At 74.0% G+C, this 55,083-nt stretch carries 50 protein-coding genes (1 of these 50 cut by a window edge); 28 read left to right on the top strand and 22 right to left on the bottom strand.

Going from position 1 to position 55,083, the window contains the following annotated elements; genetic code table 11:
• Positions 1–71: 71 nt before the first annotated feature.
• From ACFP3U_RS19740 to ACFP3U_RS19730, 3 genes are all read left to right on the top strand, one after another.
• Positions 72–833: a lasso peptide biosynthesis B2 protein gene (locus ACFP3U_RS19740; protein ID WP_380226892.1), complete on the top strand. Its 762-nt coding sequence runs from the start codon at positions 72–74 to the stop codon at positions 831–833.
• Positions 826–1,374, top strand: coding sequence for a GNAT family N-acetyltransferase (locus ACFP3U_RS19735; RefSeq protein WP_417466416.1), 549 nt, complete (start codon positions 826–828; stop codon positions 1,372–1,374). Before ACFP3U_RS19740 ends, ACFP3U_RS19735 begins: the two co-directional genes overlap by 8 nt.
• Positions 1,375–1,563: 189 nt before the next feature.
• A complete protein-coding gene (locus ACFP3U_RS19730) occupies positions 1,564–2,034 on the top strand; it encodes an NUDIX domain-containing protein (protein WP_380226890.1) in 471 nt (156 codons plus the stop codon).
• Here the strand turns inward: ACFP3U_RS19730 and ACFP3U_RS19725 are convergent.
• Positions 2,022–2,756, bottom strand: coding sequence for a TetR/AcrR family transcriptional regulator (locus ACFP3U_RS19725; protein ID WP_380226889.1), 735 nt, complete (start codon positions 2,754–2,756; stop codon positions 2,022–2,024). The two genes, ACFP3U_RS19730 and ACFP3U_RS19725, sit on opposite strands and share 13 nt — an antisense overlap.
• 106 nt (positions 2,757–2,862) lie before the next feature.
• Between ACFP3U_RS19725 and ACFP3U_RS19720 the strand changes: the two genes are divergently transcribed.
• Positions 2,863–3,801, top strand: a complete 939-nt coding sequence (locus ACFP3U_RS19720; RefSeq protein WP_380226888.1) for an NmrA family NAD(P)-binding protein — start codon at positions 2,863–2,865, stop codon at positions 3,799–3,801.
• A gap of 102 nt (positions 3,802–3,903) precedes the next feature.
• Here the strand turns inward: ACFP3U_RS19720 and ACFP3U_RS19715 are convergent, their stop codons facing one another.
• A complete protein-coding gene (locus ACFP3U_RS19715) occupies positions 3,904–7,179 on the bottom strand; it encodes an AMP-binding protein (protein ID WP_380226897.1) in 3,276 nt (1,091 codons plus the stop codon).
• A 106-nt stretch (positions 7,180–7,285) separates the two neighbouring features.
• On the opposite strand from ACFP3U_RS19715, the gene ACFP3U_RS19710 reads away from it, so the two are divergent.
• The 7 genes from ACFP3U_RS19710 (at position 7,286) to ACFP3U_RS19680 (ending at position 14,131) form a co-directional block, all read left to right on the top strand.
• The gene (locus ACFP3U_RS19710) at positions 7,286–8,563 is read left to right on the top strand and encodes an ABC transporter substrate-binding protein (RefSeq protein ID WP_380226887.1); all 1,278 of its coding nucleotides are present in this window, start codon (positions 7,286–7,288) and stop codon (positions 8,561–8,563) included.
• Complete coding sequence (locus tag ACFP3U_RS19705; protein WP_380226886.1) at positions 8,560–9,480, top strand: carbohydrate ABC transporter permease; 921 nt, start codon at positions 8,560–8,562, stop codon at positions 9,478–9,480. The genes ACFP3U_RS19710 and ACFP3U_RS19705 overlap by 4 nt, the downstream gene beginning before the upstream one ends.
• Positions 9,477–10,310: a carbohydrate ABC transporter permease gene (locus ACFP3U_RS19700; RefSeq protein WP_380226885.1), complete on the top strand. Its 834-nt coding sequence runs from the start codon at positions 9,477–9,479 to the stop codon at positions 10,308–10,310. Before ACFP3U_RS19705 ends, ACFP3U_RS19700 begins: the two co-directional genes overlap by 4 nt.
• A gap of 9 nt (positions 10,311–10,319) precedes the next feature.
• A complete protein-coding gene (locus ACFP3U_RS19695) occupies positions 10,320–11,519 on the top strand; it encodes an ABC transporter ATP-binding protein (RefSeq protein WP_380226884.1) in 1,200 nt (399 codons plus the stop codon).
• Positions 11,520–11,624: 105 nt separating this feature from the next.
• Positions 11,625–11,891 (top strand): GlsB/YeaQ/YmgE family stress response membrane protein, encoded by a 267-nt coding sequence (locus ACFP3U_RS19690; RefSeq protein WP_380226883.1) that lies wholly within the window; start codon positions 11,625–11,627, stop codon positions 11,889–11,891.
• 152 nt (positions 11,892–12,043) lie between these two features.
• Positions 12,044–12,784, top strand: coding sequence for a polyprenol monophosphomannose synthase (locus ACFP3U_RS19685; protein WP_380226881.1), 741 nt, complete (start codon positions 12,044–12,046; stop codon positions 12,782–12,784).
• Positions 12,785–12,874: 90 nt separating this feature from the next.
• On the top strand, positions 12,875–14,131 hold the full coding sequence (locus tag ACFP3U_RS19680) for an FUSC family protein (RefSeq protein ID WP_380226880.1): 1,257 nt from the start codon (positions 12,875–12,877) through the stop codon (positions 14,129–14,131).
• A gap of 30 nt (positions 14,132–14,161) precedes the next feature.
• Here ACFP3U_RS19680 and ACFP3U_RS19675 read toward each other — a convergent pair whose 3' ends face one another.
• From ACFP3U_RS19675 to ACFP3U_RS19650, 6 genes are all read right to left on the bottom strand, one after another.
• Positions 14,162–14,611: an SRPBCC domain-containing protein gene (locus tag ACFP3U_RS19675; protein ID WP_380226879.1), complete on the bottom strand. Its 450-nt coding sequence runs from the start codon at positions 14,609–14,611 to the stop codon at positions 14,162–14,164.
• Positions 14,612–14,615: 4 nt separating this feature from the next.
• Positions 14,616–15,089, bottom strand: a complete 474-nt coding sequence (locus ACFP3U_RS19670; protein ID WP_380226878.1) for a VOC family protein — start codon at positions 15,087–15,089, stop codon at positions 14,616–14,618.
• A 118-nt stretch (positions 15,090–15,207) separates the two neighbouring features.
• On the bottom strand, positions 15,208–16,539 hold the full coding sequence (locus ACFP3U_RS19665; protein ID WP_380226877.1) for a cryptochrome/photolyase family protein: 1,332 nt from the start codon (positions 16,537–16,539) through the stop codon (positions 15,208–15,210).
• A gap of 128 nt (positions 16,540–16,667) precedes the next feature.
• A complete protein-coding gene (locus ACFP3U_RS19660) occupies positions 16,668–17,036 on the bottom strand; it encodes a PRC-barrel domain-containing protein (RefSeq protein ID WP_380226876.1) in 369 nt (122 codons plus the stop codon).
• A gap of 168 nt (positions 17,037–17,204) precedes the next feature.
• Positions 17,205–18,020 carry a class I SAM-dependent methyltransferase gene (locus ACFP3U_RS19655; RefSeq protein ID WP_380226875.1) on the bottom strand — a complete coding sequence of 272 codons (816 nt, stop codon included), beginning with the start codon at positions 18,018–18,020 and terminating at the stop codon, positions 17,205–17,207.
• 53 nt (positions 18,021–18,073) lie between these two features.
• On the bottom strand, positions 18,074–19,111 hold the full coding sequence (locus ACFP3U_RS19650; RefSeq protein WP_380226874.1) for a BadF/BadG/BcrA/BcrD ATPase family protein: 1,038 nt from the start codon (positions 19,109–19,111) through the stop codon (positions 18,074–18,076).
• A gap of 395 nt (positions 19,112–19,506) precedes the next feature.
• On the opposite strand from ACFP3U_RS19650, the gene ACFP3U_RS19645 reads away from it, so the two are divergent.
• On the top strand, positions 19,507–20,463 hold the full coding sequence (locus ACFP3U_RS19645; protein WP_380226873.1) for an ArsR/SmtB family transcription factor: 957 nt from the start codon (positions 19,507–19,509) through the stop codon (positions 20,461–20,463).
• Positions 20,464–20,542: 79 nt separating this feature from the next.
• On the opposite strand, the gene ACFP3U_RS19640 is transcribed toward ACFP3U_RS19645, so the two are convergent.
• The gene (locus tag ACFP3U_RS19640; RefSeq protein WP_380226872.1) at positions 20,543–22,030 is read right to left on the bottom strand and encodes a SulP family inorganic anion transporter; all 1,488 of its coding nucleotides are present in this window, start codon (positions 22,028–22,030) and stop codon (positions 20,543–20,545) included.
• A gap of 113 nt (positions 22,031–22,143) precedes the next feature.
• The gene (locus tag ACFP3U_RS19635; protein WP_380226871.1) at positions 22,144–22,746 is read right to left on the bottom strand and encodes a carbonic anhydrase; all 603 of its coding nucleotides are present in this window, start codon (positions 22,744–22,746) and stop codon (positions 22,144–22,146) included.
• 814 nt (positions 22,747–23,560) lie between these two features.
• Here ACFP3U_RS19635 and ACFP3U_RS19630 point away from each other — a divergent pair.
• The 3 genes from ACFP3U_RS19630 to ACFP3U_RS19620 all read left to right on the top strand — a co-directional run bounded on the left by ACFP3U_RS19630 (position 23,561) and on the right by ACFP3U_RS19620 (position 26,814).
• Positions 23,561–24,685 carry a DegT/DnrJ/EryC1/StrS family aminotransferase gene (locus ACFP3U_RS19630; protein ID WP_380226870.1) on the top strand — a complete coding sequence of 375 codons (1,125 nt, stop codon included), beginning with the start codon at positions 23,561–23,563 and terminating at the stop codon, positions 24,683–24,685.
• Between the two features lie 73 nt (positions 24,686–24,758).
• Positions 24,759–25,715 carry an NAD-dependent epimerase/dehydratase family protein gene (locus ACFP3U_RS19625; RefSeq protein WP_380226869.1) on the top strand — a complete coding sequence of 319 codons (957 nt, stop codon included), beginning with the start codon at positions 24,759–24,761 and terminating at the stop codon, positions 25,713–25,715.
• Positions 25,716–25,728: 13 nt separating this feature from the next.
• Entirely contained in the window at positions 25,729–26,814 is a 1,086-nt protein-coding gene (locus ACFP3U_RS19620) for an MGDG synthase family glycosyltransferase (protein ID WP_380226868.1), read from the top strand.
• Positions 26,815–26,965: 151 nt separating this feature from the next.
• Here the strand turns inward: ACFP3U_RS19620 and ACFP3U_RS19615 are convergent, their stop codons facing one another.
• Together ACFP3U_RS19615 and ACFP3U_RS19610 are read right to left on the bottom strand one after the other, a co-directional pair.
• Positions 26,966–27,196: a DUF397 domain-containing protein gene (locus ACFP3U_RS19615; protein ID WP_380226867.1), complete on the bottom strand. Its 231-nt coding sequence runs from the start codon at positions 27,194–27,196 to the stop codon at positions 26,966–26,968.
• Positions 27,193–28,068 (bottom strand): helix-turn-helix domain-containing protein, encoded by an 876-nt coding sequence (locus ACFP3U_RS19610; RefSeq protein ID WP_380226866.1) that lies wholly within the window; start codon positions 28,066–28,068, stop codon positions 27,193–27,195. The genes ACFP3U_RS19615 and ACFP3U_RS19610 overlap by 4 nt, the downstream gene beginning before the upstream one ends.
• Before the next feature lie 289 nt (positions 28,069–28,357).
• On the opposite strand from ACFP3U_RS19610, the gene ACFP3U_RS19605 reads away from it, so the two are divergent.
• From ACFP3U_RS19605 to ACFP3U_RS19575, 7 genes are all read left to right on the top strand, one after another.
• Positions 28,358–28,885: an ATP-binding protein gene (locus ACFP3U_RS19605; RefSeq protein WP_380226865.1), complete on the top strand. Its 528-nt coding sequence runs from the start codon at positions 28,358–28,360 to the stop codon at positions 28,883–28,885.
• An 89-nt stretch (positions 28,886–28,974) separates the two neighbouring features.
• Entirely contained in the window at positions 28,975–30,318 is a 1,344-nt protein-coding gene (locus ACFP3U_RS19600) for a UDP-N-acetylglucosamine 1-carboxyvinyltransferase (RefSeq protein ID WP_380226864.1), read from the top strand.
• Entirely contained in the window at positions 30,315–31,526 is a 1,212-nt protein-coding gene (locus ACFP3U_RS19595) for a metallophosphoesterase (protein ID WP_380226863.1), read from the top strand. Before ACFP3U_RS19600 ends, ACFP3U_RS19595 begins: the two co-directional genes overlap by 4 nt.
• Complete coding sequence (gene dcd / locus ACFP3U_RS19590; protein WP_380226862.1) at positions 31,523–32,056, top strand: dCTP deaminase; 534 nt, start codon at positions 31,523–31,525, stop codon at positions 32,054–32,056. The genes ACFP3U_RS19595 and dcd overlap by 4 nt, the downstream gene beginning before the upstream one ends.
• The gene (locus tag ACFP3U_RS19585; protein WP_380226861.1) at positions 32,053–32,589 is read left to right on the top strand and encodes a dCTP deaminase; all 537 of its coding nucleotides are present in this window, start codon (positions 32,053–32,055) and stop codon (positions 32,587–32,589) included. The genes dcd and ACFP3U_RS19585 overlap by 4 nt, the downstream gene beginning before the upstream one ends.
• Positions 32,586–33,692, top strand: coding sequence for a glycosyltransferase family 4 protein (locus tag ACFP3U_RS19580; protein WP_380226860.1), 1,107 nt, complete (start codon positions 32,586–32,588; stop codon positions 33,690–33,692). Before ACFP3U_RS19585 ends, ACFP3U_RS19580 begins: the two co-directional genes overlap by 4 nt.
• A gap of 72 nt (positions 33,693–33,764) precedes the next feature.
• Positions 33,765–34,790 carry a serine hydrolase domain-containing protein gene (locus ACFP3U_RS19575; protein ID WP_380226859.1) on the top strand — a complete coding sequence of 342 codons (1,026 nt, stop codon included), beginning with the start codon at positions 33,765–33,767 and terminating at the stop codon, positions 34,788–34,790.
• A 166-nt stretch (positions 34,791–34,956) separates the two neighbouring features.
• On the opposite strand, the gene ACFP3U_RS19570 is transcribed toward ACFP3U_RS19575, so the two are convergent.
• The 5 genes from ACFP3U_RS19570 to ACFP3U_RS19550 all read right to left on the bottom strand — a co-directional run bounded on the left by ACFP3U_RS19570 (position 34,957) and on the right by ACFP3U_RS19550 (position 40,133).
• A complete protein-coding gene (locus ACFP3U_RS19570) occupies positions 34,957–35,691 on the bottom strand; it encodes a polysaccharide deacetylase family protein (protein ID WP_380226858.1) in 735 nt (244 codons plus the stop codon).
• Entirely contained in the window at positions 35,688–36,488 is an 801-nt protein-coding gene (locus ACFP3U_RS19565) for an SDR family NAD(P)-dependent oxidoreductase (RefSeq protein WP_380226857.1), read from the bottom strand. Before ACFP3U_RS19565 ends, ACFP3U_RS19570 begins: the two co-directional genes overlap by 4 nt.
• Positions 36,485–37,501 carry a DMT family transporter gene (locus tag ACFP3U_RS19560; protein ID WP_380226856.1) on the bottom strand — a complete coding sequence of 339 codons (1,017 nt, stop codon included), beginning with the start codon at positions 37,499–37,501 and terminating at the stop codon, positions 36,485–36,487. The genes ACFP3U_RS19565 and ACFP3U_RS19560 overlap by 4 nt, the downstream gene beginning before the upstream one ends.
• A gap of 83 nt (positions 37,502–37,584) precedes the next feature.
• Positions 37,585–37,872 (bottom strand): hypothetical protein, encoded by a 288-nt coding sequence (locus ACFP3U_RS19555; protein ID WP_380226855.1) that lies wholly within the window; start codon positions 37,870–37,872, stop codon positions 37,585–37,587.
• A gap of 152 nt (positions 37,873–38,024) precedes the next feature.
• A complete protein-coding gene (locus ACFP3U_RS19550; RefSeq protein WP_380226854.1) occupies positions 38,025–40,133 on the bottom strand; it encodes a condensation domain-containing protein in 2,109 nt (702 codons plus the stop codon).
• An 84-nt stretch (positions 40,134–40,217) separates the two neighbouring features.
• Here ACFP3U_RS19550 and ACFP3U_RS19545 point away from each other — a divergent pair, with 84 nt between their 5' ends.
• The 3 genes from ACFP3U_RS19545 to ACFP3U_RS19535 all read left to right on the top strand — a co-directional run bounded on the left by ACFP3U_RS19545 (position 40,218) and on the right by ACFP3U_RS19535 (position 44,523).
• Positions 40,218–42,590 carry an FHA domain-containing protein gene (locus ACFP3U_RS19545; RefSeq protein ID WP_380226853.1) on the top strand — a complete coding sequence of 791 codons (2,373 nt, stop codon included), beginning with the start codon at positions 40,218–40,220 and terminating at the stop codon, positions 42,588–42,590.
• Positions 42,587–43,177: a hypothetical protein gene (locus ACFP3U_RS19540; RefSeq protein WP_380226852.1), complete on the top strand. Its 591-nt coding sequence runs from the start codon at positions 42,587–42,589 to the stop codon at positions 43,175–43,177. The genes ACFP3U_RS19545 and ACFP3U_RS19540 overlap by 4 nt, the downstream gene beginning before the upstream one ends.
• A 311-nt stretch (positions 43,178–43,488) precedes the next feature.
• The gene (locus ACFP3U_RS19535; RefSeq protein WP_380226896.1) at positions 43,489–44,523 is read left to right on the top strand and encodes a serine/threonine-protein kinase; all 1,035 of its coding nucleotides are present in this window, start codon (positions 43,489–43,491) and stop codon (positions 44,521–44,523) included.
• Between the two features lie 176 nt (positions 44,524–44,699).
• Here the strand turns inward: ACFP3U_RS19535 and ACFP3U_RS19530 are convergent, their stop codons facing one another.
• A complete protein-coding gene (locus ACFP3U_RS19530; RefSeq protein ID WP_380226851.1) occupies positions 44,700–46,061 on the bottom strand; it encodes a streptophobe family protein in 1,362 nt (453 codons plus the stop codon).
• A gap of 567 nt (positions 46,062–46,628) precedes the next feature.
• On the opposite strand from ACFP3U_RS19530, the gene ACFP3U_RS19525 reads away from it, so the two are divergent.
• Both ACFP3U_RS19525 and ACFP3U_RS19520 read left to right on the top strand, forming a co-directional pair.
• The gene (locus tag ACFP3U_RS19525; protein WP_380226850.1) at positions 46,629–47,867 is read left to right on the top strand and encodes a DUF6777 domain-containing protein; all 1,239 of its coding nucleotides are present in this window, start codon (positions 46,629–46,631) and stop codon (positions 47,865–47,867) included.
• A gap of 233 nt (positions 47,868–48,100) precedes the next feature.
• Positions 48,101–48,295: an antitoxin gene (locus ACFP3U_RS19520; RefSeq protein ID WP_380226849.1), complete on the top strand. Its 195-nt coding sequence runs from the start codon at positions 48,101–48,103 to the stop codon at positions 48,293–48,295.
• Between the two features lie 73 nt (positions 48,296–48,368).
• Here ACFP3U_RS19520 and galE read toward each other — a convergent pair whose 3' ends face one another.
• From galE to ACFP3U_RS19500, 4 genes are all read right to left on the bottom strand, one after another.
• Positions 48,369–49,388 (bottom strand): UDP-glucose 4-epimerase GalE, encoded by a 1,020-nt coding sequence (galE, locus tag ACFP3U_RS19515; protein ID WP_380226848.1) that lies wholly within the window; start codon positions 49,386–49,388, stop codon positions 48,369–48,371.
• Positions 49,389–49,526: 138 nt separating this feature from the next.
• Entirely contained in the window at positions 49,527–50,150 is a 624-nt protein-coding gene (locus ACFP3U_RS19510; protein WP_380226847.1) for a hypothetical protein, read from the bottom strand.
• Positions 50,151–50,268: 118 nt separating this feature from the next.
• On the bottom strand, positions 50,269–52,611 hold the full coding sequence (locus ACFP3U_RS19505) for an RICIN domain-containing protein (protein ID WP_380226846.1): 2,343 nt from the start codon (positions 52,609–52,611) through the stop codon (positions 50,269–50,271).
• 624 nt (positions 52,612–53,235) lie between these two features.
• Complete coding sequence (locus ACFP3U_RS19500) at positions 53,236–53,727, bottom strand: hypothetical protein (RefSeq protein WP_380226845.1); 492 nt, start codon at positions 53,725–53,727, stop codon at positions 53,236–53,238.
• 596 nt (positions 53,728–54,323) lie between these two features.
• Here ACFP3U_RS19500 and ACFP3U_RS19495 point away from each other — a divergent pair.
• Positions 54,324–55,083, top strand: the 5' end (the start) of a protein-coding gene (locus tag ACFP3U_RS19495) for a cytochrome P450 (RefSeq protein ID WP_380226844.1). It continues 2,237 nt past the right edge of the window; 760 of the gene's 2,997 nt are visible here — the first part of the coding sequence; its start codon is at positions 54,324–54,326; its stop codon lies beyond the right edge, outside the window.

Here is a 55,083-nt window from a genome sequence, read left to right as displayed (position 1 = left end):
AACCCGAACACCCGTACTGATCCCAAGTCCCGTGGCGGGTTTGGGGATCGCTTCTCATACCCCTACGAGGGATGACTCTCATGCATAGCCGTCCGGGGTTCGTCACCATGCCCGGTCACGTGCGCGCTGCCGATTTCGGGCACGTCCTCGTTCTCATCGACTATCACTCCGGCAGAGTCCAAGGTCTGCTCCCTGCGGCCGCCGAACGCTTCCGCGAGGCTGCCCCCGTCGGCCAGTCGTATCCGCTCGGCGAAGGCCTCTGCGCCCAGCTCCTGGCAGCCAGGCTCCTCGTACCTACCGATACGGCTTCTCCTTGGCAACTGATCGCCGCCCACTCCGCGCGGTCAAGCTGGGGCAGCACAGAACACGCCGCCGGCGCCACTCGTCCGCTCCCGGTTTCCCCGCAACGCCTCCTGGGTGCCACAAGCGCGCTCATCGCGGTGTCATCGGTCAAGGCAGCCGGGAACAGGCGGGCAGCGACGAGGCGAATCGTCCGCACCTTAGAACTCGCTGCGTCAACCGCACTCCGTCCGGCTACCCCGGAGGAGGTACATGTCACCGTCAACGCGATCCGGGCGGCCGGATGGTACTCACCGGGCCGTACGGCCTGTCTTGAGGAATCGGCGGCTGTCGTCCTCTCGCTGGCCGCCCGACGGCGCTCTGTGGCGTGGTGCCACGGCATCGCCGCCGACCCGGTGCGGATGCACGCTTGGGTGCAAACTGAGGACGGCACAGCCGTCGGCGAACCAGCCTCGACTCTCGCCTATACCCCCGTCCTCGTCATTGGAGCCCACCATCACCACCGAAACCGACCCGATCATCTGGATCCGTGACTCCGCCTGTGGCCTCGGGCCGTACCGGGGCGACCTCGTCGAGACGTACTGGCGCTGGGAGCAGGATCCGGCGTTGCTCGTGGGGTACGGGCGGCAGCAGCCGGAGTCGCTGGAGGCCCGCGTGGAGGGGATGGCGGCGCAACTCCGGGGGGACAACATCCGGTTCACCGTCTACGACCTGGCGGGCGACGCCGCCGTGCCGGTCGGCGTCGCCACGCTGCTGCCGGACCACGCCGTTCGCACAGCCGAGTACGTGGTGATGCTGGCGCCGGAGGCGCGGGGACGAGGCTTGGGGACGGCGGCGACCCGGCTCGTGCTGGACTACGCGTTCCACATCAGCGATCTGCGTATGCTCTGGCTCAAGGTGCTGGCACCGAACCGGCCGGCTGTCCGGGCGTACGAGAAGGCGGGGTTCCGGACCGTCGGCGCCCTGCGGCAGGCGGGGTACTGGCTCGGGCAGGTCTGTGACGAGGTTGTCATGGACGCCCTCGCTTCGGAGTTCGGTGGTCCGTCGGTCGTGGAACCCCTGACGAGATCCTGATGGATCGTCATTGATCGTTTGCCCGAGCGATAGTGGCCGTGCCAACGGCCCTTTGCTCAACGGGTCGTTCGACTCGTGCCCGTGAATCTGGACGTACGACGGGCAGATGTGGGGGCGATGTTCGACACCTGCGCTTCGAGCTTCGGTGCGGCGTGGAGCGCAGCGCGACCAGTCGAGGAGAGCTGAGACATGGCACGGACCGAGTTCTTCGACGACCCCGGTGCGCCTGAGCCGAATCGGCTGGTGGTGGCGGCTTCCGCCGTTGTCACGGATGAGGCGGGGCGCGTTCTGCTTCAGCGGCGGACCGACAACGGGTTGTACGCGCTACCGGGTGGGGCGATGGACCTTGGGGAGTCGCTTCCGGGGGCGGCGGTCAGGGAGGTTCGTGAGGAGACCGGGCTCGATGTGGAGGTCACTGGGCTCGTCGGCATGTACACCGATCCGCGGCATGTGATCGCCTACTCGGACGGGGAGGTGCGGCAGCAGTTCAACGTCTGCTTCACCGCGCGTGTCACGGGTGGGGAGCTTCGGATCTCCGACGAGTCGACCGACCTCCGGTTCGTCGCTCCCGATGACATCGGCGACCTACCGATGCACCACACTCAGCAGCTCCGGCTTCGGCACTTCCTGGAGCACCGGGCGACTCCCTACCTGGGGTAGTCCGCGAGGCGGCGGCGGCGGGCGCGCTGGCGGCAGGTGGGGCCGCAGTAGCGGACCGGGCGGCCGGTGGGGTGGATCGTGAGGGCGGCTCCGCACTCCTCGCAGTGGGCGGCTCCGGGCCGGTCACGGAAGGCCGGATGTTCCGTGACCGAAACCGGGGTCCGCAGCCCGTCCAGGGTCAGCCGGACGAGGGTGAGGCCCGCCGGGCGGTCGCGGCGGGTGGTGAGCATCGAGACGCATCCGACGCCGAGGGCGATGACATCGTCGGGGACGAGGTCGGCGCGGACGCCGCCCGCTCGCTGGGCCGCGTGCAGCAGCGCCGTCAGGACCTGGCGGAACCGCAGCAGCGAGGCCGTCAGCACCGGGCGCGGCCAGCTCGCGTCGTCGGCGGCCACGACCTCGCAGATCTGCCCGCGCCTGCTGGACAGTTCGATCACGTCCTGCACGAAGCCGAAGAAGGCCTCGGTCGGCGCGTACCGGGCGGTCCGTCGCTCGCCGGCGGCGACCAGGTCGTCCAGGTGTTGGGCGAACACCGCCTCCAGGAGTGCCTGTTTGCTCGGGAAGTGCCGGTAGACGGTGCCGGCGCCGAGGCCCGCGCGGCGGGCGACCTCGCCGAGCGGGACGTCGAACCCCTGCTCGGCCATCGCCTCGACGGCGGCGGCCAGCACCTTGGCCCGGTTGCGGCGGGCGTCCGCCCGGTCGCCGCCGATCACTGTCGTCATGTCACGAAACCCCTTGTGCGTCGGCCGAAACGGGTTGCAGTGTTCCAGATACCCCGGATTCACCGCATCATTCCGCAGCCATCGGTCCGGGGAGAGGGAGAGCAACATGACTACCGACAACGACACCGAAACGGCGTGGGGCGTCGTCGCCGTGAGCGGCGCAACCGGGAAGCAGGGCGGCGCGACGGCACGCCGGCTGCTGGCGGGCGGCCGCCCCGTGCGCGCGCTGGTCCGGGACGTGACCGCACCCGCCGCCGTGGCGCTCGCGGAGGCCGGGGCCGAGCTGGTCCTCGCCGACCTCGACGACCCGTCGAGCCTCGGACGGGCCCTGGCCGGTGCCGCCGCGCTGTTCGCCGTGCCACCGACGGTCTACGGGCCCGCGGGCGACAACGAGGAACTGGAGTTCGCCCGCGGCCGGGCCCTGGCCGACGCCGCCGCCGAGGCCAAGGTCCGCCAGGTGGTGTACACCGGCGTCGCCTCGACCACCGGCACGGCCTTCGCCGCCCCCGGGAAGCGCCGGACGGAGCGGTACCTGCGCGAGCGGATCGAGCAGGTGACGGTGCTGCGGCCGGTGCGGTTCATGACGAACTACCTCGGGCTGGCCGGCATCGGCCTCGACGGGTTCGCCGACGGCGTGAACCGGCACCTCTTCCCGCCGGACGAGCCCATGCAGATCATCGCGCTGGAGGACATCGCCGAGTTCGCCGCCCTGGCCTTCGAGCAGCCGGACCGGTTCGCCGGGCGGACGCTGGAACTGGCCGGCGACGCCCCGACGCCGGTCGAGGCCGTCGCCGCGATCGGGGCCGCGACCGGCCTCGCGCTCCGCTACGAGCAGTTCACCCACGAGGAGGCGGCGGCGTTGAATCCGGAGCTCGCCATGGTCCGGCAGCAGTGGGCCGCGGGCCACCGCTGGCGGGCCGACATCGAGGCGCTGCGGGTGATCCACCCCGGGCTGCGCACCCTGGCGGACTGGCTCGCCGAGGGCGGCGCCGCCGCGCTGCGCACCCGGCTCCTCGCCACCGCCGGTGCGGGGTCGAGGGCCTGACGCGTCGCCGAGGGGGCACGAGTGACCCCGTGGTGTGCCCTGCCCTCGTCGGGCAGGGCACACCACGAAGCCGGCTCAGCGGTCGGGAGCGGTCCGGCCCGGTCAGCCGCCGGCGGCCTCCGTGATGCGGGCTTCGAGGGCGGCGGCGAGGGACTCGACGGCGGCCGGGGTGAAGGCGTGCTCGTTGTAGCGGAGCCAGCAGACCAGGGAGCCGTCGGGCTGTTCGGTGGCGGCGAGTTCGGGGACGTGCCGGTCGCCGCCGGGCAGCGGGTAGGGGACGGTGGCGCCACGCGGGACCTCCCAGGCGGTGCAGGCCAGGCCGGGGAGTTGGGCGGGGGCGTTCCAGGCCTCGTAGCGGAGCCAGGCGGCGAACGGGACCAGGGGGCTGAACTCGGCGAAGGGGTAGAGCTGGTGGTCCAGGGCCGCGGTGGCGGTGTCGCGGACGCGGGCGAGGAGTTCGGCGAAGCCGGGTGCACCGGAGGCGTCGACCCGTAGGAGGAGGGACTGCACGAAGCAGCCGACGGCCTGTTCCGCCTCGGGGGTGGTGCGGCCGGGGACGGGGGTCATCAGGACGAGGTCCTGCTGGCCGCTGCGTTCGGCGAGCAGGCCGAGCCAGACGGTGGCGAGCGCCTGGAAGGGGGTGGCGCCGGCTTCGGCGGCCCGGGCGCGCAGGGCCGCGGCGCGGGCGGCGGGGACGGTGAGGCGGTGGGCGGCACTGAGGACGGTCTCGGTGTCGGCGCGCCCGGGGAAGGGGTGCACGGCCTCGGGCGCGCCGGCGAGGGTGCGGGCGAAGTGGGCGCGGGAAGCCGGCCACCGGGCGTTGGCGCGGGCGACCAGTTCGCCGAGCGGGGGCATCGGCCGGGGCGGGGGCGCGGGTCGGCCGCGGCGCAGCGCCGAGTAGACGACGCCGAGGTCGCGCAGCAGGACGCCGACCGACCAGCCGTCGCCGACGATGTGGTGGACGGCGAGCAGGACGGCGTGGTCGTCGGGGCCCCGGCTGACCACGGCGAGGCCGGTCATCGGGCCTTCGCCAACGTCGGTGAGCCGGTCCCGGACGGCGATCAGCCGGGCCGACACCTCGTCGTCGCTCGCGCCCGGGGCGTCGACCAGGATCGCCTCCACCTCCGGCTCGGGGTCGACGACGGCGCGCCGGACGCCCGGGGCGCCGGGGACGGGGACGAAGCGGGTGCGCAGCGCGGGGTGGCGGCGGACGGCCTCGTGCAGGGCCTCGGTCAGCAGGGCGAGGTCCAGTGGTTCGGTGACGCGGAACATGACGGCGACGGAGCCGACGTTGCGGCCCTCGGCCTCGGCCATCCAGCGCAGGAAGTTCTCCTGCTGGGAGGTGAGCGGGATGTCGTGGGGCTGGGCGCGCAGCTCGCGGAGGAAGGGCGAGAGGGAGGGCGAGGGGAAGGGCGAAAGCTCGCCCTCGGCGGGCGGGAGGGGCGCGTCCGCCGGCCGAGGGGCGTCGGCGAGCCAGGCGGCCTGGGCGCGCAGCGAGGGGCGTTCGAAGACCAGGGCGGTGCTGGCGGTGACGCCGAACTCGGCGGCGACGGCGGCGGCGAGCTGGACGGCGCGGAAGGAGTCGCCACCGAGGGCGAAGAACTCGTCCTCGACGGCCTCGACCGGTCGGCCGAGGACCTTGCTCCAGACGGCGGCGAGGGCGCGTTCCTGCGCGGTACCGGGCGGCGTACCGCCGGTGCGGACGCCGGCGCCGGCGCGGTCGTCGGCTTCCTGGAAGCGGGCGCGCAGTTCGTGCTTGACGACCTTGCCGCTGGGGTTGCGCGGCAGCCGGTCGGTGACCAGGATCCGGACCGGCAGTTCGGCCCGGCCGAGGCGGGCGGCGAGGAAGAGCCGCAGTTCGTCGAGGTCGAGCCCGTCGGCGGCGGGGACGACGGCGGCCACCGGCACGGCGCCCATGACGGGGTGCGGCAGGCCGAGCGCGGCAGCGTCGGCGACCTGCGGGTGGGCGTGCAGGACGTCCTCGATGCGCAGCGTGGAGACCTTGAGGGCGCCGGACTTGATGATGTCGCTCTCCCGGTCGACCAGGTACAGGTAGCCGTCGGCGTCGAGCCGGCCGAGGTCGCCCATCCGCACCCAGCCGTCCCGGAAGACGGCCGCCGAGGCCCGCGCGCCGGCGGTGTAGCCACGCGGCGGGCCGGGCTGGTGCAGCCAGACCTCGCCGGTCTCGCCCGTCCCGACCGGTTGCCCGTCCGGTCCGAGCAGTCGCAGGTCGCCCGGGTTCGCGGGGCGGCCGACCGAGCCGGGCCGTCGGGCGTCGACGACGGCGGAGATCTGGGCGGGGGACGCCTCGGCCGAGGTGTAGGTGTTGACCAGGGTCGCGGCGGGCAGGGCCGCGCGCAGGGCGGTGGCGACGGGGGCGGGCAGCGCGGCGGCGGAAGAGCTGATCAGCAGGACGCTGCTGAGGTCGTACCGTTCGGGGACGCCGGAGTCGAGCAGTTCGACGGCCATCGACGGCACCAGGAAGACGGTGCCCACGCGGTGCTCGGCGACGGTCCGGCCGAACTCCTCGGCGTCGAAGCGCGGCAGGCAGATCGTGGCGGGCGCGGCGACCAGGGCGTTGACCAGGACGACCTGGGCGGCGTTGGTGCCGATCGGGAAGGCGTGCACGGCGTGCGCGGAGTGGGCGTACGGGCGCGGGCGCGGGTCGAGCCGCTGGCCGGCGGTCAGGCTGGCGTGGGCGGCGTGTACGCCCTTGGGCGCGCCGGTGGTGCCGGAGGTGCCGATCACCTGGGCGAGGTCGCCGGGGGCGGGGCGGTGCGGCGGCTCCTCGGGACCATCGCCGGTCAGCAGGTCCGCGAGGGTCAGGGCGGGGACGCCGGCGGCGGACGCCCGCTCGTCGTCGGCCGCGAGGGCGACCGCGAGGGTGGCCCCGCCGTCGCCCGCCAGCCGCGCGGTGTCCTCGGCGCCGAGGTCCTCGCGGGCGACGACGGCCGCCGCGCCGGCGTAGTGCGTGGCGAGGAAGGCCACCGCGTAGTCGTCCCAGGCCCGGTTGGGGAGGAGCAGCAGCACCCGTCCACCGGGCCGGACGCCCGCCCGGGCGAGCCCGTGGGCGGCGCGCACCGCCCGCTCCCGCCACGTCCGGTAGTCGAGCACCGGGCGCCCGGGGACCAGCAGCGCGGGCCGGTCGGGGTGGCGGGCCGCCCGGTCGTCGAGCAGGTCGGGCAGGGTGAGCGCGTCGAGCGCCGGAGCCGCGGTGGGAGCCGCGGCGGGCGCGGCGCTGACGGTGGATCGGGTGCTGATGACGACTCCCGGAAGAGGCCAGGACGGGGCGCGGCCGATCGGCCGGACGGGTGGCTGGTCCAGACCGTAGCGGCTCCCCGCCGTCGCCCGCCAGAGCCGCCCGGCCCCGATCTTCACCAAACGCGCACGCTGGGCCTTTGGAAGGACGGGGCGGATGTCGCACCGTCAGATCGAAGGCCCCGAGCGGCAAGCGGCCTAAGGTCGGTCCGCCGGAGGGAGAGGCATGCCGAGACCGCACCACCGGGCCGCCGTCGCCCTGCTGCTCCTGCTCGCCTGGACGCTCGCCGCCTGCGGCAGCGGCAACGGCAGCGGCTCCGGGGGCGCCGGCCCGGTCGTCCTCGACTGGTACAACTTCCCCGACGACTCGGGCGCGCTCCAGCAGGCCGCGGACACCTGCGGCCGGAGCTCCGGCGGGCGCTGGTCGATCCGCTACAACAAGCTGCCGCGCACCGCCGACGGCCAGCGCCAGCAGTTGGTGCGCCGGATGGCCGCGCACGACGACGGCGTGGACATCATGGGCCTGGACGTCACCTGGACGCCGGAGTTCGCCGAGGCCGGCTGGGCCCGCGAGTGGACCGGCGCGCTGCGCGAGCGGGCGAGCGAGGACACCCTGGCCGCCGCGCTGCGCACGGCCACCTGGCAAGGCCGGCTGTACGCCGTCCCCTACAACTCCAACACCCAACTGCTCTGGTACCGCGACGATCTGGTGTCCGCGCCGCCCGCGACCTGGGCCGAGCTGCTCGACACCGCGCGCGGGCTGGCCGAGCGGGGCGGGCCGCACTTCGTCGAGGTGCAGGGCGCGCAGTACGAGGGTCTGACGGTCTGGTTCAACACCCTCGTGACCAGCGCGGGCGGCTCGATCCTCACCCCGGACGCGACGGCGCCCTCGCTCGGCGAGCCGGCCGTCGCCGCCGCGCGGGTGGTCCGGGACCTCGCCCGCTCCCCCGCCGCCGACCCGTCCCTGTCCAACCAGATGGAGGACCAGAACCGGCTGGCGATGGAGTCCGGGACGGCCGCCTTCGAGCTCAACTACCCCTTCGTCTACCCGTCGATGAAGGAGAACCAGCCCGAGCTGTTCCGGCACTTCCGCTGGGCGCCCTACCCGTCCGTCGTCCCCGGGCGGCCGGCGACCGTCACCATCGGCGGCATCGACCTCGCCGTCGGCGCCTACTCCGACCACCCGGAGGCGGCCCAGGAGGCCGTCCTCTGCCTGCGCAACCGCGAGAACCAGCTGACCAACGCGCTGAAGGGCGGCCTGCCGCCCTCGCTGCGCAGTCTGTACACCGCCGCCGAACTCACCGACAGCTACCCGTTCGCGGCGGACGTGCTGGCGGCCCTGGACTCCGCCTCGGTGCGGCCGCAGACGCCCGCGTACCAGAACGTGTCGATCGCCGTCGCGCACGCCCTCTCCCCGCCGTCGGAGGTGGACCCGGAGCGCACGGTCGCCGACCTGGCCGGGCAGATCAGGGACGCGCTCGGCTCGAAGGGGTTGATCCCGTGACCACCACGACGGACCGGGGCAAAACCGCCGGCCGGCTCTCCGAGGGATCGCGGCAGGAGCGCCGGCTCGGCTGGCTGCTCTGCGCCCCCGCCGTCCTGGTGATGCTGCTCGTGACGGCCTACCCGGTCGGCTACGCGGTCTACCTCTCCTTCCAGCGCTACGACCTGCGCTTCCCGGACCGCTCGGCCTTCGTCGGGCTCGCCAACTACGGCGCCGTGCTGTCCTCCCCGTACTGGTGGCAGGCGCTCGGGGTGACGGTGCTGATCACCGTCGTCTCGGTGGCGATCGAGCTGGTGCTGGGCCTGGCGCTGGCGCTGGTGATGCACCGGGCGGTGTTCGGGCGCGGGCTGGTGCGCACGGCGGTGCTGGTGCCGTACGGCATCGTCACGGTGGTGGCCGCCTACTCGTGGCAGTACGCGTGGACGCCCGGCACCGGCTACCTGGCGGCGCTGCTGCCGGAGGGCAGCGCGCCGCTGACCGAGCACTGGCCGGCGATCGGCCTGATCGTCCTCGCCGAGGTGTGGAAGACCACGCCGTTCATGGCCCTGCTCCTGCTGGCGGGGCTGGCCCTGGTGCCGGCCGAGACGGTGCGGGCCGCGATGGTCGACGGCGCCGGCGCCGGGCAGCGGCTGCGGCTGGTGGTGCTGCCGCTGATGAAGCCGGCGATCCTGGTGGCGCTGCTGTTCCGCACCCTGGACGCGTTCCGGATCTTCGACAACATCTACGTGCTGACCGGCGGCGCCAACGACACCGGCTCGGTCTCGATCCTCGGCTACGACAACCTGTTCACCGCGCTCAACCTGGGCATCGGCTCGGCGATCTCGGTGCTGGTGTTCCTGTGCGTGGCGGCGATCGCGCTGATCTTCGTCAAGTTCTTCGGCGCCGCCGCGCCCGGCGGTTCGGCGGAGGGCCGGTGACCGCCCGGCAGGCCAGGACGCGCACCGGCTGGGGGCTGGTCAACCTGGTGGTGGTGCTCTACGCGCTGTTCCCGGTCTGGTGGATCGCCGCGCTCTCCTTCAAGGACCCGGCCACCCTGACCGACGGCGCGTTCGTACCGCGCGACTGGACGCTGGAGAACTACCGCGGCATCTTCCGCACCTCGGAGTTCACCCGGGCGCTGCTCAACTCGATCGGCGTCGCGGTGATCGCCACCACCGTCGCCGTCGTGCTCGCCACCATGGCGGCGTACGCGGTGGCCCGGCTGCGCTTCCCCGGCAAGCGGCTGCTGATCGGGATGTCGCTGCTGATCGCGATGTTCCCGCCGATCTCGCTGGTCTCGCCGCTGTTCGACATCGAGCGGGCGCTGGGGCTCTTCGACACCTGGGCCGGGCTGATCATCCCGTACATGACCTTCTCGCTGCCGCTGGCGATCTACACCCTGTCGGCGTTCTTCCGGGAGATCCCGTGGGAGCTGGAGAAGGCCGCCAAGATGGACGGCGCGACGCCCGCCCAGGCGTTCCGGCTGGTGATCGCCCCGCTGGCGGCGCCCGGTGTGTTCACCACCGCCATCCTGGTCTTCATCTTCTGCTGGAACGACTTCCTGTTCGCGATCTCGCTGACCTCCACGGACGCCGCGCGCACCGTGCCGGCCGCGATCGCCTTCTTCACCGGCAGTTCCCAGTTCCAGCAGCCGACCGGCTCGATCGCCGCCGCGGCCGTGGTGATCACGGTGCCGATCGTGCTGTTCGTGCTGTTCTTCCAGCGCCGCATCGTGGCCGGCCTGACCGCCGGCGCAGTGAAGGGATGACGCGGACCGATGGCGGAGATCGTCCTGGAGGGCATCACCAAGCGCTACCCCGACGGCTCGGTGGCCGTCCGCGCGCTCGACCTGACCGTCGCGGACGGCGAGTTCGTGATCCTGGTCGGCCCCTCGGGCTGCGGGAAGTCCACCACCCTGAACATGATCGCGGGCCTGGAGGACATCACCGACGGCACCCTGCGGATCGGCGGGCGGGTGGTCAACGACCGGGCGCCCAAGGACCGGGACATCGCGATGGTCTTCCAGAGCTACGCGCTGTACCCGCACATGACCGTGCGGCAGAACATGGGCTTCGCGCTGCGCCTGGCCAAGGCCGACAAGGCGGTGATCGCCGCCAAGGTCGAGGAGGCGGCCCGGATCCTCGACCTCACCGAGCACCTCGACCGCCGGCCGGCCCACCTCTCCGGCGGCCAGCGCCAGCGCGTCGCGATGGGCCGGGCGATCGTCCGCGACCCCAAGGCCTTCCTGATGGACGAGCCGCTCTCCAACCTGGACGCCAAGCTGCGGGTGCAGATGCGCACCCAGATCTCCCGGCTCCAGCGCCGGCTCGGCACCACCACCGTCTACGTCACCCACGACCAGGTCGAGGCGATGACGCTCGGCGACCGGGTGGTGGTGCTCCGCGCGGGCGTGGTCCAGCAGGTCGGCGCGCCGCAGCAGCTGTACGACGCCCCGGCCAACCTGTTCGTCGCCGGGTTCATCGGCTCGCCCGGGATGAACCTGCTGAGCGGCCGGCTGGAGGAGGACACCCTGCGCACCGCGCTCGGCGACCTGCCGGTGGACGACCGGCTGCGCCGGCGGCTCACGGCGGCGGACGCGCCGCGCGAGGTGGTGGTCGGCATCCGCCCGGAGCACTTCGAGGACGCCGCGCTGCTGGAGCATCCGACGGGCGGGGCGCGCGTCACGGTCGGGGTGGAGGTGGTCGAGTCGGTGGGCTCGGACGTGTTCGTGCACTTCACCGTCGGGGGCGACGCGATCCCCGGTGACGCGATCGCCGGCGGCGGGCTGGAGGAGGTCGACGCCCGGCGGGCCGAGGCGGGCGCGGGCGCGCCCGGGCGGGAGGTGGTGGCCCGGATCGGGACGGCCACCCGGGCCGCCGAGGGCGCCCCGCTGGAGCTGTGGATCGACACCGGGCGGTTGCACGTCTTCGACCCGGCCACCGGGGCGGCGCTGAGCGGTGGGGAACCGTCCCGGTGAGCACCGGCGACGGGGAGCGGCTTGGAGCCGCGGCCGGCGTCTGGACGTGCCGGGCCGGGCGGATCGGGCGATCATGAGGGAACGCGCCTCGAAAGGTGGAATGCGATGTTCCAGCTGCTGTGGATTCTGCTCATCGGCTTCGTGCTCGGCCTGATCGCCAAGCTGCTCCTGCGCGGCCCGCAGGCCATCCCGTGGTGGCTGACCATGCTGCTCGGCGCCGCCGGGGCGTGGCTGGGCAACGCGGTGTCCGGCTGGGTCGGCGTCCGGAACACCTCCGGCATCGACTGGATCCGCCATCTGCTCCAACTCGGCTTCGCCGTCGCCCTGATCGGCATCGTCGCGCCCGCCTGGAGCACCCGCCGGTCCAGGTGACGGACCGGCGGCGGCCAACCGAACGGGAACGGGCAAGAACCGGGTGAGAGACCGGGTGGTGGTCCGGCGCGACGGCGTTCGAAGCGGCGCGGATAGACTCGCACGGCCGTCCCGCCGACGGCCGAAACGCCGAACTCGCGAGGGAACAGAACATGGTCGAGGCCGCCCCGAAGGTCGTTGTGGTCGTGCCCACCTACAACGAGCGGGAGAACCTGCCGGTCCTCGCCGGCCTGCTGGCCGACCTCGACCTGCCGAACCTGCACCTGCTGGTGGTCGACGACAACTCCCCCGACGGCACCGGCGAGGTCGCCGACAAGCTGGCCGCCGAGTCCGAAGACCGGATCCGGGTGCTGCACCGCACCGAGAAGGACGGCCTCGGCCGCGCATACGTGGCCGGAATGACCCTGGCCCTGGAGCAGGGCGCCGACGTGGTCGTCCAGATGGACGCCGACCTGTCCCACCCGGCCGCCGTCCTGCCGCTCATGGTCGAGACCCTGCTGGCCGACGACACCGCCGTGGTGCTCGGCTCCCGGTACGTCCCCGGCGGGTCGACCGCCGAGGAGTGGCCGTGGCACCGCAAGGCGCTCTCCGCCTGGGCCAACCTCTACGTGAACACCATCCTCGGCCTGGGTGTGCGGGACGCCACCGCCGGTTACAAGGCCTGGAAGGCGCAGACCCTGCGGGCCATCGACCTGCCGTCGGTGGAGAGCAACGGGTACTCGTTCCAGGTCGAGCTGAACCACCGGGTGGTGCAGCGCGGACTGACCATCAAGGAGGTGCCGATCCGCTTCGAGGAGCGGATCGAGGGCGCGTCCAAGATGAGCCTCGGGGTGCAGGTGGAGTCGGCGCTCGCGCCGTGGAAGCTGCTGCGCGAGGGGCGCGGCAAGCGGTGACCCCGGCCCGCGAGGGCCGCGGCAGGCGGTGACCCCGGCCCGCGCGGACCCCGCCCCGGTGGGAACCGCGACACGGGGAAGGAGGTGCGCATGGCTCTGTTACCGGACTCCCTCGCCGGCCTGCTGCGCCGCGCCGCCCGCGACCCCTTCGCCGTCCAGACGGCCCGGGCGACCGTCGCCGCCACCCTCTCCTACCTGGTGGCGACCTGGCTCAGCACCGAACCGGCCCCGCTGACGGCCCCGCTGACCGCGCTGCTGGTCGTCCAGGTCACCGTCTACTCGACCCTCACCACCAGCATCCGCCGGGTGAACTCGGTGGTCGTCGGCGTGCTGATCGCGATCGGCTTCAGCTCGGTGGTCGGGCTCTCCTGGTGGAGCCTCGGGCTGATCATCCTGGCCTCGCTGGTGATCGGCCGGTTCGTCCGGGTGGACGAGTTCGTCCAGGAGGTCGCGATCAGCGCGATGCTGATCCTGGGCGTCACCAAACTCGCCTCCCAGGCCTGGGACCGGGTGCTGGAGACCCTGATCGGCGCGGGCGTCGGCCTGCTGTTCAACCTGCTGTTCGCCCCGCCGGTCTGGGTGGACACCGCCGGCGCGTCCATCGAGGACCTGGCCCGCCGGGCCCGCCACCTGCTGGTCGACCTCGCCGACCAGCTGGGCCGGCCCACCGAGGTCGCGGACGCCACCGAACGCCTGCACGAGGCCCGCCGGCTGGACCAGGCGATCGCCGACGTCGACGCGGCGCTGCGCCAGGCCGAGGACAGCCTCAAGTTCAACCCCCGGATCAGCGAGGGGCTGCTCTCCCGGCTGGTGCTGCGCACCGGGCTGGACACCCTGGAGATCTGCGTGGTGGTGATCCGGGTGATCTCCCGCTCGCTCACCGACCTCGCCAAACGCCGCGCGCCCGGCGAACCGCTGGTGGCACCGGGCCTCGCGGTGGCGATGGAGGAGTTGCTCGCCCACGTCGGCGGCGCGCTGGTGAGCTTCGCCGTGCTGGTCACCACCCAGGTCAGCCGGAACGCCGAGGAGGCCGAGGAGCGCCTCACCGCCGAGCTGACGGCCGCCTGGGCGAGCCGGGAGAACGTCGCCCGGCTGCTGCTGGAGCAGGTGCGGGCCGACCCGGAGGCCTGGCACCTGCTCGGCTCGCTGCTGACCGAGGTCGACCGGATCCTCGACGAACTGGACCTGGAGCACCGCTCCCGGCGGCTGATGGAGGGGCTGGACCGGGCGTCGGTGGCGAGCCGGGAGCGCTTCTCCCGGCTCGGCCGACTGCGCCGGTGGGTCCGCGGCGAGCGCCCTGCTCTGGCCCGCGTCCGCCGCCGGCGCAAGCGCTCGCGGGCGGGCTGACGTCACGGGAGGGCTGACATCACGGCCGGGTCAGGGCATCTCCCAGGGGTCCTGCGGGAGGGGGTGGCCGGTCTCCAGGTAGGTCTTCAGGTTGGACAGCACCGCCGACCAGCCTGCCTCGGCGTTGGCGCGCTCGGCCTCGTCGGCCAGGTTCTCGTGGGTGACGGTGAGCCGGGTGAGGTCCCGGTGGGAGCGGAGCTCGAAGGTCACCCGGGACGGTCCGGCGGGGCGCCGCTCGCCGGGGCCTGCCCAGGTGGTGACCAGGAGGCGCGGACGGTCGGCCGCCTCGACGGTGCCGACGACGTCGGCGGTGCCGGAGCCGTCGATGCGCTGGTGCTCCCAGCCGGCGCCCGGCAGCCAGGTGGAGACGTTGCGGTGGCCCCAGTAGAGGCCGGACTCGTCGGCGTTGGTGAGGGCGTGCCAGACCCGCTGCGGGGTGGCGTGCAGGTAGGAGATGTGGCGGTAGGCGGGGGCGGCCACGGGCTCAGCCCTCGGCGGCGTCGAGCAGGCGCTGGATGTCGATCCGGCGCATCTCCAGCATCGCGGTGGTGACCCGCGCGGCCTTGGCCCGGTCCGGGTCGGAGACCAGGTCGATCAGCACCTGGGGCGTGATCTGCCAGGACAGGCCCCAGCGGTCCTTGAGCCAGCCGCACGGCCCCTCCTGGCCGCCGCCCTCCAGCAGCGCCGCCCAGAGCCGGTCCACCTCCGCCTGGTCGTCGCAGTGCACCTGGAGCGAGACGGCCTCGGTGAACGGGAAGAGCGGGCCGCCGTTGAGGGCGACGTAGGGGCGGCCGTCGAGTTCGAAGGCGACGGTCAGCACGGTGCCGGGCGTGCCGGGGCCCGCCTCGGTGTAGTGGGTGACGCCGGTGATCCGCGAGTCGGGGAAGACCGAGGTGTAGTGGCGGACGGCCTCCTCGGCCTGGTCGTCGTACCAGAGGCAGGGTGTGATCTGCTGCATGGAGCCGACGGTAGCGGCGGGCCCCGGCCGGGGGGCCGCGCCACGGCCGGGAGTCACCGGTTCGGCGCCCCCGGCCACGGCGGTGCGCGGGATCAGTCCACGGCGCGGGCGCCCGGGATCAGTCCAGGTCGCGGGCGCGGCGCAGGCGTGCGGAGAGGGCCGCCGGGTCCACGATCGGCTCCGGGTAGCCGGCCGGGCGCTCGTCCAGCAGCCACGGGCGGTGCACCTTCCGCCCCGCGACGTGCGCCAGCTCCGGGACCCAGCGCCGGACGTAGGCGCCGTCCGGGTCGAGCCGGTCGGCCTGGGCCAGCGGGTTGAGCACCCGGTTCGGGCGGGTGTCCGTCCCGGTGCCCGCCACCCACTGCCAGTTGAGCTGGTTGTTCGCCAAGTCCCCGTCCACCAGCAGCCGCAGGAAGTGGCGGGCGCCGATCCGCCAGTCCCGGTAGAGCGTCTTGGTGAGGAAGGAGGCGGCGACCAGCCGGGCGCGGTTGTGCATCCAGCCCTCCCGGGCGAGCTGGCGCATGCCCGCGTCGACCAGCGGGAACCCGGTCCGGCCCTGGCGCCAGGCGGTGCACTCCTCCTCGTCCTCCGGCAGCCACCGGTCGCCGCGGTCGCGGTAGTCGTGCCGCGCGGACAGCGGGCGGGCGGCGAGCACCTGGTGGTGGAAGTCGCGCCAGACCAGCTGGCGGACGAACGCCTCGGCGCCGTCGCCGCCCCGGCGGGTCGCGGCGGCGGCCAGCTCGTTGGCGGAGAGGCAGCCGAAGTGCAGGTACGGGGAGAGGCGCGAGGTGCCGTCGGCGGCGAGGTCGTCGTGCAGCTCGGCGTAGCGCTCCAGCGGGTAGCTCCGCCAGCGCCGGCGGCCCGCCCGCTCGCCGCCGGGCGGCAGTCCGGGCGATTCCGGTGCCGCAGTGGGGACGGGCTCGCTCGCGAGGCCGCCGGGCGTGCGGACGGCCTTCGGCGCGCGGAGGACGGTCCGGTGCGGCGCCTGCGACCAGGCACGGAAGTACGGGGTGAAGACGGCGTAGTGGTCCTTGCCGGCGGGCGTCACCGCGCCCGGTACGAGGGCGGTGAGGGAGCCGTCGTGGACGTGCAGGCGGTCGCCGAGCCCGGCGCGCAGCGCCCGCTCCCGTCGGTGGGCGAATCCGCTCACCCCGGCGGCCACGTGCACCGAGACGGCGTCCAGTTCGGCGGCCAGCCGGGCGGTGACGGAGGCGGCGGGGCCACGGCGCAGGACGAGCCGGCCGCCGAGCGGGCGCAGCGAGGCGTCCAGGTCGGTGAGGCAGTCGGCGAGGAAGGCGGCGCGGTTGGGTGCGGCGAATCCGGCGGCGTCGACGTCCGGGTCCAGGACGAAGAGCGGGACGACCTCGTCGGCGGCGGCGCAGGCGGCGTGCAGCACGGGGTTGTCGTGCAGCCGGAGGTCCTGGGTGAGCAGGGCGATGGCGACGGTCATGGCGTGGGCGAGCCTCCCACGGCGCGGGGGCGGCCGGCGGGTGGCACGCCGTGCGGCGTGGGCCGGGCGGTGTGGGCCGGGCGGTGTGGGCCGGGCGGTGTGGGCCGGGCGGTGTGGGCCGGGGGCGCTCAGCGCCGGGCCAGCCGCCGTTCCCCGCCCGCCCCGGTGGCGTACTCCAGCTTGTAGTGCGCGAACACCTCCGGCTCGCTCTCGGCCGGCAGCACGTCGTCGACCCCGATCGAGGGCGCCTGCTTGACCAGCGCCTTGGGGAACGCCACCCGTACGTACCCCGGCCCCAGCACCGCGCCGTCCAGTGGGACGAAGACCAGCCGGCGCTTGACGGCCAGCCCGATCGTGACCGTCGCGAAGTACGGCTGGTCACTGGCGGTCTCGACGTAGACGGACTCCAGCGTGCCGATCCGGTGGTCCTTCTCGTCCATGACGGCGTGGCCACGCCACTCCCTGATGTCGGCCGGAACGATCTCGGCGACGGCCATGGCAACCTCCCGTAGCCGCCCCACGGCGGCGGCGCCCCACTCCGGGCGGTACCCCGGACCCTCCCATCCTGCGCCGGTCCTCCCCCGTCCGCCCGCCGGGCCGCAGCCGCTGCGGATGCCGGGCCACGTTCCGCCCCAACCCGTGGCAAGGTGTGACGGCGCCGGCTGCTACGCGGGCTTGCTCGCGCGGATCGAGTACATCAGCGGGACCCGCGGGTGGCCGGGCGGGAAGCGGTAACCGCGGTCGTGCTCCAGGACCGGGAAGCGCGGGAACAGCGTGAAGTCGTGCTCGTGCAGGAACTCGACCCGCAGCCCCTCCGCCACCAGGGCGCTGAGCACCTCGCCCACCCCGTGCTGCCACTCGACGGTCATGGTGGCCCCCGAGGTCACCTCACCCTCGGTGTAGGTGCTGGGGTCGTCCCAGACCGTGGCCGCGCGGTTGAAGTAGTCGTACTCGACCGTCCGGCCGTCGTCGGCCAGGGTGTCGCCGAAGGGGTGGAACTCCGCCAGGTAGAGGAAGCCGCCCGGGGCGACCAGGGACGCGGCCGTCCGCGCCCAGCCGGCGATGTCCGGGAGCCAGCACAGGGCGCCCAGGCCGGTGTAGACGATGTCGAAGCGCTGCCCGTCGAGCGCCTCGACGGCCTTGTACACGTCGGAGACGACGAAGCGGGCGGTGTCCGCGCCGATCCGCCCGGCCAGGTCGGCGGCGACCTCCACCGCCGGCGCCGAGAAGTCCAGCCCGGTGACGGTGGCGCCGTGGCGGGACCAGGCCAGGGTGTCCAGGCCGATGTGGCACTGGAGGTGGAGCAGGGACTTCCCCGTGACATCACCGACCTCGGCCAGTTCGAAGGCCCGCAGTGCCTCCTTGCCGGCCACGAAGCCGGGGATGTCGTAGAACTCGCTGGCCGTGTGCACCGGGACGCGTCCGTCCCAGTTGGCGCGGTTGGTCGCCAGCCAGTCCTCGGGGGTGGAAGTCTTCTTCATACCGACCACGCTCCCAGAGCCCTGACCACTGCTCAAACGCTTTTTCGCCGCCGCTACGGACCGTCGGCGGGGAGGTCGAGGAGGTCCAGCAGCGGCGGGTCCAGCGGCCAGGGGAAGCCGGACGCGGTCGGGGCGGCCGACGCCGCCGCGGCGGCGAGGCGGAGGGCGCCGAGCAGGGGCGGGCCGTCCGGGGCGCGGAGGCGGGCGGCGGGGAGCCGGACGGCCAGCGCCCGCAGGGTCGCCCGCTGCACCTGGTCGAGCCGGAACAGGTCGCCGGTCAGGGCGAGCAGGGGCTCGCGGAGACCGGCCGCCCCGGCGGCGGCGGTCGCGGAGGCGGCGATCTCCTCCCCCGCCCGCCCGACCAGGCCGGCCGCCACCGGGCAGCCCGCCCCGGCCGCCGCGGCGACGTCCGGCGCGAACGCGGCGAGCAGCGCCGCCCGGTCCGGGCGCGGCTGGAGGGCCGCCGGGAGGCCGGTGACCGGGCCGTAGCGCCGCTCGGCCGCGGCCAGCAGGACGGGCGAACCCCCGTTGCGCCCGTCCTGCTGCCGCAGCGCCGCCTCCAGCCCGGCCCGGCCCAGCCAGCCGCCGCTGCCGCAGTCGCCCAGCAACTGGCCCCAGCCGTCCGCCCGGTGCCAGCCGCCGCCCGGGCGGTGGCCGATCGCGACCAGCCCCGTCCCGCCGGCCACGACCACCCCGGCGGCGGTCCCGAGGGCTCCCGCGTACGCCGTGATCGCGTCCCCCGCGAGCACCAGCCGCCGGGCCCCGGTGGCCCGGGCGAGCGGGCCGGGCAGCCGGTCGGCCAGGTCACGGCCGAGCAGGGCCATCCCGGCCGCGCCGACGGCGACCGCCCCGATCCGGGCCCCGTCCGGCAGGCCGGCGGCCAGTCCGTCGAGCGCGGGCAGCAGCCGGCCGAGCAGCGCCCCCGCCTCCAGCCCGCCCGCCCCGGCCGACACCCGGGCGGCCGTGGCCAGCTCGACCGTCCGCACCCCCGCCGGCCCGCCCGGCCACCCGGCGGGCGCCACCCCGACCCGGACCCCCGACCCGCCGACGTCCACCCCGACCACCCAGCACTCCCCCGCCGACCGCTCCACGCCGCCTCCTCCGCCGCCGCACCGGGAACCCGCCAGCTCCATGGTGCGCCGGAGGAGGGCCTGTCCGGTGGATCGTGGCACGCGCCCGGCAAGATCGGCCGGACAGGCCCTCGGGCCGTCGGTCGCGGTCGGGCCCGGTGGGGCGCGGCCGGTCGACCGGGCGGAGCGGGGTGGGCCCGCCCCCGGGGGCTCCGGTGGGGGGCGGTGGCCCCGGGGGCGGGCGATCACGACAATCTCCTTCGCCGTCACGGTCGTTCGGATCCGGCCGGTCCTTCGTCCCCCGGCCCGGATCCATGGAATCGCCCGCCGGGCGGCCGGGTCGAATGATTCGATGAGGATCGAATGCGCACACGGAGGGGACGCGGTTGCTTCGGATCGACTTGGATTCCCGGGCCTTGGCGAACACCCGGTTCGTGATCTCGCCGCTGCACGTCGCCACCGACGGTCTGTGGCTGCTCCACCCGTCGGCCGGGGCCGCCCGGCGCGGGCCGGGCGTGCTGGTCCGGGAGTCGGTGCGGGAGCGGCGGCTGGTCCTGTTGGAGTCCTTCTTCACGGGGGCGTGGTCGTACATCCCGGACTTCATCAATCCGCAGCCCGACCAGCACGAGGAATCACTCGAACGGGAGCTGCACGCCGTCGCGACCGTCGACCCCGCGCGGCTGGCGGGGGAGATCGGGGTGATGCTCGCGGGCGACGCCGGGATCGGCATCACCGGCGGCCGTGCTCCGCGCGCCCTGCTCCGGGCGCTCGACCGGGGCGAGGCGGACTTCGCCGAGCGGGTCGCGGCCGAGCTCCACCAGCTCTGGCAGGCCGCCGTCCTTCCGTACTGGCCCGCGCTGCGGGCCAGGATCGACGCCGACATCGCGCGGCGGGCCCAGACCGCCGCCCGCCAGGGCCTCGCGGGCATGCTCGCCGGTCTGCACCCGCGCGTCCGGTACGAGGAGGACGGCCTCCGGTTGGCCGTGGACGCCCGGGGCGAGATCTGTGCCTCCTCGCTCCAGTTGACGCCGGCGGTCTTCAGCTCCGATCTGCACATCGCCGTCGACCCGCTGCCCGGCAGCGGGCGGCAGCGGCCGATGATCCTCTACCCCGCCCTCCCGGGCCCCGACGCCGACCCCGGGCCGGCCCCGGCGCCGCCCGCCGGGGACCTGATCGGTGCGACCCGCGCCCGTATCCTCGGCGACCTGGAGACCCCCAGGAGCACCACCGAACTGGCCGAACGGCACTGGCTCGCCGCCAGCACCGTCTCGTACCACCTCGGCGTCCTGCACCGGGCGGGCCTGCTGGTGAAGACCCGCACCGGGCACCGGACCCTCTATCAGCGGACCCAACGGGCCGGCTCCCTCGGCTAGAGCCGGGGGCGGAACGGAACGGCCCCCGCCGCGGCGCCCAAGGGCGGCCGCGGCGGGGGTCAGGCGCAGTGACGTGGCGTCAGGCAGCAGCGGCGGGAAGGCCGACGAGTTCGGCGGAGCCGCTGCGGTTGTGGCGTTCCTGCCAGCTCTCCAGGGCGCTGCGGCAGGCGTGGTCCAGGTGGCGCACGCCGGCCAGGTCGAGGCGCACCGGGCGGTCCGCCGGCAGGTACTCCAGGGATTCGAGGGTCTCCAGCAGGCGGGGCAGCCGGAGGAAGGTGGCGTTGCCGTGGAGGGTGACCCGGACGGCGCCGTCCGGGAGTTCGGTGACCGCGACCTGGAGGTGGGAGGTGTCCCAGGCGCTCTTGAGCACCGCGAGGAGCAGGCCGAGCAGCACGCCTTCGAGCAGGTTGGTCAGCACGATGGCGGTGGCCGTGACCGCCAGGATCGCGGCCTCGCCGCGGTCGGCCCGCCAGAGCGGCCGCAGGGTCTTCAGCGGGATCAGCTTGCCGCCGGCGTGCACCAGGACGCCGGCCAGGGCGGCGAGCGGGATGGCGGCGAGCGCGGCCGGGATCAGGGCGGCGAAGAGCAGCAGCCACACGCCGTGGAGCACCCGGGAGGCCTTGGTGCGGGCGCCGGCCTGGACGTTGGCGGCGCTGCGGACGATCACCGCGGTCATCGGCAGGGCGCCGAGCAGGCCGCAGACGGTGTTTCCGACGCCCTGGGCGAGCAGTTCGCAGTCGTAGTCGGTGCGCGGGCCGTGGTGCAGGCGGTCGACGGCGGCCGCGCTGAACAGGCTCTCGGCCGAGGCGATCAGCGCGAAGGCGAGCGCCGTGCCGAGGACGCCGACGTTGCCGAGCGCGGCGAGGTCGGAGGCGCCGGGCAGGTCGATCACACCGGCGAGGCCGGCCACCTCGACCCGGGCGACGGGCAGGTCGAACAGGGCGGTGACGGCCGTCGCGGCGGCGACGGCGGCGAGCGGCGCCGGGACGATCCGGACCCGGGCGGGCAGGCGCGGCCAGAGCAGCAGGACGGCGATCGTGCCGGCGCCGATCGCGGCGGCGGCGAGCGCGCGCGGTTCGCCGGCGACGTCGGCGACCAGGCCGGGGAGTCCGGCGAGTTTGGCGGGTCCGCCGGCCGGGCCCTTGATGTCGGCCAGCGCGTAGAGCTGACCGGCTATCAGGATCAGGCCGATACCGGCGAGCATGCCCTGGACGACCGAGACGGAGATCGCCCGGAAGAGCCGGCCGAGGCGCGCGGCGCCCATGGCGAGCTGGAGCAGGCCGGCGGCGGCGGTGATGACGCCGAGGGTGGCGAGGCCGTGTTCCTGGACGGCGGCCAGGACCAGCACGGTCAGGCCGGCGGCGGGGCCGGACACCTGGAGGCTGCTGCCGGGCATCAGCCCGGTGACCAGGCCGCCGACGATGCCGGTGACCAGGCCGAGTTCGGCCGGGACGCCGGAGGCGACGGCGACGCCCACGCAGAGCGGGAGGGCGACCAGGAAGACGACGAGGGAGGCGGGGAGGTCGGAGCGCAAAGTGCTCAGCCGAAGGGCGGGACGACGAGTCATCGGGTCCTCGGGAGAGTGGTGGTGCGGACGAGGGCGGTGGAGCGCGAAGCGGTGCTTCGGTGGGCGGCTCGAAGGCCGGCCGGGCGGAGGTGGGCCGTGGGCCACGGGCGGGCTCACAGGGGGAGGAACAGGCCGCTGTCGGCCCGGTGTTCGAGCACCAGGCCGGTGTGGATCTCGTAGAACCAGCCGCGCAGGCGTATCCGCCCCTCGCTCAGCCGTCGGGCGATGCCGGGGTAGCCGCGCAGCCGGTCGAGCTGGGTGAGGACGTGGCGCTGCACGGGGCCGGCGACCGTGGGGTCGAAGAGGTCGGCCGCGTCCGCGCGGAGCACGGCCTGGTCGGCGTGGCGCAGCCAGGCCCGGACGGCCGGCACCACGCTGAGGTCCTCGCCGCGGACCACGGCGCCGACGGCGCCGCAGTGCGAGTGGCCGCAGACGACGATGTCGCGCACCCCGAGCACCTCGACGGCGTACTCGATGGTGGCGGTCTCGCCCGAGGAGCCGTCGGCCCGGTACTCGGGGACGATGTTGCCCGCGGTGCGGAGTTCGAAGAGGTCGCCGGGGTCGGCGCTGGTGATCAGGGCCGGGACCACGCGGGAGTCGGAGCAGGTGATGAACAGGGCCTGCGGGGTCTGGCCGGCGGCGAGTCCGGTGAGTTCCCGGCCGGTGTCACCCGCGCGCTGCGGGAAGGCCCGGGCGCGGTCGATGAGCGGTTCCATAAGGGTGTTTGCCTCCTTCGGTGACCCTCTCGGCGCCGGCCGGGAGGGGCGGTGGACGGGCAGGCGCCGCGAACCGCATCGGTGACCCCGGGTGTACCGGTGGTCACCTGACGGAGCGTCAAGAGGAAGTAAAACACAGGCATGGGGAGGGTAAAAGCTCGTTCGATGTGAGGAGTGTGCCGATCCGGTTAACATCCTGTTGCCCCGAACGAAGTAGCGCCTTCCGCTCAGGAATCCGCAGGTCGGGAGGGTTGGTTCGACCGGAGAGCGATGAGTGCGCGTCGCCCCGTGCCCCCCCCCTCTCCCCAGGGCCCGCCCCCCCCGCGCGGGGCCCGCTGCCGTTGGGGAAGGGCGCCGGCCCGGGTGCCCTCGAGGGGCGGGCCGGGGCTCCCGGAGCATGGCCATCCTGCGTCGCCGGGGGTCTCGTCGGCGTCGGCCCTGTGCAGGCGTTCCCGGGTACTGCGGACGCAGCAGGGCGACCCGGACGGCGTAGTGCGCGGCCCGGTCGGCGCGGCCCTCGTCTCCTCCCCTCGACGGAGGGGCGCGCCGTGGGCGGGCCCCGGCGGCGGGCCCCGGCGGCGGGCCCCGGCGGCGGGCCCCGGCGGCGGGCCGGGGAACGGCGCTCCTCGGCCCGGGGATCGGGCCCGCGGGTCACCCGGGCGGAGGTGCGGAGGGGCCGTGCCCCGGCGGGCGCAGTAGCGTGATGGCCTGGATCGGAGCTTTCGTCCCGATCCGTCCAGATCCGTCCCTCACGGTGCCCGACGCCCGAGGGGCGCAGCCCGTCCACAGCTCGTCCCGCAGCCGGAGGTGGCCCATGGGCGTTCCCGCCGCTCGCATCGTGTTCGACGAGAACGACCGCGCGGCCGTCGCGGAGGCGGTGAGCGAGATGCTCGCCACCGGGGCGCTCACCCTCGGTCCCTGGACCGAACGGTTCGAGCAGTCCTTCGCCGCCGAGCACGGCGCCCCGCACGCGGTCGCCGTCGCCAGCGGCACCGCCGCACTGGAGATCGTCCTGCGCAGTCTGGACGTCCGCGACCGCGACGTGGTCGTCCCTGCCGTCACCTTCTACGCGACCGCCGGCGCCGTACTGCACGCCGGCGGACGGCCGGTGATCGCCGACGTAGACCCGGCGACCCTCGCGCTCGGCCCGGACACCCTGGAGGCCGCGCTCACCCCCGACACCGCCGCCGTCGTCCTGGTCCACATCGGCGGACTGATCACCCCCGAGGCCGAGGCCCTGCGCGCGCTCTGCGACACCCGCGGCATCCCGCTGGTCGAGGACGCCGCGCACGCGCACGGCAGCAGCTACCTGGGGCGCGCCGCCGGCACCTTCGGCCTGGCCGGCGCCTTCTCCTTCTACCCGACCAAGGTCACCACCAGTGGCGAGGGCGGGATGATCCTCACCGAGTCCGCCGAACTGCGCGACGAGGCCCGGATCCACCGCGACCAGGGCAAGGGCTCGTTCACCACCAACCACCACGTGCGGCTCGGGGCGTCCTGGCGGATGAGCGAGCCGCACGCCGCCATCGGCACCGTCCACCTGCGCCGGCTCAAGGAGTTCGTGGAGACCAGGCGCCGGGTCGCCCAGCGCTACGACGCCGCGCTCGGCGCGCTCGACGGCCTGCGGCCGGTCACCGAGCCGGCCGGCTGCCGCAGCAACTACTACAAGTACGTCGCCCTGCTGCCGCCCGGCGTCGACCGGGCGGCCTTCAAACGGGCCGTCGCCGAGGAGTACGACGTGCGGCTCTCCGGCGAGGTCTACGACCTGCCGCTGCACCTGCAACCGGTGCTCGCCCCCTACCGGCGGGCGGCGCTCCCGGTCGCCGAGGACGTCTGCGCCCGGCAGATCTGCCTGCCGGTGCACTCCGACATGACCGAGGACGAGACCGACCTGGTGATCGAGGCGGTCTCGGCCGTCCACCGCCGCCTCGCGGGCTGACGCGCCGCAGCGGTCCGGAGAAGCCGCCGTCCGTCCAGAGAAGCCAGGGCAGTCCAGAGAAAGGGAGAGAACCGTGCGGATAGCGGTCACCGGGGGATGCGGATTCATCGGCTCACACGTCGTCGACCGGCTGCTGGCCGCCGGGCACGAGGTGCTCGCGGTGGACTCCACCGACAAGTACCTCAACCCCGACGCCGACCACGCCCGGATCGACATCCTCGACCTGCCCGCCCTGACCTCCGCCCTGGACGGCTGCGAGGTGGTCTTCCACCTGGCCGCGCAGGCCGACGTCGAACGGGTCGCCGCCGACCCCGTCCGCGCCGTGCGGATCAACATCGACGGCACCGAGGCCGTGCTGGAGGCCGCCCGCCGCAACGACCTCAGCCGGACCGTCCTGGCCAGCACCGTCTGGGTGTACGGGGCGGCCCTCGCCGAGCCCGGGATGGACGACGGCGAGCAGGAGCTCGACGAGCACGTGCCGATCGAGCTCGACCACAGCGGGCACCTGTACGTCGCCACCAAGCTGGCCGCCGAGATGCTCGTGCACAGCTACCGCCAGCTGTACGGGCGGCACTTCACCATCCTGCGGTACGGCATCCCGTACGGGCCGCGGATGCGCGACGAACTGGTGGTCGCCCGGTTCGTGCAGGCCGCCCTCGACGGACGGCCGATCACCATCGCGGGCGACGGGCGGCAGAGCCGCAACTTCGTCTACGTCGAGGACCTCGCCGACGCCCATGTGCGCGCCCTCTCCCCCGCCGCCGAGGACCAGACCTTCGCCCTGGAGGGCTCCACCGCCGTCTCGGTCCGCGACATCGCCGACACCGTCGACCGGCTGCTCGGGCCGGTCAGCATCGAGCACATCGAGGCGCGCACCGCCGACTACGCCGGGCGCCGGATCTCCGCCGCGCAGGCCAAGCGGCTGCTCGGCTGGTCGCCGCGGACCAACTTCACCGACGGCGTGCAGCGCTACGCGGACTGGTACCGGGCCGAGGCCGCCCCGGCGGCCGGACCGCTCCCGGGCGCCTGAACCGGGGCCCGGCGTGCCGCACGCGCTGCTGGTCTCCGGCTCGCTCGGCCAGGGCCACGACGTGATGGCCCGGGCCTGCGCGGACTCCCTGGAGGCGCGCGGCTGGACGACCCGCACGGTCGACGCGATGGCCCTGCTCGGCCAGCGCGCCGGCACCGCCGGGGAGGCCGTCTTCCGGCGGCTGCTCGACCTGCCCGGCGTCTACGACGCGTTCCACTTCTCCGCGCTGCGCCCCGGCGCCCGGATCGCGCTGCTCGCCGACGCCGCGGCCCGGCGGCGGCTGGTGCCCGCGGTGCGCGCCCTGCTCGCGGAGCAGCGGCCGGAGCTGGTGGTGTCGGTGTTCGCCACCGCCACCTCGGCCGTCAACCGGCTGCGCGGCGACCCGCCGGCCTTCCGGCACCTGGTGCTCTGCACCGACGTCACCCCGCACCGGCTCTGGGTGCAGGACGGCACCGACCTGTTCCTGGTCACCTCGGAGGTCGCCGCCTGCGGCGTCCGCCGCTACCGGCCGGACGCCCCGGTGGCCGTCCTGCCCGCGCCGCTGCGCGCGCCGTTCTACCGGCCGCCCTCGCGCGCCGAGGCCCGGGCCGAGCTGGGCGTGCCGCCGGACGCGCGGTGCGTCCTGCTGATGTCCGGCGCCTGGGGCCTCGGCCCGCTGGCCCGCACGGCCGCCGAACTCGCCGACGCCGGACCGCACGTCCTCGCCGTCGCCGGCAGCAACGCCGAACTCGAACACCGCCTGCGCCGCGCCGCCACCCACCGGCCCCGACTCCACCCCTTCGGCTGGACCGACCGGGTGCCCACCCTGATGGCCGCCGCCGACCTCGTCGTCACCAGCTCCGGCGACACCTGCAGCGAGGCCCGCGCCCTGGGCCGACGCCTCCTCCTCCTCGACGTCGTCCAGGGCCACGGCCGCGACAACCTCCAGCACGAACTCGAACTCGGCCACGCCGACGTCGCCTCCGCCCGCCCCACCGAAGTCGTCCACTCCGCCCTCGCCGCCCTCACCCGCCCCACCCCACCCCCCTCCCCCGGCGCCACCCCAACCCCCTGGCACGACGACTTCACCACCGCCCTGGCCCGCGTGGGCCTGGCCTGACGCCGCTCCCACATCGGCCGCTTCGGAGGCCCGGCCGGCAGTCACCGACCACCGTGCGAGTTTCCGGTCCGGCCCGCCCGGGGGTCTCATACGCCAACGGGCCGCTTCCCCCGATTGCGACGGGGGAAGCGGCCCGATGCGCATCAGCCCACTACAGGAGGCCCTGGACAATTCCCTCCTTGAAGGCTTCCCACTCCTCCTTCGTGTAGCGGAGGGCCGGAAGGTCCGGGCGCTTGGAGTCGAAGACAGCCATACCGCCTCCCGGCAGGTCCGCCAGCTCGACGCACGCGTTGTTGTCGGTGCTGAGCGGCGACTTCCTTCGCGCCGCGGCGGTGAGGTCGAGTGCGTAGAGGTCGGCCTTCGGTTCAGGGGTGGAGCTCAACTTGCCATTCCTTCCATGTGTTTTCTGATCAGCTCCCGCGAGAGATCAGCGGACAGGGTCGAGGGGAGGATCTGCGCGAAGTCGTTGAGGAAACGCTCAGCGACCTCCTCGTCTTCCAGATACCGAGTCTCGCCTGCGCTTTCGGCTGCCACCAGGGTCGGCCAGGGCTTCCGGAACTGAAAGATCTGGAAATTCCCTCGGGCTCCTGGATGAGGGCCGGCATCCAATGGAGCGATCAGAAGGTTCACATTGGGCAGGGCACTGACGTCCAGCAACTTCATGAGCTGCTCCCGCATCACGGCGGGGTGCGGCGAGAACGTCTGGAGCAGCAGGGCCTCATGAAGGATGAACCAGTACTCGGCCGGATCGTCGGACCTGGTCAAGGTGGCTTGCCTGCCCATCCTGATGTCCACGATCCCGGCGTGGTCGGCTTTCGGAATATGGGTCGCGGTGACGGCCGTGATCTCGCGAGCGTAGGCACCCGTCTGAAGGATGCCAGGGATCACCGTGGCGTAGTAGGAACGGACGACGCGCGCCTCGTCCTCCGCATCGATGAAGATCTCCAGGTTCGCCGGCACTATCCCGCCGTAGTTGCTCCACCAGCCGACCTTGCCCGCGTTCCTGGCCAGTTCTTCGAGCGGGACGATGATCTCAGGATCGATCACCTCGTAGTGCTCCAGAAGCCGGGCGACCTCGGCCGAGTTGACCTTGGCCTGAGCGTTCTCGATGCGAGAGACCTTCGGCCCGTCCCACCTCTCACCCATCAGCTCGGCGACCTGGTCGAGGCTGAGCTTCGCGGCGGTCCGATACTTCCTCAAAGCCTTGCCGAGGCGACGGCGACGGACCGTCGGGATGGCGCGCACGTTGGGCATAGGTGCAATCCGCTCCTCACTGGGTGCGGCACTCGCACCGCTGGGTGCAGTTTGGCACCTGCCAGGTGCGACAGTCGATAGAACACGTGTTTTATCTCATGCCAGTTTGGGTCACAAGCTTGTCAGTTCAAGATCCAAGGGGCACTCTGTCAATCGCAACAAGTGATGCAGCGTCATCTCACTGACCTTGCTGCTGTTTTGTCGTGGATCTTGCTTGTCTCGCCGACGCGGGCCGCCAACCGGATCTCGGATCGGATCACCGCGCGCCGCAGCCGCTGGAGGACCTTCGATGACGGCCCCACCGTTCCATGCCCGCGAACTCGCGCCCCGGCCCGGTCACAGACCGGCCGATGATCACGCTTCCGCAGGAATCAGACAGGCAACATGGCGTCTCCGGCCGGTTCCCGGGGCTGTCGGGCCGATCCGGCGGCTCGCCGCGATGACGGTCTGCACTTGGTATCCAGGGCTTCCGGCCGAGCGCATGGACGATGTCAGAACCGTCGTCAGCGAGCTGGTCACAAACGCCGTCCGTCATGCGGGGGCCGACGGAGACGTCACCGTCGAGTTGTGGCCGACTCCTCATGGGAACCTCGCCGTCAGCGTCGGTGACGGCTCCGAGCGGCCCCCCACGCCCCGTTCCCCCTACGACGACGGGCAGTCCGGATACGGGCTTTCGATCATTGCCGAGCATTGCGCCGCATGGGGCTGGCACCCCACGCCCACCGGCAAGGCGGTCTACGCCACCCTGGCGATGGCCGGGATCGACGAGCCCGGGACCACGGATCAGAACACCCGCGAGTCGGGGTCGGGGAATTGACGTCACCACCCTCCCGATGCCCGAGTCGGCCCGGCACACGCCACCGCGGAACGAGCGTCCCACCCCCAACCGTCCTGGGAAGGACACCCATGTCGAGCTTGTCTCCGACGAACCCCTCAACGACCGCACTCTCCGTTCGTCGCAGCAGGCCGCTCACCGGAGCGATCCGTGTGGACGGCTCGAAGAACGCTGCCCTCCCTCTGATCGCCGCCGCCGCGGTGACCGGTCGGACCGTGCGCGTCGAACGCATCCCGCGCAGCACCGACGTTCAGGTGATGCTCGCCCTCCTCCAGGAGATGGGGTACGTCCTCACGAAGCCCGTCTCCTCCTCCGACGGCCTCCAGCCGCCCGAAGCGGACAAGGTGGACGTCACAGCTCCCTCACACCCGAATCACGCACCTGATCTGCGGGCGGCTGCCACGATCCGCGCGTCCTACTACCTGGTGCCGGCGCTGCTTCAGGCGAGCGGGCGGGCGAGCATGCCGTGGCCGGGAGGGTGCTCGATCGGTGATCGGGGGATGGATCAGCACTTCAAGGTCTACGAGCAGTTCGGTGACAAGGTCCGCATTCGCGAGGACGGATACGAGATCCGCCGAGCTGCCGGTCCCGTCGAAAAGGTGACCGTGGACCTGCCGTTCCGGTCACGCGGTGCGAGCGTTGCGGCCGTTCTGCGAGCGGCTGTGGCCGATTGCCCGCTGACGCTCAGGAACCCGAACACGTCCCCCGAGTTCAGCGCCGTCCTCGCCGCGCTCGGTACGACGGGCTGGGAGGTGTGTCCCGGCACGGATCTCATCCGCCTCACCCCTCCGGTCGCCCGACCGGACACGCCGCTCATCTGGGAGATCCCCGGCGACAAGATCGAGGCTGCGACGCTGGCCTGCGCCGTGGCAGCCACGGGTGGCAGGGGACGCGTCGAGGGAATCGTCGAAGCGGATGTCGGTCCCGTGGTGGCGTTGCTGCGGGGACTCGGCATCCTGGTCGAGTCCCAAGCCGATGCGATGCACGTGCAGGCCGACCCGCGGACGTTCACGGGTCGACCGCTGCGGGCAGTCGCCTCGCTCGACCCGGCCGGCCTCGACGCCGACTTCGAACCGCCGCTGATGGCCCTCGCCCTGGGAATGCCCGGCGCCCATCTGTTCTCCGATGCGATCAACCCGGGCCGCCACGGCAACCTCCTCGCCCAGTTCGGCCGGCTCGGTGCGACGATCGAGCCGCTGACACCCACGGAGTGCCGCCTCACCGGCCCGCAACGGCTCACCGGGGCCACCGTCGAGGCCACCGACATCAGAACCGGTTCGGCCCTGCTGATCGCTGCTCTCACGGCCCACGGAACGACCATGTTGCGCGGACTGAACCAACTCCGGCGCGGGCACGCCGATCTGCCGGCCAAGCTGCGGTCGCTGGGCGCCGACATCACGGAGGTCTCCCGGTGATTCGCGAAGTGGCCGCCATCGCGGCCACCACTGACGTCCATTCCGCGTTCGACAACGCGAACCCCATGCTCAGCGGCCTCCACGAGGCCCGCGCGCGAGCGCTGATCGTGGACTGCGGGGACTACTTCGAGGGGAGCCGCTTCTACCGGTTGGGACGCGGCGCGATCGAGCGGCAGGTACTGACCAGCCTGTACGACGTGATCGCCCCGGGAAATCACGGGTGGCAGCACTATCTGGAGCCCGACATCCGGGCCCTCACCGTGTGCGCGAACGTCGTGGACCAACAGGGCGTCCCTGTGTTCCGCCCGCTCCACCGAGCCGTGGTCGGAGGGCTCCGCGTCCTCGTCACCGCTGTGATCGGCGAGCAGGCGTTCGCCACCGTTCCGCCGCTACACCGCACCGGCCAACGGGCGACCGACCCGGTCAACGCCCTGCGGGACCTGCTGCTCCGTCACCACCACAGGGCGGATGCCTGGGTGCTGCTGTCCCACTCCGGCTTCGAGGCAGACCTCCGGATCGCCGAGGAATGCCCGTTTCTCGACGTGATCTTCGCCGGGCACTGCCACAGTGACCGGTACGGCCCCGCACAGGTCGGCCGCACCGTTGTCGTCAAGGGCCACGAGCTGGGCGTCGGATACGCCTGGGCGGAACCGGCCTCCACCGGTTGGACCGCCCACGCCGCGAGGTTCACGGACACTCCCACCTCCCCGACCGCGCTGGCCCCGATCACGGACATGATCGACAGCTGGCGGCGGCACCTCGCCGCGCCTCTCCGCCCTGTCCTGCCCCGGTGGCAGAACTCCACGCCCTGCCGCGCGACGATCCTGCAACTGGTCGCCGAGCACCTTCACGACAAGCTCCGGGTACCCGTGCTCCTCAACGAGACCGCCCTGCGCAGCACGAAGCTCGGAACCACCTTGCGGGTCGGCGACCTGCTCGCCGTCGAACCGTTCGGCAATCAACTCGTCCACGCGAAGATCCCCCATCGGTACATCGACCGCCCCGAAGGCTTGGTCACCCATCTCACACAGCACTGCGGCCCCACCACCACGGTCCCGCGCCCACTGTCGGCCGGCACCACGCATGTGCTGACCACCGACTACCTCGCCACCACCTTCCTGGACCGGTACGCCCACGACGCCGGCTTCGGTCTCGGTGAGTCCGTGCTGCGAGTCCTCACCACCGACGACGAGAGGAACCGTCGATGATCCTCACCGGCCCCGAGATCGCCGCCGCCGTCCGCGACGGTCGTATCCGGATCACCGACTACACGGACGCCCAGGTCAACCCCAACAGCTACAACGTCCGGCTCGGTGACACCCTGACCGTCTACGCCGAGGAGATCATCGATCCCCACCGTGACAACACGACCTGTACCCGGCACATCGGCGCCGACGGTTACGTGCTCCAGCCCGGGGAGCTGTACCTCGGGCACACCGTGGAGGAGGTCGGATCCGACGCCTTCGTCCCGCTCCTCTTCGGGCGCTCCTCGGTCGGCCGCCTCGGCCTCTTCGTGGAGATCACCGCCCCGATCGGCGATATCGGCTTCCACGGCCAGTGGACGCTCATGCTCTCGCCCGTGCGCCCGCTCAAGGTCTATGCCGGGATGAAGATCGGCCAGATCATGTTCTTCCTGTCCGTCGGCCCGGTCAGCCTCTACTCGGGCAAGTACCAGTCCACGTGCGGCCCGCAGCCCTCCCGCTACTGGCACGACGCCAAGCCGACGGTGGCCCGATGATCCTCACCGGCCCGGCGATCGCTGCCGCCGTCACCGCTGGTGACATCGCCATCGAGCCCTACGACCCCACGCGGATTTCGCCCAACGCCTACGACTGGAGGCTGGACGCCACCCTCAGGGAGTGTCGCGGGGATCTGGACGCGGCCCGCCCGGCCGAGTTCACCGAGCTGGTCGTTCCGGAGGACGGCCTTCTCCTGGAACCCGGGGTGCTGTACCTCGGGGCGACCCTGGAGCGAACCGGCTCCGAGCGGTATGCGCAGATGCTGAACGGGGACCGCACTATCGGCTCCCTCGGAATCTGGGTCCACGTCTCGGCCCCCCTCGGCCACGTCGGCCACGCGATCCGGTGGACGCTGGAGATCCGAGTCGCCAAAAGGGTCCGGATCCACCCTGACATGACCTTCGGGAAGCTCGTATTCCTCCAGACCTTCGGCGCGGCAGCGAGCTACCAACAGCACGGATCGAAGTACCGGGCCACCGAGGGAATCGACATCTCCCGTCTCTACCAGGAACTGCGAGGTGAACACGGATGACAAGACCTCGGGCGCCCCTCGCCGCCGCAGCGATCGACCTTCCCGCCGGAAGCCCCGGTGGAAGCGTCGAGCTGTTCCACGACCTGTACACCGGCGACGAGCCACTCATCCCCGCCAAGCCGCTCATGCTCACCCCGCCCAACGGCAGTGCGACCGTCCCCCGGGAGATCGGCCTGCTGGACGTTACCGGGAAGTGCCTCGACGGGCCGGCCTTCTGGACGTACGTGACGGCGTTGCAGAGGTCCGTGCTCTCGCACCTCGCGGCCCACCAGGTCGACGTGCTCCATCTGCATCACCTCGCGTTCGGCGCAGCCCCCGCACTGGCCCGCGCCTTCCCCCGACACCCGAGCATCGCCCTGGTCCACGGCACCGACCTGCTCTTCGCCGCGACGCACGACACCCAGCGGCAGGTACTCCTGGCCACCGCTCGGGGCGCGAATATCATCTGCGTGCCCACCCCGGCCATGGCCGATCATCTCCTGCGCATCGCGCCCCGGACCGACCGCCGGAAGATCGTACTTCTCCCCTGGGGAGTCCCCGACCACCTCTTGGCGGCTCCCCCGGCGCTCGGTCCCAGGCACGGCGGCCCCCTGCGGCTCCTCTATGCCGGGCGCCTCACCCCTGAGAAGGGTGGCCGTGCACTCGCCCGCGCCGCAGCTTCCGTCTCCGGCGTGGAATGGAGCATCGCGGCTCCCGAGGCCGAGTACGCCGCACTTCTGCCCACGCTTCGGAAGCTCCGCGCCCACGTCAGCTACCTCGGTTGGGTCCCCCGCCGGAAGCTCTGGCAGACCTTCGGACGGCATGACGCCCTCGTCATGCCGTCGACCACCCTGGAAGCGTTCGGTCTGGTCGCCGTCGAAGCCCAGGCGTGCGGGCTGCCGGTTCTGTACCAGCCCGTCCCAGGGCTGTCCGACACCATCGGCGACAGCGGGCTCCCGGTCGACCTCTCCTCCCCGCACGACCTCGGGCCCACTCTGGCCGCACTCGTCCGGGACCGGGGAGCGCTGGAGGAGGTCCGTCGACGCGGCTACCGGAATGCCAGGCGTTTCCCCCTCAGCTCCACGGCCGAGGCGCTCAACCATCTGGGTGCCCAACTCGCCTGACGGCAGGGCGTCCTGCGCCGGGCACGCCGAACTCACTACGCTGGCCGGGCACCCACCCCGACAGGGAGCGACATGATCCACGACATCGAAGCCGTCCAGGGACTCGTCCAGGAAGGCGTCGCACGCAGGACGTACCCCGGCGCCGTCTGGGCCGCCGGGGACCGGACCGGTTCGCTGGCCGGCGGGGTCTGCGGAACGCTCGACGGCACCGAACCGATGCTCGCCGGAACGGTCTTCGACATTGCCAGCCTGACCAAGGTCACCACCGTATGGGCGGTCCTCGGGTGTCTTCGGAAGGCCGGCCGGCTTCCGCTGGACGACTCGCTCGGAACCTTCTGGACCGAGGTCGCCGGCCACCCCCTCGGGCAAGTCACCGCGCGCCAACTCCTCACGCACAGCGCCGGAGTTCCCTTGCGGGCGAATCTGCGGAACTCGTACGGCAGCGACGAGGCCGCGGTCCGGGCAGGTGTTCTCCAGGAGGCCCTCCACCGGCCCCCGGGCGAGGCAGTCGAGTACACCGATCGCGCTGCGCTCATCCTGGGGTTCCTCGCCGAGTACCTCACCGGCACCACGCTCGATCAACTCGCCTCGCAGACCGTGTGGAAGCCGCTGGGGATGACCGAAACCCGGTTCGGCCCCGTCCCGCCCGACCTGGTGCGGCGCTGCGCCCCGACCGAGGTCGACGAGACCACCGGACAGGCCCTGCGCGGAACCGCCCACGACTTCTCCGCGCGCCTGCTCGGCGGGGTGTGCGGGATCGCCGGGGTGTTCTCCACCATCGAGGACATCGCCCTGTTCGCCACCGCCCTCCTGAACTCCGATGACGCCCCGTTCGGTGCCGATTGGGTACGGGAATCCCTCCGCGTCCAGACCGGCGGTCTGACCCCGCCGAGAGGCCTGTTCTGGCATCCGGCCCCCGGCACGGATCCGGCCGACGACGTGTGGGTGCACTACGGCTTCACCGGCACCGGTCTCTGGATCTCGCCACAACAAGGGACCTGGGCGGCGCTGTTCACCAACAAGCTCTTCCACACCCGTGACCGTGAACCGCTGACGAAAGTACGGAACGACTTCCGGGCCGCGCTGTTCACGCCGTAGCGACCGCGCGAACAGCGCGAGGACCCGGGCTCGGCAACAGTCGACGGGGGCGACGTGGCCGCACAGGTCTCCGACACGCCTTGGCCGCCACTGCCTGGTGGCGGCCAAGGAGTCCGGGCTCCAGGTGTCGGGCGCCGGCCCCCTGGCGCGGGTAGGCCTGGCCTGATCAGCCTGGTCGTCGGCGGTCGCGCGGGACACCGTGGTCGCGCAAGGGGCCGAGGGTGAGGTTGTGGGCGTGGCAGTGGGCGGCGATCAGGGGGAGGGCGGTGAGGGTGGCGTGCCAGGAGTCGGGGGTCGAGGTGCAGTCGGAGTCGTGGAGGAGGAGGGTGGCGCCGCCGGTGAGGTGGGGGCGGGCGGTGGCGTGGACGGAGTGGCCGGTGGCGCCGGGTTCCCAGTCGCGGCCCCAGGCCGTCCACAGGACGGTGCGCAGGCCGAGGCGGTGGGCGGCCAGGGCCGGGCCGGCGGCGAGGACGCCGTAGGGCGGGCGGTACCAGAGCGGGCGGGCGCCGGTGAGGGTGGTGACGGCCTCGGTGGCGCGGCGGAGTTCGCGCAGGTCGCGGGCGGGGGCCGGGTAGTACTGGCGGCGGTGGTGCCAGCCGTGGACGGCCACCTCGTGGCCCCGGGCCACCAGGTCGCGGCCGAGGTCCGGGGAGCGTTCGAGCATGGCGCCGAGGAGGAAGAAGGTGGCGCGCACGCCGAGGGTGTCGAGGGCGTCCAGGATCGGCGGGGTGCCGCGCGGGTCGGGGCCGTCGTCGAAGGTGAGGGCGATGTGGTGCGGGTCGCCGTAGCCGGCGGTGCGGCGGGCGGCGTGGCGTTTGACCGGCGGCAGGCGGACGGCGGCCGGGGCCAGGTGGAGCAGTTCGACGCCGGCGGCGGCGCCGAGCAGGAGGCCGGCCCTCACCCGAAGCGGGACGCCATCCGCCGGAAGAAGCCCGGGGCGGCGCCGTGGATCCGGGCGGGGAAGCCCAGCCAGTGCGGGAGGAAGACCCGGTCGCGGTCGGTGGTGATCGCCGCGTGGACGAGGTCGGCCACCGCCTCCGCGGCGACGGGGCGGGGGCGTTCGCGCTGGTAGTCGGTGCCGCGGGTGGCGAAGAACGGCGTCTGCACGGCACCCGGCAGGACGAGCCGGACGCCGACGCCGGTGCCGCGCAGCTCGTACCAGAGGCTCTCGGCGAACATGGTCAGCCCGGCCTTGGTGGCGGCGTACGCGGCCTCGTCGCGGACGCCGACCTGGCCGGCCATCGAGCCGAGCAGGACGATCCGGCCGCGGTCGCGCTCCAGCATGGCCGGCAGGAGCAGCCGGGCCAGCCGCAGCGGGGCGGCGAGGTTGACCTCCAGCATCCGGTCCAGGGTGTCGGTGGGGGTCTGCGCGAAGGGGCCGCGCCAGCCGAGGCCGGCGCTGGCGATCAGCGCGTCGACCCGTCCGGCCGCGGCGAGGGCGGCCTCGGCGAGCCGCTGGGCGCCGTCGGGCTTGGCGAGGTCGGCGGGCAGTGGCCGGCCGCCGGTGCGGGCGGCGACGGCGTCGAGCCTGGCCTGGTCGGTACCGGAGAGCAGCAGCCGCCAGCCGGCGGAGGCGAGCCGGGCGGCGGTGGCCGCACCGATCCCGGAGGAGGCGCCGGTCACCAGGGCGATCGGCGGGTCGTCGGCGGGGTGCCGCCGGGTCCGTCGGGAGGGTGGGCGGTCGTCGTCCGTGGTCATGGCACCTGCCGCTCTGTGCGCCTCTCGCCGTCCGTTTTGTCCGGCAAGTCACCTTCGCACGGCGGAGCCGTTCGAGCGACCCGGGTGGGCCCGGGCCGGGGCGCCGGGGCCTGCCCGGCCGGTTCCGGCGGGCGGTCCGGCTCGGCCTCCAGTTCGGCCTCCACCTCCGCCTCCAGCTCGGCCTCCAACTCGGCCTCCACCTCGCCGAACCGGGACAGCACGAAGGTGCCGCCGACCGCCACCGCGAAGCCGGTCAGCGCGCACCAGGCGCAACCGGGCCGGGCCGTGTCGCCGAGCGCGAGCACCCCGACCAGCGCCGGGCCGAAGGTCTCCGAGACGGTGCCGGCGGCGGTCACCGCCGTCACCGTGCCGCGCTGCAGGGCGAGCGCGTAGGCGAGGTAGCCGCCGAGGCCGCCCAGGGCCAGCCCGTACGCGGCGGGGTCGGTGAACACGTCGAGCGGGCCGTCGAGGTCCAGCACCCGGACGGCGAGGCTGGTCACCCCGAAGCCGACGCCCGCGAGCAGGCCCAGGCCGACCGCCGCCGCGTTGCCGGTGCGGCGGGCGAGGACGAGCGTGAGCAGCAGCATCAGCACCGTGGTGGCGAGCAGCGCCCAGTGGAAGGCGGCCGGCGCCTGGTCGCGGCCCGCCCGGCCGGAGCCGAGGGCGAGCAGGGTCAGGCCGACCACCACGACGGCGATGCCGAACAGGTCGGCGCGGTGCAGCCGGGCGCCGAGCAGCCGGGCCGCGGCGAGCGCGGTGACCGCCAGGCTGGCGTTGGTGACGGCCTGCACCAGGAACAGCGGCAGGGTGCGCAGGGCGACGATGCTCAGCGCGAAGCCCGCGATGTCCAGGCCGGTGCCGAGCAGGAACCGCCAGGAGCGGACCAGGTCGGCGAGCAGACCGACCCGCACCCGGTCCGCGTGCGGCGCCTCCCGCGCACCGCTCGCCTGGAAGACCGAGCCGAAGCCGAAGCAGACGGTGGCGACCAGGGCGGTGGTGAGTCCGAGCAGCATGGCCCTCCCGGCGTCGGGGGCGCCCCCGGAAGCCGGGGGTCACCCCCAGTGTCGGCCGGGCACGGCCGTCCCGCAGCGGGGCGCTACTCCCAGTGCCCGGAGCAGCTGTAGGCGTTCGTCGAGCGCTCCGGACCGGACCTGATGTGGATCCTGGTGATGTGTCCGTGGCAGATGCTGCCGTCGGGAGCGACCTCCAGCAGCCCCGCGTCGACGAGGAGGCGGTTGACCTCCTGCCCGTCGGCCTCGCTGATCCGCTGCAGGAACGCGCGCGGCCCCTTGCGGAACTCGGCCCAGTCCTCCTCGGTGAACTCGACGTCCCAGATCTCGACCTCGTGCTGCTCCTCCTGGTACTTCGGCGTGAACTTGACCATGATCGATCACCCCACAATCGTGAACGCCCCCTGGTTCCAGGCTTCCGCCCGCGGACGCTCCCGGCAACTGCGGTCACCCTCGGTCACCACGGAGGGGGCGGGGGACGGCGGGTCAGCACGGAGGGGGCGGGGGACGGCGGGTCGGCGCGCGGTCAGCCGGCCCGGCCGGAGCCCTCGGTGTGGGCGGGGAGGGTGGGCCAGGTGAGGAGTGGGAGGGGGCCGGGGTGGTGGTGGACGGCGTAGTGGTGGGGGGCCATCGCGGTCTCGCGGCCGGGGAGAGTGGCGACGACCGCGTGGTGGGCGGCGGCGGGGGTGAGGTCGGGGTCGGCGGTGGCGATCCGGGCAGTGAGGCGCCCGTTCCCGTACTCGAGGTCGACCGCCGTCGCGCGTGCGCCGAGGGCGTCGGCGAGCAGGGTGCGGACGGCCGCGAGGTCGATCCAGTCGGCGCCGACGCGCTGCCAGTCACCCGTGCGGGTGGCGGGGTGGAGGCCGCCGAGGGCGGCCAGTTCGGTGAGCGGGAGCGGCCGGTCGGCGGCGGCCGCCAGGACGGTGGGGACGGCGCGGGCGAAGCGCTCGGTGTCGGCGCGGTCCAGCGCCTGGGGGCAGGCGAGCAGGGCGAACTCCAGGCTGCCGGCGGTGCGCAGGATGTTGAGCATGAGGCGGACCGGCAGCGGCTGGTCGGGCAACCACTGCACCTCGGGGTCGGCGGTCGGGGCCGGGCGGGCGTCGGAGAGGGCCTCGGGGATGGCGAGACTGAGGTCGTTGACGACCACCTGGCGGGTGAAGCGGGCGCCGCGCCGCTCGGCGACGTCCTCGACCAGTTGCCAGACCTTGTCGGCGTTGAGCGTGCTGTGCCAGTAGCCGGTGAAGGAGGCGGCCTTGGTACGGCCGATCAGGGCATCCAAGTCGTCGTCCGCGACGGAGGGGCCGACCTCCAGGGCGATCAGGGCGTCCTGCGCCAGAGTGCCGATGTGGTCGGCGAGGGCGGAGCGCTGGCGGTTCGCCGAGAGGGCCGAGATCACCAGGTCGGTGCGGGCCGCGCGGTGTGCGGCGAGGGCGGAGAAGACGGCGAGCAGCACGACCGACGGGCTGGCCGCGGTGCGGCGACAGACCGCTTCGAGGTCGGCGGCGCCGGTCCGCGAGCGCAGCAGCAGGGCGGCGAGCCCCTCCGACGGGCCGGTCATGCCGTCGACCGCGAAGGAGCTCGACGGGCCGGTGGTGAGGACGGTCTCCCAGTGCTTCAGGGCGGCCGCGGTCTTCCGTCGCCCCTGGACGCTCTGCTCCAGGGCGGCCAGTTGGAGCGGGGTGCGGGAGCCGGCCGGCGGCAGCTCCGTCCCGGCGGCGAGCGCGAGCCAGTCCCCGATGAGCAGCGTGACGGCGACGCCGTCGACACCGGCGTGGCAGCCCACCACGACCAGGCGGCGGACGAGTTCGCCGTCGGTGAGGAGGGTGAAGCGCAGGCGCGGGGCGGTGGTGAGGTCGAAGGGGACGGCGACGTCGGCCCGGCCCAGTTCCTCGGCCAGGGCGTCGACCTCGCCGCCGGTGCGGTCGCCGACGGGGACGAGGGCGACGGTGAACTCGCCCTCGGCGCGCACCTCCTGGCGTTCCGGGAAGGCGTCCTCGCCGGGGCCGGGCGGGAAGACGGTGCGCAGCGACTCGTGCCGTTCCAGCAGTGCGCGCAGCGCGTCGACGGCGGCGGGCACGGTGGTGGCGTCGGGCACGGGCCAGACCGACTCGCGGTTGATCTGTTCGGGCCGGTCGCGCCGGATGCAGCGGAGCATGTTGTCCTGGCCGAGGGTGAGCGGGCCGGAGCCGCCGCCCACGCCGTGGAACCGGGCCGTGATCCGCCCGCTGGTCTCTGTCACGTCGTGCGTCATCACGTCGGTCGCGCCCTTCGGTTCGCGGGTCTGGGCGGGGTGCGGTCGGGACGCTATCAGCGGGCCGATCATGTGGTCCAGACCAGAAATCTGGGATGTCTCGGGGTCCTCCGAGACTGCTTGATGCTGCGTCAGCCACCCGACACAGCAAGGTGATTCGGCGGTGCCCAGGTGTGGTCGGCCGGCGAAGGCCGGGACGCGCTCCAGTGCCCGGGCCGGTCCGGCGGCGAGGCGGTCCTCGTCCAGCGCCTGTGCGAAGAACAGGACGACCGAGACGGAGAGGTCGGCGAGCATGGTGTCGGCCAGCCCGCAGCGGAGGACGGTCCCGGGGGCGGTGCCGGCTCTGACCGTTCGGGTGTCGCGCAACCGCGGCCAGACGCTCATGGATCCATCCCGGGGCTCGCGTGGGGGCGGTGCGCCGTCGCCGTGGCCGGGCCGGGTGGGGCCCACCGGACTAGAATCCCAACTATGGGAGAGCGCCCGGGCGCGCCCGCCGCGCCGCCCCTGGTCCTCGTCACCGACACGGATTCGCAGCTGATCGACCCGCGTCGGGCGTACCACGTCGGCCGCGACCCGACGAGCGAGATCGTCCTCGACGACCCGCGGGTCTCCTGGCACCACGCCGTCCTGCGTGCCACCGACGGCCACTGGCAGCTGGAGGACGTCGGCAGCACCAACGGCACCTTCGCCGACGGCCGCCGGATCCGGTCCGAGGAGGTCGGCCCCGGGACGAGGCTGCGGTTCGGCAACGCCGCCGACGGCCCGTCCGCGACCTTCGCCGGCCTGCCCGCCGCCGCGCCCGCCGAGCGCCCCTCGCTCGTCGCCCCGGGCGTCTCCGGCACCTTCCGCCGGCCCAGCGCCGTACTGCGGCTGCCCGGCCGGACGGTGCGGATCGGCCGCGCCCCCGACAACGACCTCGTCCTCGAGGACCTGGTGGTCTCCCGCCACCACGCCGAACTCCGCACCCGCCCCGACGGCGGCCACGAGATCGTCGACCTCGGCAGCCACAACGGCACCTACCTCAACGGCCGCCCCGTCCAGCAGGCACCGGTCGGCCCGGCGGACATCGTCGGCATCGGCCACTTCGCGCTCTGCCTCTCCGGGGACGAGCTGGTCGAGTACACCGACACCGGCGAGGTCTCGCTCAATGTCCAGGGTCTGGTCGTGCGGGTCGGCTCCGAACGGCGGGTGCTGCTCGACGACGTCTCCTTCCCGCTCGCCGAGAAGGCCCTGCTCGCCGTCGCCGGACCCAGCGGCGCCGGCAAGTCCACCCTGCTCAACGCGCTCACCGGCCTGCGGCCCGCCGACGAGGGCACCGTGCTCTACGACGGCCGCGACCTCTACCACGACTACGCCGAGCTGCGCCGCCGGATCGGCCTCGTACCGCAGGACGACATCCTGCACACCCAGCTGACCGTCCGCCGCGCGCTCTCCTACGCCGCCGAATTACGCTTCCCCGGCGACACCGCCAAGGAGGAGCGGGAGGCCCGGGTCTCCGAGGTGATCCACGAGCTCGGCCTGGACAGCCGCGCCGACCTGGTCATCTCCAGCCTCTCCGGCGGCCAGCGCAAACGCGTCAGCGTCGCCCTCGAACTGCTCACCAAGCCCTCGCTGCTCTTCCTGGACGAGCCCACCTCCGGCCTGGACCCGGGCATGGAGCGCTCGGTCATGCAGATGCTGCGCGGCCTGGCCGACGACGGGCGCACCGTCGTCGTGGTCACCCACAGCGTGCTCAGCCTGGACGTCTGCGACCGGCTGCTGGTGCTCGCCCCCGGCGGCCGCACGGCCTACTACGGCCCGCCCGACGAGGCCCTGCCGTTCTTCGGCTTCACCGAGTGGCCGCAGGCCTTCGAGGCCTTCGAGAACGAGGACCACGCGGCCTGGCAGCGCCGGTTCCGGGAGTCCCCCGAGTACGAGCGGTACGTCGCCGCCGGGGCGCTGCCGCCCGCCCGGCCCGTTCCGGTGCCCGGGCCCGGGGCCCCGGCCGACACGATCGGCCCGGAGCAGCCGCAGAGCTGGCCCTCCCAGCTGAGCACGTTGATCCGCCGCTACACGGCGGTGCTCGCCGCCGACAAGCTGTTCCTGACCGTGATGATCGCCCTGCCGTTCCTGATCGGCGTGATGTGCCGGGCGATGGCGGGCACCCGGCTCTCCTCCGACAACGCCCTGAACTGCCTGCTCACCCTCTGCATCGGCGGCCTGCTCACCGGCTCGGCCAACGCGGTGCGCGAGATCGTCAAGGAACGGCCGATCTACCAGCGAGAACGCGTGGTCGGGCTGTCCCGCTCGGCCTATCTGGTCTCCAAGGTGGTGGTGCTCGGCACGATCACGGTGGGGCAGGCCGCCGTACTGACCGTGGTCGGCCTGGCCGGGGTCGACCTCAGCCCGACCCTGGCCACCGGGGTGGCGGTGCACAGCGGGGTGCTGCTGCCACCCCTGGCCGAGCTGATCATCGCGGTCGCCCTGCTCTCCTTCTCCGCGATGATGCTCGGCCTGCTGGTCTCCGCGCTGGTCCGCAAGGAGGAGGCGACCATGCCGCTGCTGGTGCTGCTCTCCGTGGTGCAGATCGTGTTCAGCGGCGCCATGCTGAAGCTGCACGGCGTGCCCGGCCTGGAGCAGTTCGCCTGGCTGGTGCCGTCCCGCTGGGGCCTCTCCGCGATGGCCCGCACCGTCGACCTGCACACCGTCCTGCCGACCGCGATCACCGCCGACCCGATGTTCCGGCAGGAGCGGGCCGGGTGGGTGCTGTCGCTGGTCCTGCTGGTCGCGCTCTCGGCGGTACTGGCCCTCGCCGTGCTCGCCCTGCTGCGCCGGCAGGAGCCGGCGATCATGCGGAAGTGACCCTGCGTATGGAAGAGTTCGGGTTCCGCCCGACCCATGTGGCCCCGCCGGACGGCCTGCCCAGCTGGGCCGCTCCGGACCCGATGCTGCCCGCCTCCCCGCTGGACCCGCTGCTGCCGCTGCAGCTGATCGGCCGGGCCGGGGACTGGGCGCAGGTGCTCTGCTCCAACGGGTGGACCACCTGGGTGGACGGCCGGCTGCTCATCTCGCTCCCCGGGGTGCCGCCCACCGCCACCGGCCCGCCGGCCCGTACCGCCGACCCGCGCCCCGCGCTGGCCGAGGCGGAGGGCGCGCTGGCCCGCTACCGCTCGCTGCTGGAGGACCTCGCTGCGGGCGGCGCCGACCTGGAGACGTTCCGGGAGCGGGCGCGCGGGCTGCGGATCGGGCTGGTCGTCGACGGCGAGCGGCTCTGGGTCTTCGACCCGGTGCACGACCGCTGGTGCTACTGCGACGGCCTCCAGCTGCACACCTACGCCGTCGGCGAGCGTCCGCGGCCGTCGGGCGGTCGGACGCCGCCCCCCGGGTCGCCTCCGGGCGCCGGCTCGCCACCGGGCGCCGACGAGCCCACCCGGCTGGTGGGGCCGTGAACCCGCCCCCCGGGCCGCCGCCGCACCACCGGACGACCGACGCCGACCCGTCGCCGGCCGACCCGCCGGCGGCCGCAGGCCCGCCGTCCGACCGGCCGCCGGCCGCCGGTCCGCCGTCGCACGAGCGCACGGGCGAGCACCCGCCGCACCGTCCGACCGAGCTGGTGTCCCCCGCCGACGCCGGCTCCGTCGGACCCACCGAGGCGCCCCGGCCCAACCTCCCCGCACCCCCCGACCCGGACCCCGACGAGGCGCCCGGCGCGGACGCTGACGAGGACCGCGACGAGGACTTCGCCGTCCGGCCGCCGAACCTGCCCGCCGGCCTGGTCGGGCGCCGGGTCGCCGGCTACCGCCTGGAGTCGGAGATCGGCCGCGGCGGCATGGCCGTCGTCTACCGGGCCAAGGACCTCCGGCTCGGCCGCACCGTCGCGGTCAAGCTGCTCGCCCCCGAACTGGCCCGCAACGAGGTGTTCCGGCGGCGGTTCATCCACGAGTCGCAGGTCGCCGCCGCGATCGACCATCCGCACATCATCCCGGTGTTCGAGGCGGGCGAGGCCGACGGCATCCTGTTCATCGCGATGCGCTACGTCGAGGGCGGCGACCTGCGCGGCCTGATCTCCCGGGGCGGCCCCTTCCCGGTCGACCGGGCGGCCGGCCTCGCCCTGCAGATCGCCTCCGCGCTGGACGCCGCGCACGACCACGACCTGGTCCACCGGGACGTCAAGCCGGGCAATGTGCTCGTCGCCCCCGGCACCGACAGCGAGCACCCCGAGCACCTCTACCTCGCCGACTTCGGCCTCACCAAGAAGTCCCTCTCGCTGAGCGGCCTGACCGGCGTGGGCCAGATCGTCGGCACCCTCGACTACGCCGCGCCCGAGCAGATCTCCGGCCGGCCGCTGGACGGCCGCTGCGACCAGTACGGCCTCGGCTGCGTGGTCTTCGAGATGCTCGCCGGGGCGCCGCCGTTCCGCCGGGAGAGCGACCTCGCCCTGCTCTGGGCCCACCTCAACGACCCGCCGCCCACCGTCCGCGAGCACCGGCCCGATCTGCCGGAGGCCGTGGACGCGGTGGTCGGCCGCTCGCTCGCCAAGCTCCCCGAGGACCGGTTCGCCAGCTGCCTGCAGTTCGTCGCCGAGCTGCGCGCCGCGACCGTCGCCTCGGCCGCCGGCCCGCCCGGCGCCCAGTGGGGCACGGCCGGCCCGCCGACCGAGGTGGTCCCCGCCTTCGGGGCCGCCCCGAACCTCGGCGCCGCCTCAAGGGGGTACGGCCCGACCCCCGGCGTCCCCGAGCCACCGGACTGGGCCCTCCCGGCCGTCCACCCGCCGGGGCGCCGCAGCGGGCGGTGATCCGGCCGCTCGGGCGGGACTTTGCAAAGTCTCACTTTGCAAAGTCCTGCCCGGCCCGACAAAACGGGGCAAAGCCGCACATTTCAAACGCACCTGACTTTGCAAAGTTTTCGCGACCACCGCGCCCGCTGCCCGCCACCGGTGGCGGGCAGCGGGCAGCGGGCGCGGGCAGCGGGCTACCCGGTCTCGCCGCGGCGGGGCAGGCGGTCGGCGGCGAGCGCGCCGAGGGCGCCCGTCAGCAGGCCCCAGCCGGCGGCCAGCGGGACGGTGATCCACAGCACCGGGTCGAGCGTGAGCCTCCCGCCGGCCAGCGCGGCGGCCGGGCCGACCGGGTCCGCCGCGGGGCCGAGGACGGAGCCGAGCAGATCGCCCAGGCCGCCCTCACCCAGGCCCACCCCCAGCACCGAGAGGCCGTAGTCGGCGGAGATCCTGGTCCAGACGCCGACCAGCAGCATGCTGACGGCAGCCGCCGCCGCCAGTCGCACCGCGTGCTGCCACAGGCGCACCCCGCGCGGCGCGCGGTGGGCGGCGAGCACCCCGGCCGCCAGCATCAGGACGGCGGCCAGCGGGAGCAGCCACCAGGCCCGGCCGTCCTGCTCCGCGAGGGTGCCGAGGCTCACCGTGCCGTCCTGGCCCTCGCCGACCCGCAGCACGGCGGCCAGCGACTTCGGCACCGGCAGTCCGATCGCCCCGACCAGGTGGCCGTGCCACTCGCCGCCGAGGCCGACCCCGAAGGCCAGCCAGACGAGGTTGGGCAGGGCGAGCAGCGCGACCGCGGCGACCTCGCGGCCGTTGCCGTGCACCACGGCCGTACCGACCGCGGCCGCCACGCCCAGCACCACGTACCCGAGCAGCACCAGCAGCATCGCGAACGCGGCCGGGCGGACGGCCTGCTGGAAGGGCACCAGGGAGCGCGGCAGCGGCGCGCGGCGGGAGACGGCGAAGGTCGCGGCCAGCACGACGAGCAGCCAGAGCAGTCCGAGGCCGAGGGTCGGGGCGGGCTCCGCGTGGAAGCCCACCTCGGGGTTGAGCCCGAGCGCGCCGCCGAGCTGCTCGACGAGCCCGCCGCCGAGCGGCACCGCGAAGGTGTGCCGGGCGGCGAGGCAGAGCAGGGCGAGGGCGACCAGCCAGACCACCGCCGTCCGGGCGGCGCGGCCGAGCAGTTCGCGCCCGCCCGCCACCGCGCGGAAGCGCAGCTGGCGCAGGAACACCTCGGCCACGGTCAGCGCGCCGACCAGGCCGACGGAGAGCGGCATCGCGGTGATCCCGGCGTCGACCGAGGCGAAGAAGCCCGCGCCGCCGTCGAGGCCGACCGATCCGCCGACCGCGAGCGCCAGGGTGGCGGCGAGCACGTACGGGAAGCCGCCGCCGGGCAGGTCGCCGGCGCCGGCGGCCCAGAGGCCGAGCGCGGCCACCGCCGCCATCGCGGCGAATCCGGCCAGGACGACGGCCACCGCGTCCAGCCAGCCGCGCACGGCGCCGGGTGCTCCGGCCGTCCCGGTGCGGGCCGGCCCACTCGGACGGGCCTGCTGCTGCATGCGGGGCCTCCCTGTCGGCTCGGTGCCCCCCACGGGTCCGGTTCCGGCCCCCACGCCTGGCACCAGGGTGGCCCAGGACCGGCCGACCCGCCCGCTCGTCGGCCCCCGTCCGGCCGTGTGCCGGCGTGTGCCGACCCCTCGCCCGCCCGTCGCCGACCGCGCGCCGACCGGGCCGCCGCCCCGCTCGTCCACCTGCTCGTCCACCCGGGCGCGCCGTCCGGCGGCGGCCTCCGGGCGGCCCCGTTGCTGTTGCGACCGACGGGGACCGGGGGGAGAAATGGATGCCAGTGGCAGGAGCCTCCTGCGCCGGCCGGGTGGACCGGCCGCCTGCGAAACGGAGCCTCGATGAGTTCCCAACCGCCTTCGTCCGGGCCGCCCTTCGGCCCGCCCTCCGGACCGCTCTCCGGACCGCCGTCGGGCGGCCGGTCCAGTCCGCCCGGTCCCCCGTCCGGCCCCGCCTCCGGTGGAGCGGGCGGGCCGTCCGGTCCCGGCGGGTCGTCCGGTTCGGGCGGACCGTCCGGGGGCCGTCCGACGCCGTGGTGGCGCTCGGGCCCCAAGGCCGCGCTGGTGGCGGCCACGGCCGTGCTCGCCGTGGTGGCGACGGTGCTGATCGTCAACAACAGCAGCAGCGGCAAGCACGACGACACCGTGCCCACCGCGAACGAGGTCGCCCTGCAGTCCCCGCAGGACCCGGGCCCGGCGCCGTTCACGCCCTCGGTGCAGACGGAGGCGGTGCAGGCCCCGGCGCCGACGTCGGCAGCCGCGAAGCCCACCGCCACCCAAACGGGTGGTGCGACCGCGACCACCGGCCTGCACAACGTCGACGGGACGTCGGCGGGTGTCTACGGCGGGACGATGAACAAGTCGAGCTGCGACGTGCAGCGGCTGATCTCGATCACCTCGACCGGTGACACCGGCCGGGCCTGGGCCTCGGCGCAGGGCATCGAGCAGTCCGCCGTCCCCGGCTACCTGCGGTCGCTCACCTCGGCGTACCTGCGGGTGGACACCCGGGTCACCAACCACAGTTACAAGGGCGGCGCGGCCGTCGCCTACCAGTCCGTGCTCCAGGCCGGCACCGCGGTGCTGGTGGACTCGCAGGGCGTGCCGCGGGTGCGGTGCGGCTGCGGCAATCCGCTGAAGTCGCCGACGCTGGTCGCGGACGCCAAGTACGTCGGCAAGCCGTGGACGGGCTTCCAGCCGACCACCCTGATCATCGTGGTCGCCGCACCGCGGCCGGTGACCGAGATCGTGCTGGTGAACATCGTGACCGGCGGTTGGTTCGCCCGGGTGACGGGGCAGATCGAGATCGTCGACAAGACCGTCAAGGAGCCGCGCGGTCCGCTGGCGCCCGGCGTCCCGCCCGCCACCTCCTGGCCGCCGGGCTCACCGATCGCGTCGGTGTCGGGCTCCACCTCCGCCTCGACCTCCGCCTCGACCTCCTCCTCGGCGCCGAGCTCGGGCTCCACCTCGACCTCGGGTTCGCCCTCCGGCTCGACGTCCGGCTCCACCGGCCCGTCCAGCAGCTCGGCGACCGCCTCCACCTCCGGTGCCACCTCGTCCGGCGCGACCTCCTCGGGTGCGACGTCGTCCGCGGCCACCTCCTCCGCGGCGTCGAGCAGCGCCTCCACCGAGTCGGCGTCCTCGAAGCCGACGGTGACGGTGACCAGCACCCCGGCCGCCACGACGACGACCACGAAGACGGCCGCGTCGACCACCACCGCCCAGCAACCGGCGACGGACACGGCGACCTGTGCCACCACCGCGCCCTCGACGCTGCCGCCCTGCCCGACGGCGACCACCGGCTGAGCCGAGCCGCGCCGACCGGCCCGCGCCCCGTCCGCCACCCCGGCGGGCGGGGCGCGGGCGCGGGCGCGGCTGCTCCGGGCCCAGGACGCTCCCGCCCGCTCCACCGGTTCCCGTCCGCCCCGTCCGCCCCGTCCGTCCCGCCTGTGGCGCCGGGCCTTCCGGGCGGGATAACGGTAGGCCAGACACGCCCTAGGATGAGCACGAACCGCGCGGAACGAACTGAAGGGCCATCAATGTTCGAGCACCTCAAGAACCGCGCCGACAAGGCCGCCGACCTCGCCCGCGAGCGCAGCGGCGCGATCACCCAGGGGCTGGACAAGGTCGCCGAGGTCGTCGACGGCAGGACCGACGGCAAGTACGGCGGCCACATCGACACCGCGACCGGCAAGGCCAAGGACTTCGTCAACGGGCTCGACGAGTCCAAGTGACCTCGGCGCGGCGGAGCCCGACCCGGGTCGGGCCGGGCTCCGGGGCGGACTCCAGGCCGGGCTTCGAGCCGGGTCAGGCGGTGGCGGACAGCCGGTCGATCCACCGGGCGCGCCAGGCGAGCGCGTCCTCGACGCCCTCGGCGATGGTCCGGCGCGGTGCCCAGCCGAGGAGTTCGCGCGCGGCGGTCACGTCGCTGTAGCAGCCGAGGACGTCGCCGGGGCGCGGTTCGGCCTCGCGGACGTCCAGCTTCTCGCCGATCGCCTGCTCGAAGGCGGTGACCAGTTCGCGGACGGTGGTGCCGTCACCGGTACCGATGTTGACGACGCGGTAGCGCTCCGCCGCCCCGGGCCGGACGACCTCGTCGAACCGGACCAGCGCCGCGACGTGCGCCTCGGCGACGTCCTGGACGTGGATGTAGTCCCGGATGCCCGAGCCGTCCCGGGTGTCCCAGGCGACCCCGGTGATGGTGAACGGGGTGCCGTTCACGTGCGCCTCGATCAACTTGCCGAGCGCGTGGCTCGGTTGGAGGTCCTGGAGGCCGGTGCGCAGCTTCGGGTCGGCACCGATCGGGTTGAAGTAGCGCAGGGCGACGACCCGCGTCCCCTCGGCGTCGGCGCCGCGCGTCCAGTCCTGGAGCACCTGCTCCATCATCTGCTTGGTGCGCGCGTACGGGCTGTTCGCGTCGACCGGGCTGGTCTCGTCGACGCGGCCGGTCGGGGTGGGCCGGTAGATGGAGGCGGAGCTGCTGAAGACCACCCGGGTACAGCCGTTGCGCTGGAGCGACTCCAGCAGGTCGACGGTCTTGCCGACGTTCTCCCGGTAGTAGAACAGCGGCCGGGCGACCGATTCGGGGACGACGATCCGGGCGGCGCAGTGCAGCGTCGCGTCGATGTCGGGGTGCTCGGCGAAGATCCGGTCGACCAGCGCCGCATCCGCGATGTCCCCCTGGTAGAAGACCCGGTCCTCGACGAACTCGGCCCGGCCCTTGGAGAGATCGTCGAGGATGACCGGGGTGATGCCCGCGTCCAGCAGCGCGGACGCCACGGTGCTTCCGATGAAGCCTGCCCCGCCGGTGATCAGTACCTTCCGCACGATCCGCATGCTCCCTCGTTCTCGGACGGGCACCCGGTGGCGCCCGTTGGAGGCGAGGACGAGCGGTTCGCACCCGGTGGTTCCCCGGAGGGCGAAAGTGCCGCCTGGTCACGGGCGGGCGCGGGTGCGGCGGACGGCTCAGGAGCGCCCGGTCCGGCGGCGCAGGCGAAGGCCGACGGCGACCAGGGCGACGGCCGCGACGGCGGTGCCGACGGCGGCCCAGGTGGCGAGGTCGGAGTCCCCCGAATCGGCGTTCTCGGCGGAGGGGGAACTCGCCTGGGTCACCTGGGCGGAGGGCGTCGCCACGGTGGTGGTGGTCGGCGTGGGGGTGCCAGCGGTGATGGGTGCCGTGGTGGGCGTCGGCAGCGTCGGGTCGGAGATCACTGCGGCCTCGACGTCGAGCTCCCGCTCACCGTGCCCGAGCGAGGGGAACGCGCAGTCCACCGCGATCCGCCAGTGGCCGGCCGGCAGGAACTCCCGGGTGGTGTACGTCCCGGGGCGTCCGGGCACGGCGACCAGCCGCCACGGCCCGGCCGCCCGGCCGTCGGCGGAGGTCGCGGAGAGCGTCCCGGCGAACTGCTCGGTGACCGGGTCGTGGTCGTTCTCCCAGGTGGCGACGGTGGTGACGTGTCCGTTGTCCAGGCCCGCCACCTCCAGGTGGACGGTGTCACCGTGCGCGGCGGCGGGGTCGGCGGACACGGGTGCGAGCACGACCGCCGCGGCGAGGGCCAGGACGGTGGCGGACTGACGGGTGCGGGGCATCGCGGAACTTCCTCGTGGAGTGGAACGGGCCGGGTGCGGCCGCCACCTCGTCGGTGGCGGCCGCACCCGGCTCAGGTGCCAGGTCTGATCCCAGGACCCGGGCGTCAGTACCCGGGCGTCAGGCGGACTTCTGGAGGTTCCAGGACTGGTACGCCTGGCCGTTCGGCTTCTGCAGCTCCAGCAGCCAACCGCCGTAGTACCAGCGGTTGCTCGCCCCGAGGACGAGGTCCGAGCCCTCGGCGGTCAGGGTGGCCGCACCGCCGGAGGAGCCGACCCGCCACTTCTGGCCGGCCGCGTCCGAGCAGGGGCGCTGGGCGACGTACTGCCCGGCGACCGGGTTGCCGCCGAGCTGCAGGCACTTGTCCGAGCGGGCCGACTTGATCCGCAGCGTGCCGGAGCCCGCGTCCTCGAAGGTCCACCTCTGGTTGGCGTAGCCGGTGCGCTGGTAGGCGATGGCCACCGTGCCGTCGTTGAGCGCGCTGCCCCAGAGGTCGGCGGCCTGGCCGGTGAGGCCGTTGACCATGGTGTAGCGGGTGCCGGTCTGCGGCTTGCCCGGGTCGGCCGAGGTGCGGAAGGTGGTCGCGCGGCCCGGCTTGGAGACGGTGCCGGCGGCGTCCCGCACGGCCACCGCGACGGTGTACGAGGTGTCGGGCGCGAGCCGGACCAGGCTGACCGCGGTCGCCCGGACGGTGCCGAGCGCCTGGCCGTTGAGCAGCACGTCGTAGCCGGCCGCGCCGTTGACGGCGGGCCAGCTCAGCACGGCCGAGGTCTGGGTGACCTGGCTGACCGTCGTGGCCGGGCCGGTGGCCCCGCCGGTGGGCGAGGCGGTCGGGCTCGGGGTGGTCGAGCCGGTCGGGCTCGGGGTGCCGCTGCCGGTCGGCGAACCGGTCGGGGTCGGGGTGGCGGTCGGCGAGGCGCTGCCGGTGGGCGAGGCGGTCGGGCTCGCGGTCGGCGAACCGCTCGCGGTCGGGGTGCCGGTGGGCGTCGGGGTGCCGCTGCCGGTCGGCGAACCGGTCGGGGTCGGCGACGTGCTGCGGGTCGGCGAGTTCGTCGGGGTCGGCGAGCCGGTCGGGGTCCGGGTCGGGTCGGGCGTCGGCCCGGTGCCGCCACCGGCGATCAGGAAGCGGTTGTTGGCGACGTTCCAGTGCGTGGCGAGGTAGCTGCCCGGCGCCGGATTCGTGTGGTAGTAGTCGTCGTGCCGGCAGTCCAGGCGCATGTCACTGGCGTTGTCCGGGCAGACCGTCCGCATCGCCGGGTAGTTCGGGGCGTCCGAGTAGCACATGAGGTCCCACTCGTCGACGCAGTGGCCGGCCTTGCTGGAGTTGGGCGCGCTGTTGCTCACCGCGCCCAGGTTGTGGCCGAGTTCGTGCGCGGCGGTGTGGCCGCCCCAGCAGCCCGAGTCGCTCCGGCCGTACGAGGGGCCGAAGTTGCTCAGGTTGTCCTGGCCGGAGCGCTCGTCGCCGGCGAAGGTGCCGATGCCGCAGTAGACCTTGGCGTCGGCGAAGATCATGTACTTGCGGTCCTTGCGATTGAGGCCCTGGGCGGCGATCGCGCGGTTGCTGGAGTTGAAGTCGGCCATCTCGGCGTCGGAGATCTGGACGTTCAGCACCGAGGCGGAGCAGTCGGATTCGGTGACGAACCGGACGTGCCGGACGCCGCCGGTCTCCTGGGCGCTCGCGTTGTAGATGACGTCGACGTCGGCGGCCCACTTCTTGAAGGAGGCCAGGTACTGGGCGAACCGGTCGCTGCCCGGGGTGTGCACGTAGACCACCTGGACGCGGTTGCCGGTGCTGCCGTCGCCCTCGCAGACCACGGCCTGCCCGCCGGCGGCGGGCGTGGCGGCGGCCGCGCCGGAGTCACCGGCCGCGGCGGCCAGCAGCGTCTTCTGCCCGGCGTCCAGGACCGGTATCACGCCCTTCAGCAGGTCGGCGACGGCTGGCGGTCGGGCGTCGGCGGGGGGCGTCAGCACGGCGGGCTGGGCGACGGCGGCGGCCACCGGCGGGACGTCCTTGTGGATGTCCACGTCCTTCGGCGGCGAGTCCGGGCCGTGGCTGCACTGCTCGCCGCCGGTCACCTCCAGGGAGCCGGCGCAGCGGTCGCCGGCGGGCAGGTTGAGTCCCGCGTAGACCAGGCCGCGCTCGGGCTGGTCCTTGGGTATCTCCTTGATCGGCGCGGCCTTCTGGTCGCGCTTCGGCCCGGGGGCCCTGGTGGCGCTCTCGGCCGCCCCGGTCTCGCCCGTGCCGTCGTCGGCGATCGTGCCGGCCATCGCGCCGCCCGCGCCGTCGACCGATCCGGCCGCCGCGGTCGCCGCCGTCTCGCGGACCGCGGACGACTCCATGGCGGTGCTGATGCCCAGCCCGCCCACGACCAGTCCGGCCGCGACCGCCAGCGAGATCAGCGCCGTCCGCTTGCCCGTCCCTCGACGCCGCCGACGGCGGAGCTCCGTGCTCCGGTGCCCCATCGGGTGTCTCCTCTCCTCGTGCGAGGGTTCGGCCACCGCTCGGGGCAGTGGCCTGAACCTTCCGACACTCCGGAGACCGGACCGGACGGAGGGGATAACAAAAACCTCTTTTCGAAATTCGCGCGCCCGGGCGACGGGGTCGGCGCGGCCCGCGCGGTGGCCGGATCCGGCGACGGGTCGGGCGGTGACGCGGCGTCGGCATGGCGCGGGCGCGACGCGGGCGCGGGCTGGGCGCGGCGCGGGCCGGGAGGAGGGCGCGGGATCGCGGAGGGGCGCGGGGAGTCGGCACCGCGCGCACGGCGGCGCCGGGGAGCGCACTCGGGGGGTGTGCGCTCCCCGGCCGGGGTGGTGGCGGCCACCGCACCGGTGGTCCGCCAGTCCGGACTCCCGTTGCCGTGACGGGAATGCTAGACCTGCCCGAACGCCATTTCCAGAGCTCTGACCAGCTAATTTCCCGTCCAGGACATGCCACTTGAGCCCCGGGCGCCGCTCCGGCCCCGGGAGGCCCCACCGCTCCACCGCTCCACCGCTCCACCGCCCGCCGGGCGTGCGCCCCTCGGGGCGGGATCGACGCGGACCGGCCGGATCCGGTCGGCCTACCCCGATGCCTCGGCCCGCGAGCCCTCAGGCCGCGACGTCGAGCCGCTGCGTGACGAGCCGGGGGCTGCCCTGCCGGTGCAGCGCGGCGAGGCCGGCCGCGAGCCGCTGCGGGTCCCCGGCCAGCCAGAACCGCAGGGCGGCCGACAGGGCCGCGCTCGCCGGCCCGATCCGCAGCCCGCTGACCGCCGTGATCCGCTCACCGACCAGCGGGAGCAGATCGGCGACCGGCGCCGGCAGCCAGAGGGTCACCGCGCACGGCGCGGGCCGGGCCAGCACCCGCAGCAGCCGCAGCACACCCGCGTCCCCGGGCGCGGGCCCGGCGGGCAGCGGCGGCACCTCCAGCGCCTCCGACCGGACCGGGAAGGCCGGGAGGACGTGCAGGCTGGGGACGACGTCGATCAGGCCGTCCACCGCCACGTCCGACACGTCGGCGCCGTGGCCGCGCGCGAGTTCACGCAGCAGGGTCCGCTCGGCGGCCGCGATCCTGACGGTCAGCATGACTTCTTCGCAGTCCATGGTCCCCGTTCCCGTCCAGAGGTGAGGGTGTGCTCGTCCGTCGTCGGTCGTGTACCGGTCAGCCCTTGCCGATCATTACCTGCCCGTCCGTGAGGGTCCGCTACCGGCGTGATCAAGCCATAGTGACCGTCGTGGCGGCGGTACGGCATCCGGCCACGCCCGTCGCCGGGGTCGGTGTGGAAGACGAACGGCCAGCAGGTGAGCCGGAGTTGCCGGACGGCACCGAGGGGCTCCAACCCGGGCGTCGGGTGCGCGCGCCCGCCGAGCGTGCCGAGCGCCCGGGGGAGGCCGTCCCCGGTCCGCCCGGGCGCCCCCATCGGGACACTCCGGGCAGACCTTGAGGACACTCCACCGATGGGGTGATCCACCGGGGTACGGCGCAACGCTCACGGGACCGGCGCGTTTCCCATGACGTGCGCCCTCTGGCAGTGGCGCGCGCGGGGGCCTGCGTCGACAGGCCTCCGGAACCCGGCTGTCGCGGCGGCGGCTCCGGTGGTACCGCAACGCCGGACCGTTCAACCGGTCCGACACCCGACCGGTCGCGCCGGGCCGTCCCTCCGGTCCGCCCCCCGGTCCATCTGGTGAGAGGTGATGTCATGATCCTGTCGAACGAGACCCGCAGACCGCCCGCCCCGCCCAGAGCCTCCGCAACGACGGGGCCCCGCCCGGCCGTTCCGCCGCTCGCCCCCGGCGCCCTGCCCGGACTCGGCCACGTCCCGGCCCTGCTGCGGGACCCGCTCGGCTTCCTCGGCTCCCTCTCCCGGTACGGCGGCGTGGTCCGGATCCGCCTCGGTCCGCGCACGGTCTGCGTCGTCACCGACGCCGGCCTCGTCCACACCCTGCTGGTCGCGCTCGCCCACGACTGCCCGCGCGGCGCCGTCCAGGACACCCTCAAGACGGCCTTCGGCGACGGCCTGCTGATGTCCGAGGGCCGCGCCCACCGCGACCGCCGCCGGATCATCCAGCCCGCCTTCGGCCCGGACCGGATGGCCGACTACCTCGCCGTCATGCACCGGGTCGCCGAGGAGCGGGCCGGCCGCTGGCGCCCCGGGCAGGTCCTCGACGTGGCCAAGGAGATGAACCACCTCGCGCTGGAGATCGTCACCCGCGCGCTGTTCGACGCCCGGCTGAGCGAGGACGCCACGCTCGCCTTCCACCGGGCCCTGCCCGACATGGTGAAGGGGCAGATCGTCCAGTCGCTCTACCCGCACCCGGCCTTCGCCCGGCTGCCGCTGCCGGTCAACCGGCGGTTCGACGCGGCCGTCCGCGTGCTCAACCGGGTCGTCGACCAGGCCGTCAACGGCACCGGCGGCGGCCGGGGGCACGGCGCCCGCGGCAGCCACGGGGGCCCCGGCG

This window comes from Kitasatospora misakiensis (genome assembly GCF_042656005.1).
Lineage (GTDB): Bacteria > Actinomycetota > Actinomycetes > Streptomycetales > Streptomycetaceae > Kitasatospora > Kitasatospora misakiensis.
The sequence above is the reverse complement of the archived record's forward strand: the minus strand, read 5'-3'. Positions and strand labels throughout refer to the sequence as shown.

What these genes read in the sequence shown, in the direction of transcription:
- ACFP3U_RS19740 (WP_380226892.1), top strand. Translation starts at nt 72, where the DNA reads ATGACTCTCATGCATAGCCGTCCGGGGTTCGTCACCATGCCCGGTCAC.
- ACFP3U_RS19730 (WP_380226890.1), top strand. Translation starts at nt 1,564, where the DNA reads ATGGCACGGACCGAGTTCTTCGACGACCCCGGTGCGCCTGAGCCGAAT.
- ACFP3U_RS19725 (WP_380226889.1), bottom strand. Translation starts at nt 2,756, where the DNA reads ATGACGACAGTGATCGGCGGCGACCGGGCGGACGCCCGCCGCAACCGG.
- ACFP3U_RS19720 (WP_380226888.1), top strand. Translation starts at nt 2,863, where the DNA reads ATGACTACCGACAACGACACCGAAACGGCGTGGGGCGTCGTCGCCGTG.
- ACFP3U_RS19710 (WP_380226887.1), top strand. Translation starts at nt 7,286, where the DNA reads ATGCCGAGACCGCACCACCGGGCCGCCGTCGCCCTGCTGCTCCTGCTC.
- ACFP3U_RS19695 (WP_380226884.1), top strand. Translation starts at nt 10,320, where the DNA reads ATGGCGGAGATCGTCCTGGAGGGCATCACCAAGCGCTACCCCGACGGC.
- ACFP3U_RS19690 (WP_380226883.1), top strand. Translation starts at nt 11,625, where the DNA reads ATGTTCCAGCTGCTGTGGATTCTGCTCATCGGCTTCGTGCTCGGCCTG.
- ACFP3U_RS19685 (WP_380226881.1), top strand. Translation starts at nt 12,044, where the DNA reads ATGGTCGAGGCCGCCCCGAAGGTCGTTGTGGTCGTGCCCACCTACAAC.
- ACFP3U_RS19680 (WP_380226880.1), top strand. Translation starts at nt 12,875, where the DNA reads ATGGCTCTGTTACCGGACTCCCTCGCCGGCCTGCTGCGCCGCGCCGCC.
- ACFP3U_RS19670 (WP_380226878.1), bottom strand. Translation starts at nt 15,089, where the DNA reads ATGCAGCAGATCACACCCTGCCTCTGGTACGACGACCAGGCCGAGGAG.
- ACFP3U_RS19665 (WP_380226877.1), bottom strand. Translation starts at nt 16,539, where the DNA reads ATGACCGTCGCCATCGCCCTGCTCACCCAGGACCTCCGGCTGCACGAC.
- ACFP3U_RS19660 (WP_380226876.1), bottom strand. Translation starts at nt 17,036, where the DNA reads ATGGCCGTCGCCGAGATCGTTCCGGCCGACATCAGGGAGTGGCGTGGC.
- ACFP3U_RS19655 (WP_380226875.1), bottom strand. Translation starts at nt 18,020, where the DNA reads ATGAAGAAGACTTCCACCCCCGAGGACTGGCTGGCGACCAACCGCGCC.
- ACFP3U_RS19640 (WP_380226872.1), bottom strand. Translation starts at nt 22,030, where the DNA reads ATGACTCGTCGTCCCGCCCTTCGGCTGAGCACTTTGCGCTCCGACCTC.
- ACFP3U_RS19635 (WP_380226871.1), bottom strand. Translation starts at nt 22,746, where the DNA reads ATGGAACCGCTCATCGACCGCGCCCGGGCCTTCCCGCAGCGCGCGGGT.
- ACFP3U_RS19630 (WP_380226870.1), top strand. Translation starts at nt 23,561, where the DNA reads ATGGGCGTTCCCGCCGCTCGCATCGTGTTCGACGAGAACGACCGCGCG.
- ACFP3U_RS19610 (WP_380226866.1), bottom strand. Translation starts at nt 28,068, where the DNA reads ATGCCCAACGTGCGCGCCATCCCGACGGTCCGTCGCCGTCGCCTCGGC.
- ACFP3U_RS19605 (WP_380226865.1), top strand. Translation starts at nt 28,358, where the DNA reads ATGACGGCCCCACCGTTCCATGCCCGCGAACTCGCGCCCCGGCCCGGT.
- ACFP3U_RS19600 (WP_380226864.1), top strand. Translation starts at nt 28,975, where the DNA reads ATGTCGAGCTTGTCTCCGACGAACCCCTCAACGACCGCACTCTCCGTT.
- dcd (WP_380226862.1), top strand. Translation starts at nt 31,523, where the DNA reads ATGATCCTCACCGGCCCCGAGATCGCCGCCGCCGTCCGCGACGGTCGT.
- ACFP3U_RS19585 (WP_380226861.1), top strand. Translation starts at nt 32,053, where the DNA reads ATGATCCTCACCGGCCCGGCGATCGCTGCCGCCGTCACCGCTGGTGAC.
- ACFP3U_RS19580 (WP_380226860.1), top strand. Translation starts at nt 32,586, where the DNA reads ATGACAAGACCTCGGGCGCCCCTCGCCGCCGCAGCGATCGACCTTCCC.
- ACFP3U_RS19575 (WP_380226859.1), top strand. Translation starts at nt 33,765, where the DNA reads ATGATCCACGACATCGAAGCCGTCCAGGGACTCGTCCAGGAAGGCGTC.
- ACFP3U_RS19565 (WP_380226857.1), bottom strand. Translation starts at nt 36,488, where the DNA reads ATGACCACGGACGACGACCGCCCACCCTCCCGACGGACCCGGCGGCAC.
- ACFP3U_RS19560 (WP_380226856.1), bottom strand. Translation starts at nt 37,501, where the DNA reads ATGCTGCTCGGACTCACCACCGCCCTGGTCGCCACCGTCTGCTTCGGC.
- ACFP3U_RS19555 (WP_380226855.1), bottom strand. Translation starts at nt 37,872, where the DNA reads ATGGTCAAGTTCACGCCGAAGTACCAGGAGGAGCAGCACGAGGTCGAG.
- ACFP3U_RS19550 (WP_380226854.1), bottom strand. Translation starts at nt 40,133, where the DNA reads ATGAGCGTCTGGCCGCGGTTGCGCGACACCCGAACGGTCAGAGCCGGC.
- ACFP3U_RS19545 (WP_380226853.1), top strand. Translation starts at nt 40,218, where the DNA reads ATGGGAGAGCGCCCGGGCGCGCCCGCCGCGCCGCCCCTGGTCCTCGTC.
- ACFP3U_RS19530 (WP_380226851.1), bottom strand. Translation starts at nt 46,061, where the DNA reads ATGCAGCAGCAGGCCCGTCCGAGTGGGCCGGCCCGCACCGGGACGGCC.
- ACFP3U_RS19520 (WP_380226849.1), top strand. Translation starts at nt 48,101, where the DNA reads ATGTTCGAGCACCTCAAGAACCGCGCCGACAAGGCCGCCGACCTCGCC.
- ACFP3U_RS19510 (WP_380226847.1), bottom strand. Translation starts at nt 50,150, where the DNA reads ATGCCCCGCACCCGTCAGTCCGCCACCGTCCTGGCCCTCGCCGCGGCG.
- ACFP3U_RS19505 (WP_380226846.1), bottom strand. Translation starts at nt 52,611, where the DNA reads ATGGGGCACCGGAGCACGGAGCTCCGCCGTCGGCGGCGTCGAGGGACG.
- ACFP3U_RS19500 (WP_380226845.1), bottom strand. Translation starts at nt 53,727, where the DNA reads ATGGACTGCGAAGAAGTCATGCTGACCGTCAGGATCGCGGCCGCCGAG.